The sequence below is a fragment of the Streptomyces chengmaiensis genome, from assembly GCF_029846775.1.
GTDB lineage: Bacteria > Actinomycetota > Actinomycetes > Streptomycetales > Streptomycetaceae > Streptomyces > Streptomyces chengmaiensis.
In genome coordinates this window covers 1-57671 of record NZ_JARWBG010000024.1, presented here as the reverse complement: position 1 = coordinate 57671, position 57671 = coordinate 1, and the positions used below count along the sequence as shown (strand labels likewise).

The 57671-nt window shown below is 71.9% G+C and carries 43 protein-coding genes and 3 pseudogenes; 23 read left to right on the top strand and 23 right to left on the bottom strand.

All coding sequences use genetic code 11. The features are described from left to right. Window positions 1-120: 120 nt before the first annotated feature. Window positions 121-711, bottom strand: a complete 591-nt coding sequence (locus QCN29_RS20695; protein WP_279929906.1) for a TetR/AcrR family transcriptional regulator — start codon at window positions 709-711, stop codon at window positions 121-123. Between the two features lie 175 nt (window positions 712-886). Next, the gene (locus tag QCN29_RS20690) at window positions 887-1639 is read right to left on the bottom strand and encodes an amidohydrolase family protein (protein WP_279929903.1); all 753 of its coding nucleotides are present in this window, start codon (window positions 1637-1639) and stop codon (window positions 887-889) included. A gap of 206 nt (window positions 1640-1845) precedes the next feature. On the opposite strand from QCN29_RS20690, the gene QCN29_RS20685 reads away from it, so the two are divergent. From QCN29_RS20685 to QCN29_RS20675, 3 genes are all read left to right on the top strand, one after another. Further along, window positions 1846-2064, top strand: a complete 219-nt coding sequence (locus QCN29_RS20685; RefSeq protein WP_279929901.1) for a hypothetical protein — start codon at window positions 1846-1848, stop codon at window positions 2062-2064. Window positions 2065-2520: 456 nt separating this feature from the next. After that, window positions 2521-3192 carry an esterase/lipase family protein gene (locus QCN29_RS20680; protein WP_279929899.1) on the top strand — a complete coding sequence of 224 codons (672 nt, stop codon included), beginning with the start codon at window positions 2521-2523 and terminating at the stop codon, window positions 3190-3192. Window positions 3193-3578: 386 nt separating this feature from the next. After that, window positions 3579-4058 (top strand): TIGR00725 family protein, encoded by a 480-nt coding sequence (locus tag QCN29_RS20675; protein ID WP_279929897.1) that lies wholly within the window; start codon window positions 3579-3581, stop codon window positions 4056-4058. A gap of 233 nt (window positions 4059-4291) precedes the next feature. Here the strand turns inward: QCN29_RS20675 and QCN29_RS20670 are convergent, their stop codons facing one another. Beyond that, window positions 4292-4723 carry an Hsp20/alpha crystallin family protein gene (locus tag QCN29_RS20670; RefSeq protein ID WP_279929895.1) on the bottom strand — a complete coding sequence of 144 codons (432 nt, stop codon included), beginning with the start codon at window positions 4721-4723 and terminating at the stop codon, window positions 4292-4294. 129 nt (window positions 4724-4852) lie between these two features. On the opposite strand from QCN29_RS20670, the gene QCN29_RS20665 reads away from it, so the two are divergent. Further along, window positions 4853-5482 (top strand): type III effector protein, encoded by a 630-nt coding sequence (locus QCN29_RS20665; protein ID WP_279929894.1) that lies wholly within the window; start codon window positions 4853-4855, stop codon window positions 5480-5482. A gap of 180 nt (window positions 5483-5662) precedes the next feature. Here QCN29_RS20665 and narI read toward each other — a convergent pair whose 3' ends face one another. The 4 genes from narI to QCN29_RS20645 are packed head-to-tail and all read right to left on the bottom strand — an operon-like array spanning window position 5663 to window position 12519. Then, window positions 5663-6445, bottom strand: coding sequence for a respiratory nitrate reductase subunit gamma (gene narI / locus QCN29_RS20660; RefSeq protein WP_279929892.1), 783 nt, complete (start codon window positions 6443-6445; stop codon window positions 5663-5665). Next, a complete protein-coding gene (gene narJ / locus QCN29_RS20655) occupies window positions 6442-7278 on the bottom strand; it encodes a nitrate reductase molybdenum cofactor assembly chaperone (RefSeq protein ID WP_279929890.1) in 837 nt (278 codons plus the stop codon). Before narJ ends, narI begins: the two co-directional genes overlap by 4 nt. Then, window positions 7275-8819, bottom strand: coding sequence for a nitrate reductase subunit beta (narH, locus tag QCN29_RS20650; RefSeq protein ID WP_279929888.1), 1545 nt, complete (start codon window positions 8817-8819; stop codon window positions 7275-7277). Before narH ends, narJ begins: the two co-directional genes overlap by 4 nt. A gap of 1 nt (window position 8820) precedes the next feature. Next, window positions 8821-12519: a nitrate reductase subunit alpha gene (locus QCN29_RS20645; RefSeq protein ID WP_279929887.1), complete on the bottom strand. Its 3699-nt coding sequence runs from the start codon at window positions 12517-12519 to the stop codon at window positions 8821-8823. Between the two features lie 662 nt (window positions 12520-13181). Here QCN29_RS20645 and QCN29_RS20640 point away from each other — a divergent pair. Further along, window positions 13182-14390, top strand: a complete 1209-nt coding sequence (locus QCN29_RS20640) for an MFS transporter (protein WP_279930006.1) — start codon at window positions 13182-13184, stop codon at window positions 14388-14390. A gap of 303 nt (window positions 14391-14693) precedes the next feature. On the opposite strand, the gene QCN29_RS20635 is transcribed toward QCN29_RS20640, so the two are convergent. Beyond that, window positions 14694-16229, bottom strand: coding sequence for a fused MFS/spermidine synthase (locus QCN29_RS20635; protein ID WP_279929886.1), 1536 nt, complete (start codon window positions 16227-16229; stop codon window positions 14694-14696). A 328-nt stretch (window positions 16230-16557) separates the two neighbouring features. On the opposite strand from QCN29_RS20635, the gene QCN29_RS20630 reads away from it, so the two are divergent. Beyond that, window positions 16558-17184 (top strand): YrhB domain-containing protein, encoded by a 627-nt coding sequence (locus tag QCN29_RS20630; RefSeq protein WP_318036721.1) that lies wholly within the window; start codon window positions 16558-16560, stop codon window positions 17182-17184. A 1295-nt stretch (window positions 17185-18479) separates the two neighbouring features. Here the strand turns inward: QCN29_RS20630 and menC are convergent. The 4 genes from menC to QCN29_RS20610 form a co-directional block, all read right to left on the bottom strand. After that, window positions 18480-19592, bottom strand: coding sequence for an o-succinylbenzoate synthase (gene menC / locus QCN29_RS20625; RefSeq protein WP_279929885.1), 1113 nt, complete (start codon window positions 19590-19592; stop codon window positions 18480-18482). Between the two features lie 24 nt (window positions 19593-19616). Next, window positions 19617-20402, bottom strand: a complete 786-nt coding sequence (locus tag QCN29_RS20620; protein ID WP_279929884.1) for a GNAT family N-acetyltransferase — start codon at window positions 20400-20402, stop codon at window positions 19617-19619. Beyond that, window positions 20399-21481: a M20 family metallopeptidase gene (locus QCN29_RS20615; protein WP_279930004.1), complete on the bottom strand. Its 1083-nt coding sequence runs from the start codon at window positions 21479-21481 to the stop codon at window positions 20399-20401. The genes QCN29_RS20620 and QCN29_RS20615 overlap by 4 nt, the downstream gene beginning before the upstream one ends. A gap of 307 nt (window positions 21482-21788) precedes the next feature. Next, window positions 21789-23456, bottom strand: coding sequence for a PucR family transcriptional regulator (locus tag QCN29_RS20610; RefSeq protein WP_279930003.1), 1668 nt, complete (start codon window positions 23454-23456; stop codon window positions 21789-21791). 694 nt (window positions 23457-24150) lie between these two features. Between QCN29_RS20610 and QCN29_RS20605 the strand changes: the two genes are divergently transcribed. Genes QCN29_RS20605 through QCN29_RS20590 form a run of 4 tightly spaced genes read left to right on the top strand, consistent with a single transcriptional unit; the run spans window position 24151 to window position 29894 of the window. Continuing rightward, complete coding sequence (locus tag QCN29_RS20605) at window positions 24151-26742, top strand: SpoIIE family protein phosphatase (RefSeq protein WP_279929883.1); 2592 nt, start codon at window positions 24151-24153, stop codon at window positions 26740-26742. A 26-nt stretch (window positions 26743-26768) separates the two neighbouring features. After that, the gene (locus tag QCN29_RS20600) at window positions 26769-27893 is read left to right on the top strand and encodes a sugar ABC transporter substrate-binding protein (RefSeq protein ID WP_279929882.1); all 1125 of its coding nucleotides are present in this window, start codon (window positions 26769-26771) and stop codon (window positions 27891-27893) included. A gap of 25 nt (window positions 27894-27918) precedes the next feature. Beyond that, entirely contained in the window at window positions 27919-28698 is a 780-nt protein-coding gene (locus QCN29_RS20595; protein WP_279929881.1) for an ATP-binding cassette domain-containing protein, read from the top strand. Beyond that, window positions 28695-29894, top strand: a complete 1200-nt coding sequence (locus QCN29_RS20590; RefSeq protein ID WP_398859577.1) for a sugar ABC transporter permease — start codon at window positions 28695-28697, stop codon at window positions 29892-29894. Before QCN29_RS20595 ends, QCN29_RS20590 begins: the two co-directional genes overlap by 4 nt. A 9-nt stretch (window positions 29895-29903) precedes the next feature. Here the strand turns inward: QCN29_RS20590 and QCN29_RS20585 are convergent, their stop codons facing one another. The 3 genes from QCN29_RS20585 to QCN29_RS20575 all read right to left on the bottom strand — a co-directional run bounded on the left by QCN29_RS20585 (window position 29904) and on the right by QCN29_RS20575 (window position 32256). Next, entirely contained in the window at window positions 29904-30305 is a 402-nt protein-coding gene (locus QCN29_RS20585; RefSeq protein WP_279929880.1) for a DUF6256 family protein, read from the bottom strand. Window positions 30306-30332: 27 nt separating this feature from the next. Next, entirely contained in the window at window positions 30333-30569 is a 237-nt protein-coding gene (locus QCN29_RS20580) for a DUF6186 family protein (protein WP_279929879.1), read from the bottom strand. A gap of 454 nt (window positions 30570-31023) precedes the next feature. Continuing rightward, window positions 31024-32256, bottom strand: a complete 1233-nt coding sequence (locus QCN29_RS20575; protein ID WP_279929877.1) for a saccharopine dehydrogenase family protein — start codon at window positions 32254-32256, stop codon at window positions 31024-31026. 188 nt (window positions 32257-32444) lie between these two features. On the opposite strand from QCN29_RS20575, the gene QCN29_RS20570 reads away from it, so the two are divergent. After that, window positions 32445-33233: a TetR/AcrR family transcriptional regulator gene (locus QCN29_RS20570; RefSeq protein ID WP_279929876.1), complete on the top strand. Its 789-nt coding sequence runs from the start codon at window positions 32445-32447 to the stop codon at window positions 33231-33233. Between the two features lie 645 nt (window positions 33234-33878). Beyond that, on the top strand, window positions 33879-34397 hold the full coding sequence (locus tag QCN29_RS20565; RefSeq protein ID WP_279929874.1) for a hypothetical protein: 519 nt from the start codon (window positions 33879-33881) through the stop codon (window positions 34395-34397). A gap of 232 nt (window positions 34398-34629) precedes the next feature. Here QCN29_RS20565 and QCN29_RS20560 read toward each other — a convergent pair. The 3 genes and pseudogenes from QCN29_RS20560 to QCN29_RS20550 form a co-directional block, all read right to left on the bottom strand. Further along, window positions 34630-34992, bottom strand: a pseudogene (locus QCN29_RS20560) (aldo/keto reductase); the annotation flags it as partial. 152 nt (window positions 34993-35144) lie between these two features. Next, window positions 35145-35443, bottom strand: a pseudogene (locus QCN29_RS20555) (IS110 family transposase); the annotation flags it as partial. 312 nt (window positions 35444-35755) lie between these two features. Continuing rightward, the gene (locus tag QCN29_RS20550; RefSeq protein WP_279929873.1) at window positions 35756-36994 is read right to left on the bottom strand and encodes an IS4 family transposase; all 1239 of its coding nucleotides are present in this window, start codon (window positions 36992-36994) and stop codon (window positions 35756-35758) included. A 636-nt stretch (window positions 36995-37630) separates the two neighbouring features. Between QCN29_RS20550 and QCN29_RS20545 the strand changes: the two genes are divergently transcribed. From QCN29_RS20545 to QCN29_RS20535, 3 genes and pseudogenes are all read left to right on the top strand, one after another. After that, window positions 37631-38479 (top strand): TylF/MycF/NovP-related O-methyltransferase, encoded by an 849-nt coding sequence (locus QCN29_RS20545; protein ID WP_279929872.1) that lies wholly within the window; start codon window positions 37631-37633, stop codon window positions 38477-38479. Window positions 38480-38561: 82 nt separating this feature from the next. After that, window positions 38562-38909: pseudogene (locus tag QCN29_RS20540) on the top strand (transposase); the annotation flags it as partial. Between the two features lie 84 nt (window positions 38910-38993). Beyond that, the gene (locus QCN29_RS20535; RefSeq protein ID WP_279929868.1) at window positions 38994-39974 is read left to right on the top strand and encodes an aldo/keto reductase; all 981 of its coding nucleotides are present in this window, start codon (window positions 38994-38996) and stop codon (window positions 39972-39974) included. A 140-nt stretch (window positions 39975-40114) separates the two neighbouring features. On the opposite strand, the gene QCN29_RS20530 is transcribed toward QCN29_RS20535, so the two are convergent. From QCN29_RS20530 to QCN29_RS20510, 5 genes are all read right to left on the bottom strand, one after another. After that, entirely contained in the window at window positions 40115-40252 is a 138-nt protein-coding gene (locus QCN29_RS20530; RefSeq protein WP_279929867.1) for a hypothetical protein, read from the bottom strand. 51 nt (window positions 40253-40303) lie between these two features. After that, window positions 40304-40801, bottom strand: coding sequence for a transmembrane transport protein (locus tag QCN29_RS20525; RefSeq protein ID WP_279929866.1), 498 nt, complete (start codon window positions 40799-40801; stop codon window positions 40304-40306). Beyond that, window positions 40798-41346 carry an RNA polymerase sigma factor gene (locus QCN29_RS20520; RefSeq protein WP_279929865.1) on the bottom strand — a complete coding sequence of 183 codons (549 nt, stop codon included), beginning with the start codon at window positions 41344-41346 and terminating at the stop codon, window positions 40798-40800. The genes QCN29_RS20525 and QCN29_RS20520 overlap by 4 nt, the downstream gene beginning before the upstream one ends. A 343-nt stretch (window positions 41347-41689) precedes the next feature. After that, window positions 41690-42838: a hypothetical protein gene (locus tag QCN29_RS20515; RefSeq protein ID WP_279929864.1), complete on the bottom strand. Its 1149-nt coding sequence runs from the start codon at window positions 42836-42838 to the stop codon at window positions 41690-41692. Window positions 42839-43055: 217 nt separating this feature from the next. Further along, complete coding sequence (locus tag QCN29_RS20510) at window positions 43056-44108, bottom strand: LysR family transcriptional regulator (RefSeq protein WP_279929862.1); 1053 nt, start codon at window positions 44106-44108, stop codon at window positions 43056-43058. 205 nt (window positions 44109-44313) lie between these two features. Between QCN29_RS20510 and QCN29_RS20505 the strand changes: the two genes are divergently transcribed. From QCN29_RS20505 to QCN29_RS20470, 8 genes are all read left to right on the top strand, one after another. Beyond that, complete coding sequence (locus QCN29_RS20505; RefSeq protein WP_279929860.1) at window positions 44314-45195, top strand: SDR family oxidoreductase; 882 nt, start codon at window positions 44314-44316, stop codon at window positions 45193-45195. A gap of 329 nt (window positions 45196-45524) precedes the next feature. Then, window positions 45525-46805, top strand: a complete 1281-nt coding sequence (locus tag QCN29_RS20500) for an MFS transporter (protein WP_279929859.1) — start codon at window positions 45525-45527, stop codon at window positions 46803-46805. Between the two features lie 28 nt (window positions 46806-46833). Continuing rightward, entirely contained in the window at window positions 46834-48075 is a 1242-nt protein-coding gene (locus QCN29_RS20495) for a condensation domain-containing protein (protein ID WP_279929857.1), read from the top strand. Between the two features lie 88 nt (window positions 48076-48163). Further along, window positions 48164-51256 (top strand): non-ribosomal peptide synthetase, encoded by a 3093-nt coding sequence (locus tag QCN29_RS20490; RefSeq protein WP_279929856.1) that lies wholly within the window; start codon window positions 48164-48166, stop codon window positions 51254-51256. Further along, window positions 51253-52449, top strand: coding sequence for an acyl-CoA dehydrogenase family protein (locus QCN29_RS20485; protein WP_279929854.1), 1197 nt, complete (start codon window positions 51253-51255; stop codon window positions 52447-52449). Before QCN29_RS20490 ends, QCN29_RS20485 begins: the two co-directional genes overlap by 4 nt. 28 nt (window positions 52450-52477) lie before the next feature. Next, window positions 52478-54370 carry an amino acid adenylation domain-containing protein gene (locus QCN29_RS20480; RefSeq protein WP_279929853.1) on the top strand — a complete coding sequence of 631 codons (1893 nt, stop codon included), beginning with the start codon at window positions 52478-52480 and terminating at the stop codon, window positions 54368-54370. A 1-nt stretch (window position 54371) separates the two neighbouring features. Continuing rightward, entirely contained in the window at window positions 54372-56183 is a 1812-nt protein-coding gene (locus QCN29_RS20475) for a non-ribosomal peptide synthetase (RefSeq protein ID WP_279929852.1), read from the top strand. Continuing rightward, the coding region (locus tag QCN29_RS20470; protein WP_279929850.1) for a condensation domain-containing protein at window positions 56180-57671 on the top strand (1492 nt) is incomplete at its 3' end. The genes QCN29_RS20475 and QCN29_RS20470, both read left to right, overlap by 4 nt.

Below are 57671 nucleotides of genomic sequence, written 5' to 3'. Positions count from 1 at the left end.
CGCGGATCCCGCCGGCCGGGAAGGAGGCGAGAGGGCGACCGCCCCGCCGACCGGGCTGCGATCTGCGCAAGGCGACTTCGCATCCGTCGCAGCGCACGCCGCCGGGCAGAGCGGCCCCGGTCACGGTGACAGCGCCGCGAAGCCTTCGTCGAGCAGCGCGATGAGGTCGAGACTGCCGTCCGACACGGTCCAATGGTCGACAGCGATGTTCAGACAGTCCAGCGCCGCGGCGGCCTTCACCGACAGCGCCAGGGCCGAGGACCCCGAGGGCCCCGCCCGCTCTGCGAGGGCCTGCTCCAGCAGCGGGTACCACGTACGCTGCCGCTCCAGCTGGCGCGCGCACAGGGCAGGGGTTTCCCGGACGAGGCGGGCCAACGCCAGTGCTCCGTCCGGATCCTGGCGGTAGGGCCCGACGACCACGTCCATCGCGGACCTCAGCGCTCTCCAGTCGTCCTCGTCGGCTGGGCGCGTCCGCAGGGCCTCGGCGATCTGCTCACCCTGCGCGTCGAACGCGCTGAGGGCCGCGTCCTCCTTGGTGCCGAAGTAGCGCAGGAACGTGCTGCGGGACACGCCGGCGGCAGCGGCGAGGTCGTTCACCGTGACGTTCTCGAAGCCCTTCTGCCGGAACAGGTCGAAGGCCACCTCGGCCAACTCGGCACGTACGGCCGCTCGCGCGATGTGCCTGGTGTTCGTACGCGGTGCTCCACTCACCGGGCGTCCCCCGTTTCTACTCGGTGTCGACTTATTCCACGATACTTGGTATCACATGTCGAACCCGATGCCGAATGCAAAGTCAACATTCATATGTGAGGCTCTGCGTGATCACGGGTGCTCGCGGTCCGGTCGTGGCGTGCGCTCCCCTCGGCGGGGAGGTGGCCGCGTGCCCTCACAGTCGGTAGAAGGAGGCCGCGTTGCCGTACATGACGCCGTCCAGGTGCTCTGCGGCCGCCTCCGCCACGACGTCGAGGTCGTCGTCGGCGAAGGGTCGCCGGGCGCGAGTGGAGGGCAGGTCGGAGCCGACCATCAGGGCGGTCGGGTCGACTTCCAGCACGGCGCGGATCGTGTGGAGGACATCGAGTTCGACCCGGCCGAACCCGGAGGCCTTGACGCGGACACCGCGCTCGACGAGCGCCAGGAGGTGCGGCAGCCCGTCCGCGTGCAGGCCCAGGTGGTCAACGCTCACCGCAGGCAGGGCGGCCAGGGTCCCGGCGAGTTCGGGAAGGTCACGGGCATCGACGTAGAGCTCGGTGTGCATGCCTGCCACCTGGTGGACGCGGCGGGCCAGGGCGTCGAGACGCTCCACGGCGACGGCCCCGTCGCGACGCAGGTTGAACCGGATGCCTCGCACTCCCCGTTCCGCCAGCCGGGCGACCTCCTCGTCGGGAAGGTCGTACGGAATCCGGGTGACTCCGACGAAGCCCGGTCTCAGCCGGTCCAGCGCGTCCAGCAGATAGGTCTGGTCGAAGCGCTGGAACGAGCCCGAGACGACGGCTCCGCCGACGACCCCCAGTGCGGCCGTGCGTTCGAGGTACTGCCGGACGGTGAATTCCCCCGGCAGGTAGCCGTCGTTCTCGAACAGCGGGAACCGACGGTCGATCACATGGAAGTGGGCGTCGAAGAACGGGCGTCTGTGCGTCACGCGATTCCATTTCCGGTGAACAAGGGGCCCGGCATCGGCACCAGACCCCGGCCGCTTGCCATTGTCCGCCCGGCAGGTCTCCCCGAGCGCGGGCAAGGGATCACGCACCCGCGTCTGCGCGGCGGGCGCAAGCACGGCAAGCTCGCGGAACCGCGCGGCGGCGCAGGGGCCTCCCCGGGGGCCGACCGCGGGGAAGGCCCAGCGGGGTGGCCTTCTTCCTGCTCATCTACGGCTGCACGCTGGGGCAGGAGCGCGGGTTCGACGACCCGCTGATCCCGCCGATGCTCGGCGCGGCCGTGGTCCTCGGCGTGCAGGAGGCGGGGACGGGGGTGCGGTCCGGGTGGACGGGCTGGTGGCCGTCGCGGTCGGGCTGGCGCTCCCGCTGCTCTGGCGGCCCCTGCCGGCGGCGCGGGGCCACCTCCTGACCGGCGTCCCGGTTTCGTCGGGTGGCCGGCGCGGCGAGCGCGTGCGGAGCGGTCGGGGCGGGGCGGGCACCGGACACCGCCGGCGTCGTCGCCCGCGCCGTCCGGATCGGGGTGGCCGGCGCGGCCCGGCGGGGGCGCCGGGTCGAGTCGGCACGGGGGAACGACGCCGGCCCCGGATGCGTCGCGGCACCGCGTCCGGATGGGTCGGCCTCGCCTCGGACGGCGTGACGGGCAGAGTCCCGAGTGCCCGGTTGGCACACCACTTGTCCTGACGTGCAGTCACCAAATTACTCACGCTGAGTGTTGTCATCTGAATGAAACATTCGGCTACCTAGCGGTAACCAGTTGCGCTGTGCCACTTTTCCGACGCCACCGGCCGGTGTCTGCTTCCCCATCCCCCACCCACACCGCGCTCCCGCACGGGACGAGGTGTGGCCGAACGCTGGAGACAGCCGTATGAAGCGTTCCCTTCGCACCGTGGCCCTCGGCGCCGTGGCCGCCGCCGTCACCCCCCTACTCGCAGCGTCGCCGGCACAGGCCGACACGCGCGACCCGGTCATCTTCGTCCACGGGCTGAGCAGTTCGGCCAGCACCTGGAACACATGGATCGGCAAGTTCAAGGCCGATGGCTACGACTCCTCGGAGCTGTTCACCTGGTCCTATGACTGGAAGCAGTCGAACAAGACCACGGCGTCCCAACTCGCCGCCAAGGTCGAGCAGGTACGCGCGGCGACCGGTGCCGAGAGGGTCGACATCGTCACCCATTCCATGGGGGCCCTCAACGCCCGCTGGTACGTCAAGTTCAACGGCGGCACCTCGTACGTCGACGACTTCGTCTCGGTGGCCGGCGTCAACCACGGCACGGACCTGAGCGTCCTGTGCTCCTTCTACACCTCGTGCTGGGAGATGGTCGCCGGCAGCAGCTTCCTCGGCGCCCTGAACTCCGGGGACGAGACCCCCGGCGACATCGACTACCTGGCCCTGTACTCGACGTGCGACGCCCTGATCAACCCGGACTCGTCGGCGAAGCTGAACGGCGCGACGAACGTGTCCGTCGGCTGCATCAGCCACAACAACATGAACGACAACGCGGGCAACTACGCGAAGGTGCGGGACTTCATCGCCTGAGCCGGGGCCGTAGAGACGGCCCGGGGCATCGCGTCGAGGCGTCAAGGGTGTCCCGCTCCGGGACCCATGTCCAGGTGGGCCTGATGCCGGGGCAGCCGGAGGGGTGGTTCCGGGCCGCAGAGTACGAGTGCGGCCCGGAACCGCTCCCGGTCCCCCGCCCCCGGCCGGACGTTCGCCCTCGCCGGACGTTCGCGCCGGAGTCGAAGGCCGCGGTCACCGGGCCATGCCGGCGGAGGCCGCCCGGTCGGCTCGCGTCGACAGTGCTCCTGCCGGGTTGCGGGCTGGGCATCTGCGGGGTGTCAGCGACCGCGTCGGCCGGCATCTGTGGAGACTTCTCGCCGGATCGCTGTCGACGGGCCGGGCGCGGGATGGCTGTGGGAGATCGTGTGCGTTTTCAGGTTGCGGTCTGCGGGCCGGGGAGCTGCACCGAGCAGGAGCGGCTGCATGCCCACCGGGTGGGCGGGCTCCTCGCGGAGCGCGGTGCCATCGTCCTGTGCGGCGGCGGAGGGGGCGTCATGGCCGCTGCCGCGGAAGGCGCCCGCTCGAGAGGCGGACTGGTGGTCGGGATCCGCCCGGACCTGGATCGGGCGGCTGCCCCCGACGCCTTGTCCGCCGTGGTGTTCACCGGCATGGGGGAGGCCAGAAACGCGGCGATCGTCGCCAGCGCCGACGCGGTGATCTCTGTCGGCGGCTCCTGGGGCACCCTCAGCGAGATCGCGCTCGCCGGGCGACGCGGGGAGATTCCCGTGGTCTGCCTCACCGGGTGGCGGGTGACCGATCAGACGGGCAATCCCGTCCCTGGCCCCGTCCATGCCGCCACGCCCGAGGAGGCCGTCTCGATGGTGCTCACCGGCCGGTTCGTGTAGAGGGCCTTCGGCTGGTACGGCTGCCCGGGATTCCGGCCGGAGGCGGCCCTTCCGAGGTGGGCGCAGGCGGCTTCTTCCATGCGGCCGGGTGGAGTTCGGCGCGGCCGGACAGCAGGCTTCGGGTCGCAGAGTCATCCCAGCCGCCGCCCCTTCTTCTTCGGACGGCGCGGGGTGCGGAGGGCGGGATAAGGGGGGAGAGCAGGTGCCCGTCCTCCGCACCTGTCCGGCCGGTGTCAGCCGGAGATCTCCTTACGGCCGGAGCCGACGCCGATGGAGATCTTGCGGGGCTTGGCACGCTCGGCGATCGGGATGCGCAGGGTCAGCACGCCCGCGTCGTAGTCGGCCTGGATGTGCTCGGTGTCGAGCGTGTCGGCGAGCACGATCTGGCGGGAGAAGACGCCCAGCGGCCGCTCGGACAGTTCCATCTGCACGTCGTCGGCCTTCGCCGCCGGCCGCCGCTCGGCCTTGACAGTGAGCATGTTCCGCTCGACGTCGATGTCGATCGCGTCCGGGCTGACGCCGGGAAGGTCAAAGGCCACCACGTACTCGTCGCCCTCGCGGTAGGCGTCCATCGGCATCGCCGACGGCTTCGACCAGGTGCCCGGGCCCATCAGCTGCTGGGCCAGCCGGTCCAGCTCACGGAAGGGGTCGGTGCGCATCAACATTGTGAAAACACCTCCAGCAGGTTCAGGCAGTAGCTGCCAATGCGCCTCACTGACACCGTTGTAACATGTCATCCAATGGATGACAAACATGGTTGTCACCGATGCGATGACGACCCGAGAGAGGTGTCCGTGACCCCGATCAATCAGCCGTCCTCGTCCGGCGCCGGCGTCCACGGCCCGGCCTCCTTCCTCGCCGCCGCAGCGGCCCTGGAGGCCATCAACACGGCCGTACGCGACGCTCAGCGCGAGGACGCCGACGACGCGGGGGCAGCCAGCCCGGAGCAGGCGCTGGCCTCCCTGATGCTGCTGCGGCAGGTGCGTGAGCAGCTCGCCGGATGGGAAACCGGCCTGATTGAAACCGCCCGCGACGCCGGCGCCAGCTGGGCCGACCTCGCTCTCCCCCTCGGCGTGGCCAGCCGCCAGGCCGCCGAGCGCCGCTACCTGCGCGGCCGCCCCGGCCCCGCCGGAACCACCGGTGAGCAACGTGTGACGGCCACGCGCGAACGCCGCGCCGCCGACCGCATGGCCGCCAGCCGGGCCCGCCGCAATGCGGCCGACCTGCGGCGCCTCGCGGGTCAGATCACGGCTCTCACCGATCTCCCGGTCGCCGTCCGCACCGCTGTCGGGCAGCTCCACGCGGCCCTCGCCTGCGACGACCCCGCCGCCCTCCTGGGCCCCTTGGCCGCCACCCGCCCCCACCTGACGGCCGCCCACCCTGATCTCGCCGCCCAGGTCGACACCCTCACGAGCTCGACATGACTCCTCCGCCGACCCGGTCACTGCACAGCGTCATTGACGCTGGCGGCCTCACGCCGGTCCGACCTCTGCGACCTCTACGGCCTGTCGGTCCTGGCCAGGGCACGGCGCAGTTCGGCGAGAACCACTGACGTTCTCGCGGCCGACGACGGGTGGCGTCCTGCGCGAGTGCGGATCCGCGGCTCATGCCGCTCGCCGGGAGCCGGGGGCCGGTCGGGGCCGGTCCCCGGCCGCCCGGGCCGACGCCGGTGCGGCTCGCCGACGGTAGACCAGGTACGGGCGGGCGAGGTATCCGATCGGGGCACTCCACACATGTACCAGCCGGGTGAAGGGCCAGGCCGCGAAGAGCAGGCAGGCGGTCAGGGCGTGCAGCTGGAACAGCAGCGGAGCCCCGGCGATGGCTTCCGGTTGCGGACGGAGGAGGAACAGGCCGCGGAACCAGACGGAGACGGTTTCGCGGTAGTCGTAGCCGGGGCCGAAGACGTTGTGAGCGGCCGTGGCGGTGATGCCCAGCAGGACGGTGGCGGACAGCAGGGGGAAGAGGAACTTGTCGCTGCGGTCGGTGCCGAGGCGGATCCGGCGGGTCAGCAGCCGGCGGGCGCACAGCATGCCCAGGCCGGCGACCATGGCGACCCCCGCCACCGAACCCGCCCAGACGGCCGTGGTGTGGTACGCGTGCTCGGTGATGCCCACGGCCCCGGTCCACGAGTCGGGAACGGCCAGGCCCACGACATGGCCGGCGATCACCATGAAGGCGCCGATGTGGAACAGCGGGCTGCCCCAGCGCAGCCAGCGGTGTTCGAGGAGCTGGGTGGTACGGGAGGTCCAGCCGAACTGGTCCTGCCGATAGCGCCAGACATGTCCGACGGCGAACACGGCGAGGCAGATGTAGGGAACGGCGACCCACAGAAGCAGATCGGCGCCGCTCGCCGCAGAGGCGGCCGACGGGGAGAACACCGCGTTCATCGGGGGCCTTCCGTGCCGATGGTCGGGGCGGGCGGTACACGGGTCGGCGGAGCGGGAGTCGGCGGCACGAAGGTGCCCGGCGGGGCGAAGGTGCCCGGCGGGGCGAACTCACCGTCTCCATAGGCCCCGTAGGGGTCGAGGCCGACCTCCTCGTTCGGCGGGCCCTCGGCGACGAGTCGGGCCACCGCCGCGCGGTCCGCCTCGGTAGGCGGCGGCAGCAGGGTGAGCAGCGCGGCCAGGACGTGCCGGTAGGGGGAGTCGGCGTCGGTCAGAGCGTGGTGGATCAGTTCCAGGCCGCGTCGGTGCCGGCGCAGCGGCGCCTCACCGGACCGCGGGCCTGTGAGTGCGGCGAACTCCAGGACGACGGGGAGGTGGTCGGGGAGTTCGCCGCCGTCGGTGTCCCATCCGGTGGCGCGGTAGCGCTGTGCGAGGGTGAGCAGGGCCATTCCGCGGCGGCGGGTGTCGCCGTGCAGGTAGTAGGTGAGGTAGAGGCTGCTCTTGCGGCGCAGGTCGAACGTCTCGACGTAGTGCCGCTGCAGCGCCTCCGGCTCCTGGCCGGTGAACCAGGCGGTGAAGGCGGCCAGGTGCTCGGTGGCGGGCGAGGACGGCAGCGCTTCGGTGGCCGCGGTCAGCACCGGGCGGGAGTCGGCGAGCTCGGCGTCCGGGTACTGCAGCAGCAGCGACAGCAGCCGCAGCAGCAGCGCCCGGTCCTGAGTCTCTTGCGGCGTGAGCGGAGTCGGACGTCCCGGGCGGGCCGCGCGGCCCGGGCGGCGCACTGCGGCCCGGACACGGGTGCGGACGAGGTCGGGAATGGTGGCGGGCAGCGGGCTCACGGGTGGCCTCCGGCGGGTGCTTCGGACGTACGGCGGCGCAGCGTGGGGATGCCGAGCATGACGCGCCGGGCACCGGTCTCGGACGGCTCGCCCGGCGACTCGACCGGGCAGCGGTTCTCCATCGCGGTCAGAGCGGCGGCGTCCTCCTTGTGCGCGGCGGGGACGACGTACCGGTCGGCGTACTTGGCGACGGCGAGGAGCCGGTGCAGGTCCTCCGCTTCGCGCACGCTGAGCCCGGCGGCCTTCAGCACCGCCTCGTCGCCGGCCTCGCCCAGGGTGCGTGCACGCATGTAGGAGCGCAGCGCGGTGAGCTTCATCAACACCCCGCCGACCACATCGCTGTCACCGGCGGTGAACAGCTCCGCCAGGTACTCCAGCGGGATGCGCAGCCGCGTGACGGCCGCGAAGACGTGGTCGGGGTCGTCCTGATTCCCGCCCGCCGCGTCGACGGCGTCCAGGACGGGGGAAAGCGGTGGGACGTACCAGACCATCGGCATAGTCCGGTACTCCGGGTGCAGGGGCAACGCCACCTTGTAGCGCATGACCAGGTCGTGGACGGGGGAGCGGCCGGCGGCGTCCAGCCAGTCGTCCGGGATGCCCGACTCACGTGCTGCAGCGCGCACTTCGGGGTCCTGCGGGTCGAGGAAGACACCGCGCTGGGCGTCGAGCAGGTCCTTGTCGTCCGGGGTGGCGGCGGCCTCGCCGACACGGTCGGCGTCGTAGAGAAGCACGCCGAGGTAGCGCAGTCGGCCGACGCAGGTCTCGGAGCAGATGGTGGGCTGGCCGGCCTCGATGCGCGGGAAGCAGAAGGTGCATTTCTCGGCCTTGCCGGTGGCGTGGTTGACGTACACCTTCTTGTACGGGCAGGCGGTCACGCACATCCGCCAGCCGCGGCAGCGGTCCTGGTCGACCAGGACGATGCCGTCCTCGACCCGCTTGTACATCGCGCCCGACGGGCAGGCGGAGACGCAGGCCGGGTTGAGGCAGTGCTCGCAGAGCCGGGGCAGGTGGAAGAGGAAGGTCTGCTGGTACTCGAACTTGACCTTCTGGGCCCAGTCGCCGGTGAGGTTGGGGTCGCCGCCGGCGTGCTCGGGTGCGCCGCCGAGGCCGTCCTCCCAGTTGGCGCCCCAGGTGATGGCGGTCGGCCTGCCGGTGAGGACCGAGCGCGGCCGGGCGACGGGTATGTCCCGGCCGGCCGGGGCGTTGACGAGGTTGTCGTAGTCGTAGGTGACCGGCTCGTAGTAGTCCTCGATGGACGGCAGGTCGGGGTTGGAGAACAGGGACAGCAGGCGCTTGACCCGGCCGCCGGAGCGCAGGACGAGACGTCCGCGCTTGTCGAGCATCCAGCCGCCCTTCCACTGCTCCTGGTCCTCGTAGCGGCGGGGGTAGCCGACGCCGGGCTTGGTCTCGACGTTGTTGAACCAGGCGTACTCGACGCCGGTGCGGTTGGTCCACGTCTGCTTGCAGGTGACCGAGCAGGTGTGGCAGCCGATGCACTTGTCGAGGTTCATCACCATCGCGACCTGGGCCATGACGCGCATGTCAGTACTCCACATCCTGGCTGCGACGGCGGATGACGGTGACCTCGTCACGCTGGTTGCCGGTCGGTCCGTAGTAGTTGAAGGCGTAGGTGAACTGGGCGTAGCCGCCGGCGAGGTGGGTGGGCTTGAGCAGCAGCCTCGTCAGGGAGTTGTGGATGCCGCCCCGCTTGCCGCTGACCTCGGTCTTCGGGACGTTCACATTGCGGTCCTGGGCGTGGTACATGTACACCGTGCCCTCGGGCATGCGGTGGGTGACCACGGCGCGGGCGGCGACGACGCCGTTGCGGTTGTACGCCTCGATCCACTCGTTGTCCTTGACACCGATCTTGTCGGCGTCGGCGGTGGACATCCAGATCGCGGGTCCGCCGCGGGACAGGTCGAGCATGTACTTGTTGTCCTGGTAGTTCGAGTGGATGGACCACTTCGAGTGCGGGGTCAGATAGCGGACGGTGACCTCGGCCCGCTCCCCGTCACGCAGGTACTCGTCGCCGTAGTGCCGAGGTGTGTTCAACGGAGGCCGGTAGACGGGGAGCTGCTCGCCGAGTTCGGCCATCCAGTCGTGCTGGACGAAGAAGTGCTGCCGGCCGGTGAGGGTGTGCCAGGGCTTCTTGTGCTCTGTGTTGATGACGAACGGCGAGTAGCGGCGCCCACCCGTCTCCGAGCCCGACCACTCGTACGATGTCATCACCGAGCGGGGCTGGGTGCGGGTGTCGGCGAACGTGATCCGCTCCGCCTCACGTTCGGAAGCCAGCTCCACCAGCCCCTCACTGCCGGTCTGCCGCTCCAGCTCCCGGAAGCCCTCGGTGGCCAGGCGTCCGTTGGTGGTGCCGGACAGGGCGAGGATCGCCTCGCACATCCGGGAGGCGGTGGCCAGGGAGGGCCGCCCAGCGGCGACTCCGTCCCTGACGGTGCCGTTGCGGCGCCTCAGGTCGTCGATCTCCTGGTTCGGGTGGAGGGTGACGCCCTTGGTGGTGGTGCCCAGGGTGTCCAGCAGAGGGCCCACGGCGCGCATCTTCTGCCCGATGACGGCGTAGTCCCGTTCGATGACGACGAGTTTCGGCATGGTCCGCCCGGGGACCGGCTCGCACTCGCCCGCCTTCCAGTCCCGTACGCCCCCGCCCGGCTGGGCGAGTTCGTCGGGGGTGTCGTGCAGCAGCGGTACCGCGAGGACATCGGTGCGCGTGCCGAGGTGCTCGGCGGCAAGTTCGCTGAACTTGTCGGCGATGGTCAGGAAGGTGTCGTAGTCGGTGCGGGCCCGCCAGGGCGGTGCGATGGCCGGGGTGAACGCGTGCACGAAGGGGTGCATGTCCGTGCTGGACAGATCGTCCTTCTCGTACCAGGTGGCGGCCGGCAGGACGACGTCGGCGAGCAGGCCGGTGGAGGTCATCCGGAAGTCCACGGTGACCAGCAGATCGAGCTTGCCCTCGGGAGCCTCCTCCCGCCACACCACGTCTTTCGGCCGGTGCTCGGGCGCAGTCTCCTCGGAGCGCACGGCCGCGTCGGCGCCCAGCAGGTGGCGCAGGAAGTACTCGTTGCCCTTGCCGGACGAGCCCAGGAGGTTCGCCCGCCACACGGTCAGCACGCGCGGGAAGTTGGCCGGATCGTCCGGGTCCTCGGCGGCGAACCGCAGCCGCCCCGACTTGAGCTCCTCGACGACGTGCTCGGACACCTGCCTGCCCCGGGCTGCCGCCTCGTCCGTCAGATCGAGCGGGTTGCGGTTGAAGCCCGGGTGCCCGGGCGTCCAGCCCAGTCGCACGGCCTGCGCCAGGCAGTCGGCGAACCCCTTGCCCGCAAACCGCCCCTTGCCGAGTGGGGAGGCCAGTTCGTCGGGCCCGAAGGCCTCGTAGCGCCACTGGTCGGAGTTCAGGTACCAGTAGGAGGTGCCCGCCATGTGCCGGGTGGGCCGCTGCCAGTCGAAGGCGAACGACAGATGCTGCTGCCCGGTGACCGGCCGGACCTTCTCCTGGCCGACGTAGTGCGCCCAGCCGCCCCCGTTGACGCCCTGGCAGCCGGTCATCGTCAGCAGCGCCAGGAACGAGCGGTAGATGGTGTCGGAGTGGAACCAGTGGTTGGTGCCGGCACCCAGCGCGATCATCGACCGGCCGCGTGTCCGCTCCGCGTTGCGGGCGAACTCCCGGGCGATCCGGGCCGCCTGCCCGGCCGGCACCGAGGTGATCGTCTCCTGCCAGGCGGGGGTGCACGGCTCCGACGCGTCGTCGTACGACGACGGCCAGCTGCCCGGAAGGCCCGGCCGCCGCACCCCGTACTGGGCGAGCATCAGGTCGAAGACCGTGGTGACCAGACGGCCGCCGACCCGGCGGACCGGAACGCCGCGCCGCATCACCGATCCGCCCTCGGTACTCCCCTCGTCGAATCGGGGCAGTGCGACGGTCACGGTGTCCTGGGCCGACTCCAGCAGGCTCAACTCGGGCACGACATCGCCCAGGTCGAGATTCCAGCGGCCCTGTTCCTCCTTCGCCCAGCGGAAGCCGAGCGAACCGTTCGGGACGACGGGTTCGCCGGTGACCCCATCGAGGACGACCGTCTTGGACTCGGCGTGCTCCTCGACGTGTCCGAGGTCGGCGGCGGTCAGAAACCCGTCCGGGACGAGACCGCGGTCGTGTTCCCGCAGGGCCACCAGGAACGGCGCGTCGGTGAACGTGCGCAGGTAGCCCTGGAAGTAGGGCACTTCGCGGTCGACGAGGAACTCGCGCAGGATCACATGCCCCATGGCCATGGCCAGCGCGCCGTCCGTGCCGGGGTGCGGGGCCAGCCACTCGTCGGCGTGCTTGACGTTGTCGGCGTAGTCGGGGCTGACCGCGACGACCTTCGTACCGTTGTAACGAGTCTCGGTCAGGAAGTGCGCGTCCGGGGTGCGGGTGACCGGGATATTGGATCCCCACATGATCAGATAGCCGGCGTTCCACCAGTCCGCCGCCTCCGGAACGTCCGTCTGGTCGCCGAAGACCTGCGGGGAGGCGATCGGCAGATCGGCGTACCAGTCGTAGAACGACAGCAGCGTCCCACCGATCAGCGACATGAAGCGCGCACCCGCCGCGAACGACGCCATCGACATCGCCGGGATCGGCGAGAAGCCGGCGACGCGGTCGGGGCCGTAGGTCTTGACCGTGTGCACATGGGCGGCCGCGATCAGCTCGCTCACCTCCTCCCAGTCGGCGCGCACCAGGCCGCCCTTGCCGCGGGCCTGCTTGTATGCCCGCGCCTTCGCCGGATCGGAGGTGATCTCGGCCCAGGCCGCCACCGGATCACCGAGACGCTCGCGGGCCTCGCGCCACAGCTTCAGCAGCGCGCCGCGCACGTACGGATAGCGGACCCGGCTGGGCGAGTACGTGTACCAGGAGAACGACGCCCCGCGCGGGCAGCCGCGCGGCTCGTACTCGGGGCAGTCCGCGCCGATCGACGGGTAGTCGGTGGCCTGGTGCTCCCAGGTGATGATGCCGTCCTTGACGTACACCATCCACGAACAGGAACCGGTGCAGTTCACGCCGTGCGTGGAGCGCACGACCTTGTCATGAGCCCACCGGTCCCGGTAGAAGTCCTCCCACCTGCCGTCGGCTGCGCCGAACACGGCACGTCCGTCGGCGGACACCTCGCTGCGAGTGAGCAGTCTGCGGGCGGCCAGTGGCCAGTTCTCACCGGCACTTGACGCCCGACGCCGTGCGCGCTGGTCGTTCTCCATGGCCGGAAACGCTAGATGGTGCGGCCCTTGGCGCACCTGGGGCAGACGGTCCCTGCCGGATGGCCTTCCGGCCCGGTCCGGGGCGCTCGCGGCAGGGACCAGTGGCCCCGGTGCCAGGTCCGGTCGGCTGAGGCACGGCTCGGCGCTGTACCTCTTGGCCACAGCGGTACGGGCACAGTGCCGACCATATGGGTCGCACCCGGACGGCACCCGTGCCTGCGCCGGGTGCTTCGCGGCGAACACGGTGAGCGCGATCAGCACCGGCACCAGCATGGTCTGCGACCGCCACCAGCATGGTCTGCGTCGGCCGGACGCTCTTGGTGCGGGCGCCTGGGCAGAAGAAGCGGGACTCCTTCGGGGCGCAGCTGACGAGCAGGTTCTCAGGCGTCTGCGTCCAGGCGGACGTTGACGGGGAAGACCGCGGACAGCTCGGGGCCCGTCAGGCCCCTGGCAGGGACTGATGGCCCATCCCGTCGGCGAGTCCGGATGCGGAGAGTGATTGCGGAACGCCGTCGGGCGGGCGAGGTGCCTGCCGGTGCATGCGATTCCGGCGGCTCCGTACCACCGTGCGTACGAAAGGGACGGACAACATGGTCCAGCAGGTGAAGTCGAAGGGTGACAGCTCACCGTCGGGTGCTCCGGTGACCCGCCAGGCGTGGCTGATGCTGGCTCTGGCCACGGTCGGTTTCGCCGTGAACTTCTGGGCGTGGGCGCTGCTGAGCCCGCTGGGCCCGCGGTTCAAGGACGGCCTCGACCTGTCGTCGTTCGAGCAGTCGCTGCTGGTGGCGGTGCCGGTCGTCGTCGGATCCCTGGGCCGCATCCCGGTGGGGGCGCTGACGGACCGGTTCGGTGGACGGGCGATGTTCCCGATCGTGTCGGCGGCCACCACCGTGCCGGTGCTCTACCTCGGCCTGGCAGGCCACTCCTCCCTCGCCGCCCTCCTGCTCGGCGGATTCTTCCTCGGCATCGGCGGCACCGCCTTCGCCGTCGGCGTACCGTTCGTCAATGCCTGGTTTCCCCCACAGCGGCGGGGCCTCGCGATCGGTGTCTTCGGTGCCGGAATGGGCGGCACCGCCATCAGCGCCCTGACCACCGTGAAGCTGGTCGACGCGAACAGCACGGCCACCCCGTTCCTCATCACCGCCGCGGTGCTCGCCGCGTACGCCGTCGTGGCTGCGCTGCTGCTGCGCGACGCGCCCGGCCGCACCGTGCCCACCGAGCCGCTGGTCCGCCGGCTGGCCGCGAGCGCGCAGCTGGGTATCACCTGGCAGGCGTCCGCGCTGTACGCGGTGGCCTTCGGCGGCTATGTGGCCTTCTCCGTCTACCTGCCCGCCTACCTCAAGACCGGATACGGCCTGACCCAGGCGGACGCCGCGAACCGGATGGCCGGATTCGTGCTGCTCGCGGTGGCGATGCGCCCGGTCGGGGGCTGGCTGTCCGACCGGCTGGGCCCGGTCCGGGTCCTGGCCGGATCGCTGGCCGTGGTCGTCGCCGGAGCGGTCGTGCAGTCGTTCACCCCGCCCCTGGCACCGGTGGGCACCGTCGCCTTCCTCACCATGGCCGCCGCGCTCGGCGCCGGCAGCGGAGCGACCTTCGCCCTGGTGGCCCTGCTGACCCCGGCCAGCCAGGTCGGCTCTGTCACCGGCGTGGTCGGCGCCGCAGGCGGCCTGGGCGGCTTCTTGCCACCGCTGGTGATGGGCGCGCTGTACGGCGAGTACGGAACGTACGCCGCCGGCCTCGCTCTGCTGGCGATCGTGGCCGCCGCAGCCCTGGCCTACACCCTCACCGGTGTCCGCGCCGCCGTCCACGGCGGCGGGGCTCCACGCTCCGCCCGGGGGCGCCGACACCGCACCGCGCGCACCCCGGTGTGAGAGCACGACGACGGACGGAGGCGCACACCCGTCGAACGACCACTCCGGGCCGCCCCGTACACGTCCACCCCCACGCCCACGCACCGCTTCGACACCCAGGCGCACCACTGAGCGCCGTGGCCGCCCGGCGGTTCGCGCCGGGCGGCCGCAAGGGAGTCGTGGTCAGAAGCCAGCGGGCGTCGAAGACTTCGGGGCTCGCGCTGCCCGCTTGGCCGTGCTCCCCGGCTTCGCACGTGGCCCCCAGGAGGTGTAAGCGGGGGACAGCTTGTTCAGGTACAGCGGGAGGGCTTGGAGGTGTTCGTGTCACTGGCTGCTCTGTGGGCTGTAGGGCTGGAGGAGCTGGTCGACGGGTGCGTAGTCGTCGGTGAGCACTCGGGCGTCGCCGATCCAGGAGATGAGGTCGTCGCCGGCGGCGATCTTCCAGCCGGTTTGCCGGGCGTCCAGCGTTTTCTGGGTCGCGCGTAGGTCGACTGGCCGGTCGGCGGCGAGCACGACCAGATTGCCGCCGTCGGGGGCGGCGGTCGGGTCGAGGCCGATGTCGGTGGGTTCGCCGACGAGGGCGACGTGCTCGAAGGTCTTGCTGAGGGTGGCCACTTCGGCACGTGCGAAGGCCAGACCACCATGGTCGATGAGGTTGGCAACGTACAGGCCGTCCTCGTTGAGCACCCGCCGTACGTCAGTCATCGCTTCCACCGTGGTGAGGTGCCACGGCACGCTGACGCCCCCGAAGGCGTCACCGACGACGAGGTCACGGCTGCCGGCGTCCAGTCGCCGCAGGCCGAGCCTGCCGTCCTCGGCGCGTACGTCGATGCCGGCTTCCGATCTCAGGCCGAGTTGGGCGCGGTTGATCCGCACGACGCCGCCGTCGATCTCGGATACGAGGCTGCGGGTCCCTGGCCGCGTGGCCGAGAGGTAACGGGGAAGGGTGAGCCCACCGGCGCCCAGGTGGTGCGCGGCAAGCGGCCTGCCTTCGGGGAAGGCGGCATCGACCACCGCCGCGATGGCGCGCACATAGGTGAACTCCAGGAAGGTGGGGTCGTCGACATCCACGTAGGAGTGCCGCAAGCCGTCCAGAACAAGCGTGCGACCACTGCCCCGATCGGGGTCTGCAACGACCCGTACACAGTGGTACCTCGTCTCCGTGTCGCAGCCACCGGGCGCGACCACGGTGGCAAGGCCGCCGGCAACGACCACGAGTGCGAGGGCCGGGGCGCTGCTCCGCCCGCGCGTGCGCCACTCAACCAGCGCCGCGCCGACCACCAGCAGTGTTCCGAGGCCGATCAGGATGCCGCTGACCGGCAACCGCGATACGAGGACGAAACCGGTGAGGACGGTGCCGACGATTGCGCCGACGGCGCCCACCCCGGACAGTCGGCCGACAACCGTCCCGGTCTCGGCGAGGCGGGTAAGGCGCAACTTGGTCACGATCGGCGTCACCGCAGAGAGCAGCGCGCCAGGCACGAGGATGGTCAGCGACGCGATCAACACAAGCATCGCCGGCGCCCATTCGGCAGTGGTGCGCAGTACGGCAGGGGTGAGCGCCACAACAGCTCCCGACACCCCGAGCGAGGGGCCTACGAGCCGGCGTGGATTGACCTGGTCGGCGATGCGCCCGCCCAACCAGGAGCCGAGGGCGATGGCGGTGAGGGCGATGCCGATCACCATGGTGCTGGTCTCAAGGGTGAGGCCGAGGTAGGGAGCCAGCAGTCGCAAAGCGGCGATCTCGACCACCAGGACCGCAGCCGAGGACCCGAACACCAGAACGACAGCGGCACGTTGGCTCAGGCCGTAGCCGCCAGGCGTGCCCGGGGCGGCAGGCGAGGAAGACGATCCGGTCACCGCGACATCCTTGCATGCGACTCGTCTGCAGAAAGGAGTTGGGAGAAGCCGCCGGGGGCGGAAGGTCTTCACCCGGCTGGAGCGCGCACCGTCCTTGAGTCTGCTGAGCGGCCGTGATGCGGCGTCGGGGCTGCCGGCCCGATCGACGGGAGGCTGCGGCCCCTGGGGCCGGCGGCGGGCGACACGACCCGCGGAGGAGTGCCGCGAAGCCACCACGGATGAACGGCGCGGGTTCCAGGGACACTTCCGCACCCGCAAGCCTGGGTTCGGCGACTGCGCACGGCTGTGGAACCACCTGCCGGCACGGGCACTCGTGACCGACCTCGGCATGTCCGTGATCGCCACGCCGCACTCCGCCCTGAGGAAAGAAGGAAAAGCGCTGGGCGTTCCCTCGCAGGTGAGGGATGCTGCGGGAATGATCGACCGTGAATTCGCCGTCCGGCTGGTGGAAGCGCAGCTGGAGCGTGAGTCGCCGGGGCGACTGACAGTGACGCATGTCGAGGAGCACGAACTGGCGTGGATTGTCTCCTACCAGTCCGCGGAGTACGTGCGGACCGGAGAGCCCTCCCAGTTGTCGGTGGGCAATGGCCCGTTTCTCGTCGATCGCGTTGACGGCGGACTGCACTCGATCGGTGCGGTTTCTGCGGTCACCGGTGCGTGGGAAACGGACTACCGGACCCGCATCCGAAAGACGCCTACACGAACGGCGGTGGACGACCTACACGACGCGATGCGCCGGACGACAGCAACTCGCGGACGGATCTTCGCTATGCACATGCTGCGGCAGATGGTCCCGGCACTCGCTCATGCCGAGGTCATCGAATACGTCAATGCTCTTCAGACCGGCTCACCACCGGCCCATCTCGTGGAGATCTCCACCAAGGCCCTCGTCCCCGAACTCGACCCCGTCCTGAGCGTCCACACCATCCGGACCGGACAGCACGCCACCGGCTGAGCTCAGACGCCGCCAGGCAGTGGGGAAAGCCTCGGTCAGGCCCCGGTGTCGTCGGGGTCAGCCGAGGTCGAGCGGTCCCTGGGCGCGTTGATGTTCGCGGTCGCGCCGTCGCCGGCGGAGGTTCACGGCACTGAACCGACGGTGACGTTCCGCTGTGCGAGGCGCCACCGGTCGCGCGGGTCAGGTGTGCGCACCGGAACTTCCGTGCGCGTGCGTACCGCCCATAGCTTCATGTGCGTCTACTCCCGCGCCGGCGGGAAGCGAGTGGACCCACCCGGCAGAAGAAGGACACCTGACCAAGCTTTCCCCAGCGTGATCCGGTCGTGGTGCCTCGCGGTCACGGACCCGAGGGGCCGCGACGTCGCGCTGATCCTTGAGGCGGACAGTCAGAGCGGGCCAGTGCTCGGACCATCGCGCCAGATCGCCCGCCGTCAACGACCACCGCGAACGCAGCCTTTCGTCCGGCAGGAAGCGGACGCAGGTCCCCGTGGTTCCGTCGGCCTCGACGGGTTCCAGATCGGTTACCGGGACGCCGTGCTCGTAGCGCTGGGTCCAGGATCCGTTGAGACGGCGGTTGGTATGAACCAGCCACTCGCTGAGGGCTGCGACGACGGACATACCGCGACGCGGGTGTCCGTCGGGTAGCCGTTCCGCCTCTGGGAGGTCGAAGAACCGAAGGTCCTTCGTGGCCATGACCGGCTTCCTCACCACCCGGCCATGCTCGTCGACCCGGGTGTCGGTGCCCCGCCCGTCGTCTCCCACCGATACGGAGCCGTCAGCATGAAGCGTGACCACGCACCGTCCGCCGCCGCGGCTCGCTGCCTCGTCAGCGGCATAGGCAACGGTCTCAAGAACGAGGTGCCGCGGCCCACCCGGAGCGAACTCTGCGGGTTCCCGGCGGATCTGACCGAGATGGTCCGCGTCCACGACGCCGTCCCAGTCATGCGTGGTGTTGACCCAAGTAGCCCTTGATCCGTCCATCCGACGAGTATCCGTCAGGCCTTTCGCTCCGGCTGCTGCCGAAGTCAAGAGGCATGCCGCCTCGAGCCAGGGTGGTCCATCGACCGCTGAACCGCGGTGCCGGCTGGTTCCGTGTCCTGGCCCAGGGGCGGCGGCCAACGTGTCCCTGCCGCCCGCCGTGATGTCGGATCCGGCCGCCGGCAGTGAGCACGCTTCGCCCGCCGAGTCGACCGCGCACTCGGCCCCGTCTGGGCTTTCGGACCAGACGCACGACCGCACAGGACCGCCCGGCCTGCGACCGGACGGCCCCATGGCAACGGGACCTTCACCGGCTGCTAGATCGCGATCCATTCGCTGGCGGTGGTGACCTCGTCGAGGGCGGCGGGAAGCGGCTCGACCCCGAGGCCGGGTCCGGTGGGGACGTCGATGTGGCCGTCACGGAGGACGAACGGCGGGGTGATGTCCGTGGCGAAGTAGCGGCGGGAAGCCGAGGTGTCGCCGGGGAGGGTGAAGCCGGGCAGGGCCGCGAGGGCGACGTTGGCGGCGCGGCCTATGCCGGTCTCCAGCATGCCCCCGCACCAGACCGGCACACCATGGGCGCGGGCGAGATCGTGGATACGGCGGGCCTCCAGGTAGCCGCCGACCCGGGCCGGCTTGACGTTGATCACAGAGCAGGCGCCGAGGGAGATGGCAGCCGCGGCGTCGGCTGCGGACTCGATGGACTCGTCCAGGCAGACGGGGGTGCGCAGGAGCCTGGCCAGCTGGGCGTGCTGCACCATGTCGTCGTTGGCGAGGGGCTGTTCGATGAGCAGCAGCCCGAAGGCGTCGAGCTTCGCGAGCTGTTGGGCGTCCACCAGGGTGTAGGCGGCGTTGGCGTCGACCTGGAGGAGCAGGTCGTCACCGAACTGCTCGCGCACGGCGCGGACCGGCTCCACGTCCCAGCCGGGTTCGATCTTCAGCTTGATCCGGGCGTAGCCCTCGGCGAGGTAGCCCTCCACGGCGTCCAGGAGCTCGGGAACGGAATCCATGATGCCGACGGAGACTCCGCAGGGGACGCGGTCGCGGGCGGCGCCGAGGTGGGATGCGAAGGATTCGCCGGAGGTGCGGAGCTGGGCGTCGAGCACCGCTGTCTCCAGGGCGGCCTTCGCCATGCGGTGGCCGGTGAAGGGCTCCAGGATCCGTCCCACCGCGACCGCGTCCACGCCGTCCTTGGGCAGGGCGGGGATGAGGAACCTGCGCAGCACGTCCTGGGCTCCGTCGGCGTACTCCGAGCAGTAGCGGGGCTCGGACATGGCCGCGCATTCCGCCCAGCCTTCCGTTCCGGCGGAGGTGACCACGCGGAGCAGCAGGACGTCACGGCTGGTCTGGACGCCGAAGGAGGTGCGGAAGGGGGTGACGAGCGGCATCGCGACACGGCGCAGTTCGACACCGGAAATCCTGGTCTTCATGGTGGAGGGCTCCTGGGCGGGTGTTCAGTCGACAGGGGTGGGGGTGCGGCGGCAGACGTAGGTGCGGCGGTCGTGGAACCCGGTGACGCGGGCTCCTTCGGCGAGCAGTCCGCGCAGGGTGTGACGGACGGCCAGTCGCCAGGCGCGGGCGGCGGCGGGGTCCGTACGGCGAAGGGTCTCGATGTCGTCGGGGAGGTCGATGAGGACGATGTCGGCATCGGTCGGGCCGGTCTCGGGGCGGCCGCCGTGGTTGCGCACGCCGTATGCGGCGTCGGCGGGTGATGGCCGGGAAGCGCCGTACCTCTCGGGCGCCCGGGCCGGTGCGGTCAGATCCCATGCGGCCAGGACCCGGTCGGAGTCGTCGCCGCCGTTGATGGCGTCGTCCATGGCCCCGTAGAAGGACTGCAGGTACTCCTCGGGGCGCGCGCCGAGCTTGACCAGGTTGAAGTAGGCGTTGCGGCGGATCAGCGGATCGTAGGTCCATGTGATGCGCTTCAGTCCGCGGGCGAGTGCCCACTGGCGCTGGTGCAGTTTGAGGGCCAGGCCGATGCCGCGCCCCACGGAAGCACCGGTGATGTGGGAGTGCAGGGTGGTGCCTGTGGGCTCGCCGTGGAAGGCGACGGACGCCCCGGCCAGCCGACCGTTCTCGTAGGCTCCGGCCACGTAGTTGCCTGCGTGGGACAGGGCTCGCATCAGCTGGGCGGGGGCGGGCGAGCCGGCGGGGGCGGTGCCCCAGAGATCGGCGAAGAGACGGCTGGCGGTGTCGAACTCCTCCATGGTGTGGAGTTCGCGAAGTTCGAGTCCGCTCATTGCACGGCTCCGACGAGGTGGGCCAGCAGCCGGGCGCGGGCCGGCATGGCGGCGGTGACGATGTGTTCGTGGTCGGCGTGGGCGCCGTCGCCGACGGCGCCGAGGCCGTCGAGGGTGGGGCAGCCGGCTCCCGCGGTGTAGTTGCCGTCCGATGCTCCGCCGACGGCCGCCTGTTGCAGAGGACCGAGACCGTGTCGAGCGGCGAGTTCGGTGGCCAGAGCGAAGAGCTCCGCGGAGGCGGCGGGGTCCAGGGGCGGGCGGTTGGGGCCTCCGGCGATCTTCAGCTCGGCGTCCGGGACGTGCGGCTGCAGGGACCGGACGAGGCGGTCGACGGCCTCCTGAGCGTCGGCGCCCGGGACGCGTACGTCGACGCTCAGGTCGGCCCGGGCGGGAACGGTGTTGGCCGTGGTCCCGGCCGACATCAGGGTCGGCGTGACCGTGGTCCCGGGCCCGGTGCGCGCGGTGACGGCATCGGCGATGTGCTGGAGGGCCAGGATCTGGTGGGCGAGTTCGGTCGCCGCGTTGACGCCGTTGTCGGGTTCCAGTCCGGAGTGGGCGGCTCGTCCGCGGACCGTGATGTCGTACAGCGACACGCCTTTGCGGCTGGTCTTGAGTGCTCCGCCGGGAGCCGAGGGCTCCAGGACGAAGGTGGCCGCGCACCGGCGCGCGAGGTCCTCGATCAGTGCGCGGGAGGTGCCGGAGCCGGTCTCTTCATCGCCCGTGACCAGAACGCACACGCCGTCGAGAGTGGGCAGGGACGCCAGGGCGTGGAACATCTGGACGAGTCCGGCTTTCATGTCGAAGACGCCCGGGCCGCGGGCGATGCCCTGGCGTACCGACCACGGGTGGGTCTTGAGGGAGCCGATCGGCCACACGGTGTCGTGGTGGCCCAGCAGCAGGACGCGCGGGGTGCCGAAGGTCCACTGGACGTGGCTGACACCGCCGTTCACCAGTGTCCGGGGCGAGGCGCCGAGCAGGCGGCTGCCCTGTTCGGCGACGACCCGCGCGCTGCGTGCCACGGCGGCGTGGTCGGTGGAGTACGACTCGCAGGTCACGAGTGTTTCGAGGTCGGCGAGCATGGCGTCGAGGCCCGCCGTACGGTCCCCTCGCAGGGGGAAGGATGGGTTGTCGACCGGCACGGGTGAGTCCTCCAGAAGTGGGATGACCGCCACGCTAGGTCGGCTCGAGAGGCACTGGTTGGTGGCCCGGTGACGACATGGGGAGTCCGTTTCGTGCCGGGGACCCAAGCCGCGGAGGACGCAGTGGCCGGCGATCCGCTCGACGATCGCTCGCGCCTGCTCGCCGGTGAGGGACTCCGGCACGAGTGCACACCGGCCGCGTCGTCCTCCCCGGCCGCCGCGGCCGCGCATCGGACCGCGGGCGAGGCTATGCGGAGGGGGCCCCGCCGCGGGGCCCGGCCCCGCGGCCGCTCGGCGTCCCCATCAGGCGCAGCTCCAGCATTGCGGCGAACCGGGCGGAGGGGTCCTGGAGGTCCAGCTGCCCCACCTCGGCCACCCGGCGGATCCGGTAGCGGAAGGTGTTGGGGTGGACGAACACGCTCGCCGAGGCTGCGATCACGTCCCCGAAGGCGTCCAGCCATGCCCGCAGCGTCTCCACCAGGTGAGCGTTGTGCTTGGCGTCGTACGCCATCAGCCGGGCGAGCGGGCCCGACGGCTCGTCCCGGTTGGCCGCGGCCAGGTCCCTCATCTCGACGAGCAGGGCGTCCACATACACGTCCGCGATCGAAGCGACGCGCCTGGACGTCTGGCCGCCGAACAGCACGCGCAGGGCACGATCGGCGTTGGTCCGCGAGCGAGGGAGGGCGGCGGGTTCCCCGGCGACCGTTCCGAGCCCGATGACGGCGCCGGCGCGGTCGCCGGTGCGCTGGAGGAAGTTCGACGCCACCTGCAGGGCGCGTTCCCGGGTGTGGGCGGTGTCACCCGGCACCGGGAAGAGCGCGTATGCCACGTCGCCCAGCAGAGCCACGGCCGAACGCGGCTGCACGGCGGTCAGGTGCACGGCCAGCGCGGCGGCCAGGCGCTGGCGCTCGGCGGTGAGGTGGGCGTGGTCCTCACGGTGTTCGGGCGCCAGGCCCATGGCCATGACGAGCGTGGGTTCGTCGACCAGCCCCAGCCGGCGGAGCGCCTCGACCGCCCCCGCCCCGCCTTCCAGCACGGTCGCGACGAGGTCGGCACGCAGCCGGTTCTCCGCGTCGGCGCCGGCCCGGAAGCGCAGCACATGAAGGGCGACGAGCTTGGCCGCCTCCAGCAACGCCTTCTCCCGCTCGGGGGTGAGCGGCTTGCGCAGCGCCGCCCACACGGACCCCAGGAACTCGTCGCCGGCGCGCACCGCCACGGCGACCCGGGGCAGCGCCGCCTCGTCGCCGAAGGTCAGTGCGGGAATGTGCACCAGACCCGCACCGGTGTGCAGTTCCTTGAAGACCCCGCGCTTCTCGTGGATGCGCAGGTAGCGCTCGGGCACCTGGCGAGCCAGGATGCTCGCCACCCGGGGGGCGTCCGCCTCGTCCTGCCGACCGGAGAAGGCCAGAATGCGCGAGCGGCGGTCCTCGATGGTGACGGGTGCGTCCAGCAGCGTGGCGATGGCGTTGGCGAGGGCGAAGAGGTCGCCGGACGGCACACCGCCCAGGGTCTGCTCCCCGGCCTCCCCCACGTCCCCTTCGGAGAGCAGGGTACGCAGCATCGCCGCCAGCTGCGCCCAGGAGGCTCCGCGGGTCAGAGCGAGCAGGGCGACGCCGGTCTCGGCGACGACCGCCTCCAGCTCGTCCACGTCGTCCACGGGGCCGCGGACGACGAGAGCGGCGGCGCTGTGCGCGGTGAGGCCGCGCAGGAGCCCGCCGATCTCCCCGGCGCCGTGGACGCCGACCCCGAGCACAATGGCGCGCTCCGGGTAGTGCTGTTCGTCGTCGTGCGGATCGTGGATGCCGACGCCGCCGATCTCCCCCGCCTCGCCGGGGTCGCCGTAGAGCAGATCCAGGAGGGTGTGGCCGAGGGTGTCGAGCACCCGGCGCAGGCTCCGGGTGGGGCGCGTCGGCATGTGCCTGTTCATCTCCGCAGGTTAGGGCTCACACAGCCGCTGCGACTTAGTGCCTGGATACGAGAATACGCCGGTGTTTCGTTCCCGGGAACGAACAACGGGAGGGAGGGTCCCCTCGGTCAGGAAGCCGCGTCTTCCGCCGCGGCGTCCGTCGGGAGTGCCCGTCCCGTTTCGGATGCGGAGCCGCGTCGCGCGGCGGCCTGGGGCTGGACTCGCACCAGGTGGGCGGGGATTTCGGCGGGATGCCGGACATCCGCGGCCCGTCGTCGAGCGGGTCTGTCGGCCGCCGGAAGCCGGAAGCCGGAAGCCGGGAGCCGGGAGCCGGGAGCCGGGCCGCCGGAAGCCGGGAGCCGCGGCGTTGTCCCCGGACCGGCGCCTTCGGCACCCGCCCCGGCTCGCACGGGAGCCGCCGGTGACCTGCGACCGGGTCTGTCGCGTTCCGCGGCGGAAGCACGCGGACTGCGACCCACCGCGACAGCCGATGGGCGCGCTCACGTCCGCAGGGGCCGACGCCCTCTGCGAGCCTTGGCACATGTGCCGGGACGTGCCACCCCGGGCATCTCTCGCCGCAGCTCCTGCGGCGGCGCACGAGCCCTGACGGGTCCCCGCGGCTGTGCCATTCTGAGAGGTGTGAGCGCCTTCCACGCCCCTGCCTGCCAGGACGCGCGGCACGGACTGGAGGTGGGATTGCGAGATGTCGAGTGATGGCGGCGCCGGTGTCGACGTCCCCGGGCCCCGGTCGGACCTGGCGGTCGGGCCGCGCGACGCCGATGCCGCCCGGGCGCGGGCGGCGGAGCCGGCCGTGACCGGGCAGGTTCTGGCCTTCGCCGGGGCGGCGCTGGCGGCTGTCTACATTGTGGGCGAAGGGGACGAGCTGCGGCTGGCCGAGACCGCCGGCGGACCCGTCACCCGGTACGGGCTGCCGCCGAGCTACGCCGTGTCGGGACGTACTCCCGTCGCCGAGGCCTTCCAGCAGGGCCGGCCGCTGTGGCTGGGCTCCGCGGAGCTCGCCGCCTACCGCGACAGCGGACCCGGGGCCCTGCCGCCCGGCGTCTCACTGGGTGTGCTGCCGCTGGGGTCGGTCGGCAGGCGGCTGGGCTGCCTGCTCGTCGTGGACGACGGCGCCGACGGCTTCGGCGACGACCGGCGCGGCTTCCTGGAGCTGTACGCCGACCAGGTCGCCGCGCGGCTCCAAGCGGGCGGCGGACCGGACGGGCGACCGGGTGACCACCCGCAAGACCGGCTGGACGGCGAGCCGGAAGAGACCGGGGGCCCCGGCCCGGCACCGTCGTCCGGGCCGCGGTCGGCCCTGGACCATCTCGGCATCGGCTCGTTCACCCTGACCCTGAGCGTCGGCCGGATCGACGCCGACGAACAGATGCTCGAACTGGTCGACATCGCCCCGGACGAGTTCGACGGCCAGGTGGCGACCCTGCTCGCGCACACCGTCCCGGACGACCTGCCCGCCCTGATGTCAGTCGTCGAGCCCGGACAGATGGCTTCCGGCAGCCGCGAGCTGGAGTTCCGCATCCGTCGGCCGAACGGTGAGCTGCGCTGGCTGCGGCTGCGCTGCCGGGTGCTGGCCGACGCCACCGGCAGGCCGGAGCGAGTGCTCGGCGTGGTCGCCGACGCCTCGCACCTGCGGCCCCGGGCCGATGAGGTCTCCCGGGTGCAGTGGCTGTCCGCCACGCTCGCCAACGCGATGACCATCCGGGACGTCAGCCGGGCGGTGGTCGCCGCGCTGCGCGAGCCGCTCGGCGCCGACCGGATGGCGCTCGCGGAAGTCGAGGCCGACCGGATGGTGGTCACCATCCTCGACCCTGCGGACCCCAGGGCCTGGCCGGAGGCCTGGAGGTCCGAATGGCGCGGCGAGTGGCCGGACGCCCCGACCCGCTCCCTGCCCACCCTGGAGACCGCGCTGCGCGAGGGCCGTACGAGCCTGTGGGCCGCGGGTACCGCCCTCGAGCCCGAGCTCGCGGGCGTCGGGCCCGGCGGCCTCGCCGTTCTGCCGCTGCCTGCTCAGGGGCGGGTGGTCGGCGTGTGCCTGGTCGGCTGGGACCGGGAACACGCGTTCAGCCCGGAGGAGCGGTCCCTGCTGACCGCGACCGCGGGCCTGGTGGGCCAGGCCCTGATGCGCGCGCACGCCTACGACGCCCAGCACGAGCTGGCCACCATGCTGCAGCGCAGCCTGCTGCCGCGCAGGCTGCCCGCGCTCCCCGGCGGGGTGGCCGTGGCCCGCTATCTGCCCGCGATGACGGGGCTCGAGGTGGGCGGGGACTGGTATGACGTCATCCCCCTGACCGACGGCCGGGTGGCCCTGGTCATCGGGGACGTACAGGGGCACAGCGCCGGAGCCGCGACGATCATGGGCCAGATGCGCACGGCCATCCGGGCCTACGCGGTGGAGGGCCACCCGCCCGACGTGGTCGTCTCCCACGCCAACCGCCTGCTCGTCGGCATGGAGACCGACCTGTTCGCCACCTGCTGCTATGTCGAACTGGACATGGAGGAGGGCGACGCCTGGATCGTGCGGGCCGGGCATCTGCCGCCGCTGCTGCGCCATCCGGACGGCGCCACCGAGGAGGTGGAGGCCGAGGGCGGGCCGCCGCTGGGGGTGCTCGGCGAGGCCGACTTCCCCATCACCTCGGTCGGACTCGCCCCGGGCACGGTCGTCGCCATGATGACCGACGGCCTGGTCGAGTCCGCGACCCTCCATCTGGAGGAGGGCACCCGCCGGGTGTGCGACGCGCTCGCCGCCACCGACCCGTCCGACGCCGGCCGGGTGGCCGACGCGCTGCTCGGCGACCCCGGCCGGCGCGACGACGACGTGGCGCTGCTGCTGCTGCGCTACGACGGGATGAAGGTACGGCCGATCAGGGCCAGCTGGACGGTGTGGCGGCTGCCGGACGCAGTCATGCACGCGCGCCGCTTCACCGCGCGCACCCTGCGGTCATGGGACGTGACGCAGGATGCCGACGTCGTCCTGCTGGTCGTCTCGGAGTTGGTCACCAACGCCCTGGTGCACACCCACGGCGCGGTGCGCTTGGACCTCACCCTTGCCGGGGGCCGGCTGCGGGTCGCGGTGGCCGACTCGTCGCCGCGGGCGCCAGCCAAGCCGGTGATCGTGGACTGGGAGGCGACCGGGGGGCGCGGCATCCTGCTCGTCGAGGCGATGTCGGCGGCCTGGGGCTCGGTGCCGGTCAGCGGAGGCAAGCAGGTGTGGAGCGAGATCGTCGTTCCGCCGGGGGATCCGCGCCACGCGGAAGCCGGAGCCGCGGCGGGATAGACGGGCCGGGTGAGGAAGTGGTCAGCATGCGGAACCCTCATATGAAGAGCCGTCCGGGCAGGGCCGCCGTCCTCGTGGCCGCACTCACGCTGGCCGCGGGACTGACCGCCTGCGGGCAGGCGGCGGACTCGAACACCGCTCCCGACCAGGGCGGAGGGGCGAGGGGGGCCGTGAAGATCGGCCTGCTCCTGCCCGACACCTACACCGCCCGCTGGGAGAACTTCGACCGGCCCCTGATCGAGAACCGCATCGAGGAGCTCTGCCCCGACTGCACCGTGGAGTACGCCAACGCCCAGGGCAATGTGTCCACCCAGCAGCGGCAGATGGAAAGCATGATCACTCAGGGGGTGGATGTGCTGATCCTTGACGCCGTCGACCCGCAGGCGCTGGAGAACTCGGTCCGGAACGCGGCCGAGGTGAACCTGCCGGTCGTCGCCTACGACCGGCTCGCGGAGGGCCCGATAGCGGCGTATGTCTCGTTCGACGGCGCGGAGGTCGGCAGGCTCCAGGGCGAGGGACTGCTCGAGGCCATGGGCGACAAGGCCGACGGCGGGCAGATCGTCATGATGAACGGGGACCCTTCCGACCCCAACTCGGCCTGGTTCGAGGAGGGCGCGCGGTCCGTCCTGGAGGGGAGAGTGAAGATCGGCAAGTCGTACGACACCGTCGGCTGGCGGTCCGAGAACGCCCACGTCAACATGGCCGGCGCCATCGCCGCCCTCGGGGCGGACAACATCGACGGCGTGTACTCGGCCAACGACGCCCTCGCGTTCGGCATCATCTCGGCCCTCAAGGCCAACTACATCAGCCCGCTGCCCCCCGTCACCGGTCAGGACGCCGAGCTCGCCGCCGTGCAGCGCATTGTCGAGGGCGAGCAGACCATGACCGTGTACAAGCCCTTCAAACCGCAGGCCGAGGCAGCCGCGGCGATAGCCGTGGCGCTGGGTCGCGGCGAGCCCGTCGACACCGTCGCGGAAGACGAGATCGACAACATGACCGCCGAGGAGATCCCGGCCGTCCTGCTCACTCCAATAGCCGTGACCGTCGACAACATCGTGGACACCCTCGTGAAGGATGGTATGTACACGATCGATCAGATCTGCACCCCAAAGTACGCCTCGGCTTGCGAGAGGGCCGGACTCACGACGTAATCGGGCGGGAAGGAGGTGGGTATCCGTGGCAGTTCCTCCCCTCCTGGCGCTGCGCGGCATCTCCAAGCACTTCGGCGCCGTCCAGGCCCTTGCGGACGTCGATCTGGCGATCCGCGCCGGCGAGGTGGTCGCCCTGCTGGGCGACAACGGCGCCGGCAAGTCGACCCTCGTCAAGGTGATCGCGGGAGTCGGCCCGGCCGACCGGGGCGCCATCGAGTGGCAGGGCCAGCCCGTGCACGTCAAGCGCCCGCGCGACGCCGCGGACCTGGGCATCGCGACCGTCTACCAGGACCTCGCCCTGTGCGACAACCTCGACGTCGTCGGCAACCTCTTCCTCGGCCACGAGATCCGGCGGATCGGTGTCCTCGACGAGGTGGAGATGGAGCGCCGCACCCGTGACCTGCTGCACACCCTGGCCATCCGCATCCCCAACGTGCGCGTCCCCGTGGCCGCCCTCTCAGGCGGCCAGCGGCAGACGGTGGCCATCGCCCGCTCCCTCCTCGGCGACCCCAAGGTCCTGCTCCTGGACGAGCCGACCGCCTCTCTCGGCGTCCAGCAGACCGCCCAGGTCCTCGACCTGGTCGAGCGGCTCCGCGATCACGGCCTGGGCGTGCTCCTCATCAGCCACAACATGGGCGACGTCAAGGCCGTGGCCGACATGGCCGCGGTACTCCGCCTGGGCCGCAACAACGGCCTCTTCGACGTGAACACCACATCCCACGAGCAGATCATCGCCTCCATCACCGGCGCCACGGGGGACGCCGTGACCCGCCGCAGCCCACTCCCGGGGGAGGCGGAGCGGTGAGCGGGCGCCGCCCCGATCTCAAGGCTTACGCCGAGACCTTCCGACGCCGGATGGACAGCGGCGAGTTCGGCTCGGCCCCGGTCGTCCTGGGGCTCGTCCTGATCTGGGTGATCTTCCAGAGCCTCAACGGCAACTTCCTCTCGCCGCGCAACCTGTCCAACCTGAGCGTCGACATCGTCGGCACCGGGCTGATCGCGGTCGGCCTCGTCTTCGTGCTGCTGATCGGCGAGATCGACCTGTCGGTCGGCTCCGTCAGCGGCTTCGGAGCGGCCCTGTTCGCCGTGCTGAACGTGCAGAACGGCATGGCGGAGTGGCTCGCCGTCATCGTGGCAGTGCTCTGCGGCGCGGCGATCGGGCTGGTGCAGGGGTTCTTCTTCGCCAAGGTCGGCGTGCCCGCGTTCGTGGTGACCCTGGCGGGGCTGCTGGGCTGGAACGGCCTGATGCTGTACGTGCTGGGGACCAGCGGCACGGTCAACCTCGACGACGAGGGCCTGGTCGCCACGCTGACCAACCACTACTTCAGCGACATCGCCGCGGCGTACGGCGTGGCGGCGCTCGGCACGGCCGTGTTCTTCCTTGCCTCGTACCGGGACAGGCGGCACCGCAGGGCCGCCGGCATGCCGTACCGGCCCCTCGGCGAGATCGGGCTGCGCACGGGTGTGGTGGGAGTGATCGCGTTCTCGGCCGCTCATGTGCTCAACCAGTTCCGGGGCCTGCCGCTCGCCCTTCTGATCTTCCTCGTCGTCGTCGCGGGCCTGGACTTCGTGCTGCGCCGCACACCGTACGGACGGCGGGTCTATGCAGTCGGCGGGGGCGCCGAGGCGGCCCGCCGGGCCGGCGTCAACGTGGCGCGAGTGCGGGTCTCGGTGTTCATGGTGTCCGCGTCGATGGCCGTGGTCGGCGGCCTGTTCCTGGCCTCGCGCATCACCTCGGCGAGCCAGACGTCGGGCACCGGCCTCCTGCTGCTGAACGCCATCGCCGCGGCCGTCATCGGCGGCACCAGCCTGTTCGGCGGACACGGCACGACCTGGTCCGCGCTCCTCGGCATACTGGTCATCCAGTCGATCGCCTCCGGCATGGCCCTGCTGGGCATCCAGGCCGCCGTGCAGTTCATGATCACCGGCGGGGTGCTGCTCGCCGCCGTGGTCATCGACTCCCTGTCGCGACGGACCCAGCAAGCGCACGGCAGAGCCTGAACGGGTACGTCAGCGCCGCCCGTGACGCCCGCGCCGCCGCTCGGACAGCAGCGTCAGGGCGGCGAACACCGGCGCGGCCAGCCCGACCAGGCTCGCCGACCCGGTGACCGCGCTCATGACGAACTTCCCGCTCAGCCCCGCCACCCCGTAGTAGTAGCCCACCACCACCGCCATGAGCAGCACGTACCCGCCGACGGCGGTGCCGGCCACCTGGCAGATCAGCCCGGCGCGGCCGCGACGCGCGACAGTGGCGCGGGCGAGTTGCGCGGCCAGCCGGCCGTCGCTCCGCCGGGCACTGTCCTCGGGCGGTGGCGGACTGCGGCGCAGAATGCGCAGGCCGAGGGCCAGAGACCCTATGACCAGCAGATAGCCGGCCAGCATGATGGTGGCGTTCAGCGCGGTGGGGAGCACCGTACGGGCCCTACGGTCAGCGGAGCGTCACTGCGGGTCCCGGAGCAGGAAGTGCCAGCCGCGGACGAAGGTGTGCCAGCCGAACCACAGCCACAGCGCGAACAGCGCCCAGCGCCCCGCCGGATAGCGCATGACCGCCCCCAGAGCGTCGCTGAGCGTGGGGAAGCCGTCGCCGGTTCGGACGAGGGCGAGCCCCTCCCAGGCGAACAGGGCCCCGAACAGAATCGCCCAGACCAGGTACCCGATCACCGGATGTTCCGCCACCACGACCTCCCGCACTCGTCGTCCTCGTCTCGTCCTCGCCATCCGCCGCCCCGTCGTGCTCGGGGGAGGCCCAGTTGATCGTCCGTCACAATGGAGGCCCAGCGCGGTATGCGGCGGTCGACCCGGGCGCGTGTCGCCGGACCGGAGCCGACGGGCGCCCGCGTCAGGGCCGGAGCGGCGGCTCCGCGCCTCCCGGGTGGAGCCGGGACGGCGGGTGTCCGTCCCGCGGCGGGCAGCCGTGAGCGGCCACCCGCAGCCCCGGCGGTTCAGCCCGAAGGCGTTCCCTCGGGTGCCCGGCGGTCAAGGCCGGGACGACGGCTGCGATGAGCACCGGGACGCCGACGCCGCCGCGCCGCCGGTCGCCCTTGCCGCACGCAGAGCCGCTTCAGGGCCGCGGCCGCTTCGGGGCCCGGACCCGGCCCGAAGCGATGCGGCCCGGGCCCCGGGGCCGCCGTCACTGCTCACGCATGCCCCACGGGGAACCGTACTCGGTCAGCAGGTCGAGGAACGGGCGCGGCGGGAGCGCCTCGGGACCCAGGACACCGGCGCCGGACCAGGCGCCGTTCGCCATCAGCTCGAGAGCCACCACCGGGTTGACGGCGGTCTGCCACACCACGGCCTGAGAGCCGTACTCGGCCATGGACCACTGGTTGTCGACGACGTGGTAGAGGTACACCTCTCGCGGACGGCCGTCCTTGGCGCCCTTGATCCAGGTGCCCGCGCAGGTCTTGCCCCGCATACGCTCCCCGAGCGTGGCCGGGTCGGGCAGGCAGGCGGCGACGACGTCGCGCGGGGAGACGTCGACGCCTGTGCCGTCCTCGGCGGTGACCCGCACAGGGTCGGTGCGGTCCAGCCCGAGCAGGTGCAGGGTCTTCAGGGTCTGGATGAACTCCTCGCCCAGCCCGTACTTGAAGGTCACCCGGCGGGCGTCCACCCAGCGCGGAACCAGCAGGACCTCCTCGTGCTCGACGTTGACGCACTCGACCGGCCCGATGCCCTCGGGGAAGTCGAACACCTCCGGCTCGCTGAAGGGCGGGGTGGTGAACCAGCCCCGGCCCCCCTCGTAGACGACCGGCGGGTTGAGGCACTCTTCGATGGTGGTCCAGATGTTGAACGACGGCGCGAAGTCGTATCCGTCGACGGTGAGGTTCGCGCCGTCGCGGATGCCGATCTCATCGATCTCGTCGAAGAGCTCGTCGGCCGCGTACCGGGAGAACACGTCGGAGAGCCCCGGCTCCACTCCCATGCCGACCAGTGCGAGCCTGCCGGACTTCTCCCAGTCAGCGGCCCGCTCGAACTGGGCGTCGCCCAGCTTCACTCCGCACTCCTCGTACGGGCGCTCGGGGTGCGGGCGGGACAGCGACATCGCCATGTCCAGGTAGTGCGCTCCGGCGCCCAGCGCGGCCCGGAAGAGCGGCATCACGAAGCGCGGGTCGGTGGCGTTGAGCAGCACGTCGCAGCGGTGCTCGGCCAGCAGCGCCGCCACCGCCGCCTCGTCTCCCGCGTCGATCTGCGCGGCGCTGAAGCGGCCGCGAGCGCCGCCCGCCGCGCCCGCCGCGCTCACCGCGGCCTCGGCGCGTGAGCGGTCGTAGTCGGCGACCACCATGTGGTCGAAGAAGGACCGGCGGGCCGCGATACGGGTGATCGCCGTGCCCACACCACCGGCGCCCACGAGCAGAATACGCATAACCGAAATCTCCCTTTCCTCCGGCATCGGCTGCCTCTGAGGCGATCCAACGACGCCCCCCTTCCATAGGTCAATGGCGTTGGCATAAGTTCCCCGGGCTGGACTGGGCTCGACCGGACTCGACTGGACCTGAGTGACCGGACCAGACTGGATCAGCCCGGATCAGACGGAGAGCGGGAGGGAACCGCATGCCCAAGCGGGTCGTACCGGAACCGGCACGCCGCCGACGCCGCCCCACGAAGAACGGCGCCGTCCTGTCCGAATCCCTGATCGTGGAAACCGCCCTGCGCATGCTGCGCGTCCACGGCTCCGCCGGGCTCACCGCGCGGCGTCTGGGCACGGCGCTGGGAGCGGACCCCAGCACGCTCTACCGGTACTTCCGCGGCATGGACGACCTGACGCTCGCCATCGGCGACGCCCTGATCGGCCGGGCGGTCCAGGGGTGGCGGGGCACCGGCGACTGGCACGCCGACCTGCGCGACCTCGGCCTGCGCATCCACTCCGCCTACCTCGAACACCCTCAGGCCGCGGTGCTGACCGCCAACCGGGTGAGCGGCCGGCGGCATGAGATCGACGCGGACGAGCTGATCCTCGGGATCCTCAGGGATGCGGGCTTCCGGGACGCCGACGCCGTCCGCTTCTACCACGCCTTCATCGACCAGACGCTGGCCTTCGCCGCCCTGGACGCGGCGTCCCTCGCACTGCCCGACGAAGCACGCAGTGCCGACGAGGAGGTCTGGCAGGCCACCTACGCCCGTCTCCCGGCCGAAACCCACCCCCACATCGCGGCGGTCGCTCCGCTGCTGGTCGCCGACATGAACCTCAGCGCCTACCCCACGGCCCTGGAACTCCTGCTGAACAGCGCCGCGGCCCGGCTCGGCGCCGGCCCGGCAGCGGCCCGGCCGATCCCCGGCGGCACGCCCGAACACCGGGCGACACCCCTGCGAGCAGGCCGTACACAAGACGGACAGCGGTGAGGCCGTACCCGACGACGCCCGTACGCCCGGTCCGGGCCGGACCACCCCCGGCCCGGCATGACACCAGCCGGCGAGCTGAATCCCCCGTTCCCGGCATGCGCCGCGCCGGCTCGTCGACGGCACGCACATCCGTCCACTGACAGTTCGCGGCCGCCGCCGTGAAGGAGGTCGCAGATTTCAAGTCCGAGGCCGTCGGCATCCACGCCGTCCTCGCGGACGCCCACACGGAGCTCGTCAGCATCCAGAAGCCGACGGCAACCCCGAGGTCGGCCTCGATTACCAGGCCAACGCCTGGGACCGCTACAACTGGGACGAGAACAAAGGCGTTGACATCTTCGGTGTGTTGGACATCCCCGACGGTCAGATGGCGCGACTGCACACCACGGGCCTCGCGCGGGAGTTCGACATGTCAGGGAGCAGCTCCGTCAAGCACTACGATCTCGGGTCCGTCACCCCGAATGACGATCCGCTGCCGGCACCCGACGAGCCGGGCCGTGAGGGGGGCCGCACGGACAACGGCCGGGAGACACGCGAAGGACGGGCAGGTACGGGCAGGTGAGTGATATGGACGGTGCGCGGCCGAGAGATACGCGTCTGAGGCGTCGGCTGCTCGTCGCGGCTGCGGGGCTCGTGGGGGGTGCTGCCGTGGCCGTCGGGGCGTTTTTCCTCCTCTCGGACAAGTGGCTGTCGGACTCCGTCAAGAAGGAGAACGAGTGCTGCTGGGAGGGCGGAGCGACACCCGCATGGATGAGCGAGCAGATCGGTCTGCGCATCCCCGAGGACGCTGCGGACCGGCGGGCCGGATACAAGGTCGGCGAGCGGTACGACACAGGGCTGCTGAGTTTCACCCTCCCGACCCCCGAGGCAAGGGCCTACCTGGCTCCGCTGACGCCCAAAGGCACCCGCCTGATCAGCAACCTCGAGCCCGAACCGGCGGACTACCGGCCCGCGGCCGGGTTCGGGCACCTCGGGCTGCCGGAGCCCGAGACACTCGTCGACGGGCTGCTCATGGGAGGGTTCTGCCCCGACAACGTGGACTCGCCCGACGCCGAGCACCTCGCGTACTGCCAGCAGGTGTTCTCTCACGAGTTCAAACCCGGCACCACCCGGATCTACTTCCGGTCCACGATCGAGCCGGGACTCACGCCGCCTCCCGGCTCATAGCCCCGCCCACATCCGGACTCAGGCCGACGGCTTCACCCGCCGTACCCCTCAGGCGGTCCCGCACGGCCCCGACGGACTGCCCGTCTGCTTCACCAGCGCTCTCGGAGTCCGCGGCCGGGCACCTGATGCGCAGGGCAGGCGGCGCTCAGTCGGTGTGCGCCTCCAAGGCGTCGACGATCTCTGACCGGAGTTCCCGGGGGGGGCGTGGCCCCGAAACCCATCACCAGCAGAACCGCTGCTCCAGGCTCATCTCCAGCTGGTTGGCGACGAGCGGCACATCCAGCCGTGCCGCCAGGGACGCGATCTGGGCCGCCCCCATGTTGGACACGCCGAACCTGCGTACCAGGCCCTGCCGGTGCAGGGAGGTCAGCGCCCCGGCGACGTCGTCGGGGTCGGCCAGCGGGTCCGGCCGGTGCAGCAGCAGGACGTCGATCACGTCGGTGCGCAGCCGCTTGAGGCTCTCCTCGACCCGCTGCACGATGCTCGGGCCGCGCAGATCGTAGATGCCGGGGTGGTCGCCGTCGGCGAGGCGGATGCCGCACTTGGTCTGGAGGACGATCCTCTCGCGCAGCCCCGCACTGGCGTTGAACTCTTTGACATTCTGCTTGGCTTCAGGGGTCGCTTCGCGGGGGGGGTGCCTCTATGTTCGTCGTCAAGCGCGTGGGCAGCGTCTGCCCGGGGTTCGATCTTCTCTCTGTGGCATGAGACTGTCTGGTCGTGCCAGAGATGATGAGTGGGTTGGAGGCGGCCTTGGCTGAGGCGTCGTCTCCTTCGCATGGCCAGTCCCGGCAGGTAGGCGACCTTGCAGCCCGCATCCCGGCCTACGGTCAGCGGCAGGGCACCGATGGAGGCGGGCTGGTCGACGATCACGAGGACAGTGCCGAACTTCGCGGCGAGCCTGTCGAAGACGGCCCGCAACTTCGGCTCGCTGTTGGGCAGCTGCTTGTCGAAGACCTTCTTGCCGGCCGGGGTGAGGCCGTGCCCGTGGTGAGCCGTCTTGCCGACTCCAGGCCGAGGAACACACCCACGTCGTCGATGTCGTACAACCCGTCCTCCCGACTGGGGTTCGTGTGGTGCTGGCCAAGGAGTCGGCGCCGTACACGCGCATCCACGTTATGCAGACTTGCCGCCGCGAGTGGCCGGGCATTGCGCCAGGCCAGGCGGTACTCGGACCTCTCGTCAGCGTCTCCGACGGCCCCCCTCGGGCCCGGTGACACCTCCCCTCAGGTCATGCCTTCCAATGCCGTTGCTTCAGTGGTCGTGCCACCGGTGGTTCAAGGCCACCACTACTGGTGGCCGTCGGCTGCTGGCGGGTTCGCCTGGGGCTTTGCTGCCGTACCCGGTGAGGCAGGAGCGGATCATGCGCGGGCAGTCGCGAGATCTTCGGCGGGGCAACAGACTCCGGCCGATCTCGGCGAGTCCGAGGCACCGGTCCCGCTTTCGGGCCGAGGGGGAAAAAAGCCGCTCGGTGAGATCACCGAGCGGCGCACGACATACAGAGCCCGTGTGAACGAGGTCCTCTCGGCGGTGCTGCGGTGAAGGCGGGCTGCCTCGTCCAGCAGATCCCGGGCGGCATGGTGCACGATCAAGTGCGCGTAGATCTCCCGCCGGACACCGTCCGGGGTCTGTGACCTGAGGACCGGACGACCGCGCTGATGAGTCTTGATCTCGTCGAAGACCAGCCCGATCTCCCAGCGCCGGGCGTAGAGAACAGCGAGTTCCTCGGCTGGATACTGCTCGTGGTTGGTCAGGCTGGTGATGAGCCGGACGACGTCGGCCTGCCCGTCGACCCGATACTCGATCACCCGGACCAGTGCCGACGGCGCCTTTACGGTTCCGGCCGCTTTGCTGTGCTTGTTCGCTTCGATCCGGGCAAGGTAGCTGCCGTCGGGCAGAACATCCTGAACCCGGCGGGCCTTGCGCCGCTCGATCCTCCACAGCAGGTGAGTACCTTGATCCCGGAGCCGGTGCCAGCGAGCCAGAACCCATAACCCTCGGTCGGCCAGCAACAGCGTGCCGGTCGCGACATGGGCATCCAGGGCATCGGAGACGATGCGCTCGGAGTCCTTGAACCCGCCGATCGCGGCGTCCAGGAGCGCGTGCGAGGAACACTCGGCAACCGCGACCACTCTGGCCTGCGGATATCCCATGGGACTGCGCTGAGAGCCGGATTTACCGAAAGCGTCGTTGTTGCCCGCGGAGTCCGGCACCGCCAGCAGCGTTCCGTCCAGAGCCAGTACCCGCAGCCCGTGGAACAGCTCGTCGTCCGTACCGAGCGGCCGGGCCACGGACCGGAAGAGTTCCCGCATCACCGGCCAGCCGAGCCGCTGCCGGGCCCTGGTCAACGACGACTTGTTCACCCCGGAGCATGACCGCAGCCCCTTGTCGCCGGTCTTCACCAGCCGGAAGACCTCCAGATAATCAGCCTGCGAGAACAAGCACATCGCCAGCACGAAGTACACCGTGAACCGGGCGGACAGCAGACGTCGGCGCTTCTCCGATCGCCCCGCCTCACCCACCACCCGGTCCACCAGCTCAGGCGGACACGACCGAGTCAGGACTCCCAGCCCCAGTTGCTCCAGTCGGGATATCAGCACACCGCTTCAACCGCCCGCCCCTCCAAAGGCAACGGTATTGTCATTCCTTCGACAGGGGGGAACAGTCATGCCGAGCCCGGAGGCCAGCGGTCCTCTTGCAGTACCGCGAAGAACATAACGGGGGGAGCATCGCGTCCAAGGGGAGGGGCTTTCCTTTTGAAGTCGGCGTTCGCCAATCTCACGCTGAGGGGGTTCGCCGCCGCGTCCACCCTGGATGGACGCGAATTCTACCCGGGTCCCGCGGTTGTCCAGGGAATGAACCTTCTTGAACATGCAGCCCTTCGGGACAGGTGAATCCGCCCGCCGAAGCAGAACTGGATGGCGCTAGTCCTTCATCCCTGGTATGTGGCCCGGATTCTCGTGCAATTCGCGACAGAGCTTTCCCGAGCCGGGCGGATGGGTCTGCTCGGCCTCGGCGTCCGAGCCTCGTGGCACTTTCACTGCTCACACACGCCCTGCGGGAGGCATAATCGGTCGGCAGGACGAGGAACGGACGTGCCATGCCGGACGAATGGGCGTCTTCGGCGAGGGCTCCGCCGGGAATCTTCGTTCGACTGACAGTCAACATCGCTCCACGCAAACAGTTACTGAGCGGTAGTCCTGAGCTTTCTCATTCAGGTCAGTACAGTGACCACTATGACTTTGCGCCGGGCCACCAATGGCATTTTGCGAGCTGTCACCGGTTACGAGCTGCGCCGCGTGCAGCCACCGCGGGCAGCCGGCGGTCACGAAAGGAGTGCGCCACCCCAGCCTCAGCCTTCCCAGGCCAAGGCGAAACCCAATCCGGAGTTCCCGCACGACTACGACGACGCTGCCAGGGGGACTATCCGCGCCGTCAAGCCGTTCACCATGACTTCCGCGGAGAAGTTGAACGCCCTCATCCATTCCGTCCGGTACGTCGCCCAACACCGGATCCCCGGTGATGTCGTCGAGTGCGGCGTGTGGCGCGGCGGCAGCATGATGGCGGTCGCCAGGACGCTGCTCGAGGCCGACGACACGAGCCGTCATCTACATCTCTACGACACGTTCGAGGGGATGAGCGAGCCGAGCGATCACGACCGGCGCCATGACGGCCGCAGTGCCGCGGAGATGCTTGCGGCCTCCCCCCGCAGTTCGGGAGTGTGGGCGTATGCGTCGCTGGAGGACGTACAGCAGGCGATGGGCAAGACGGACTACCCCACTGAACTGATCCACTACCACCGCGGCAAGGTGGAGGACACGATCCCGAAGCATGTTCCGGACCGGATCAGCGTTCTGCGGCTCGACACCGACTGGTTCGAGTCGACGCGGCACGAACTGGCGCATCTCTGGCCGCGACTGGTGCCGGGCGGTGTGCTCCTGCTGGACGACTACGGCTGGTGGGAGGGGGCCAGGCGAGCGGTGGACCAGTGGCTGGAAGAGAGTGGCGTCCCGTTGTTGTTGCTGCGGATGGACGAGGGCAGGCTTGCCGTGAAGCCGCCAGCGGCATGGAACCACGATTCCTAGCGGTGGTTTGTTGACATGGGGCTGATGCCGCAGTAGGCCGTTGAGCAAGGGTAGTTGACGCTGTTCGGGGGTGGTCGTGGTGGTGACCGCGAGGCGTCCTTGTCCGCCTGCTCCGGGGCCGTTGGAGGGGTTCGCGGCCCGGTTCGACGATCTGTTTCGCTCGCTCGCGCAGCGGCGGGGCTTCCGTGAGTACCTGGCCGGGTTGCTGCTGCCGCGGGATCGGAACAAGACGCTGACCTGTCTGGCCGGGGCGGAGCCGGTGGCCGGGGCCCAGGACGCTGCGGTGCAGCGTCTGCAGTTCTTCCTGTCGGAGTCCCGCTGGGACCACGAGCTGGTCAATGCCCGCCGCCTGGAGATGCTGCTGGCCGATCCGGCGACCGCGCCGCATCCGGGCGGGGCATGCGTGGAGTCTTCCAGCACCGTGCGTCGGAGCGCATCCGGTCATCGGCCCGGGGAAGCGGCCGGGGCGGACTCGGGGCCACCCGGACGGCCGGGCGCGGCGTAGGGTCGTCGGATGACGACGAGCACGAACACCCGCACGACCCCGGGAGGGGACGCGGGCGGCGGAGCACTGCTGTACGGCTGTATGGGACTGGGCGGGACCTGGGGTCCCGAACCGTACGGGCCGGCGGAGATCGAGGCCGCCGAGGCGGCCGTGGCCACCGCGCTGGACGTCGGGATCACCGTGTTCGACCATGCGGACATCTACCGGCACGGCAAGTCCGAGGCCGTCTTCGGCGAGGTCCTCGCCCGCAGCGCGGGGCTGCGCGAGAGGATCGTCCTCCAGACCAAGTGCGGCATCCGCCTCGCCGACGGCGACCACCCCGGCATCTACGATCTGCGCGGCCCGAGCATCGTGCAGCGGGTCGAGGAGAGCCTCAAGCGGCTGCGCACCGACGTGATCGACGTCCTGCTGCTGCACCGGCCGGACCCGCTGGCCGACCCCGACGACGTCGCCGGGGCGCTGACCTCCCTGCACCGGCAGGGCCTGGTACGCCGGTTCGGCGTGTCCAACATGGGGGCGGCTCAGATCGCGTCCCTGGCGGCACGGCTGGATGTGCCGCTCGTCGCCAACCAGCTGGAGATGAGCCTGGAGCAGCGTGACTGGCTGGAGGCCGGAGTCGTGCTGAACACGGGTGCCGCGGCGGCGAACGGCTTTCCCTACGGAACCCTGGAGTACTGCCGGGACAACGGCATCCGGCTCCAGGCCTGGGGCGCACTGGCGCAGGGGCGCTTCACGGGTCGCCAGAACACCCCGGAGCAGCACGCTGCCGCGCAACTCGTCTCCGCCCTCGCCGCGCGCAAGGGCGTGACGCCGGAAACCGTCGTGCTGTGGTGGCTCCAGCGCCACCCCGCACGCATCGCCCCGGTGATCGGGACGACGGACCCCGAGCGGATCCACGCCTGCCGCCCGGCCGCCGAAGGCCGGCCCGACCTCACCCACGAGGAGTGGTACGCCCTCTGGGTCGCTGCGCGGGGCAACCCCCTGCCGTGACCGGCCCACCCGGCCGGACCCCGTCGCCAGCGCCCCGACCGGCGGTTCTTCGGTCGGCCGCATCGCTCTGCGGCGCCCGCGCCGATGCGTGCGGGTCCTGGCGTCGGCGCATGGGCCCGGCCGAAGGCTCAGGTGAGCACTCAGGTGAGCAGCAGGCCGACCCCGACCAGCAGTGCTGAGCACGCCAGCGCGGCGACCAGGACGACGGTGCGCCTTCCTGCGCCCCGGAGGCGCAGAGCGAGGGCCAGCGGGCCGACTGGGGTGATCTTGTTGTTCAAGACTGTCTCCTTCACGATCTGGTTGAATCCGGATGGTTGTTCTTCGGAGGTTCAGGACGCGTCCTGTCGCAGGGCGTCCCGCAGCCTCAGAAGTTCACGGCGGCGGGACTGCGCCCGGATCAGGACAAGCCCCGCGGCGGCGACGAGGACGACACCGGCCAGCGCGGTGGCCAGTGCCTCCGCCACGCCGGCGCGTGCCGCGGCCAGTGCCGTCCCGGCCACGCCGGTCACCAGGGTGGTCACAAACGCGATCCGGGCTCCCAGAACCCGGTCCCACGCGAAGAGCGGCCGACGCCTGCTCAGCGCCCAGCCGGCGAATACGGCCCAGGCCAGCCCGATGGCGATCAGTCCGGCGAAGGCGGCCTGAGTGCGCGCGGGAAGCGGATGCGGCTCAGTGGCCCACAGCACCGCGATCAGTGCCGCGATGCACCCTCCCGCCAGTCCTACGGCCATGTGACGCATCCGGGAGACCAGTGAGACCTCCGCGGCCAGGGCCCGTTCAAGTTCCTCAGGGACATCCCGCTGAGCTGCGGCGTTATGCTCCGTCATGACTCGTATCCCCTCTCGGCAAGGACTCTGCGCAGCATGCGGCGCGCGCGGTGCAGCCTGCTCTTGACCGTGCCGGGCGGTACGCCGAGCACCTCCGCGCAGGCGGCCAGAGGCAGATCCTGCAGGTGGAACAGGATCAGCACTTCACGCTCCAGGGGCGGCAGCTCCTGGAGCCCGGCTTCCACCTGCATCGTCGTCAGCACGCCGTCGAGAGAGTCGTCGTCCTCGGTGACGACGCCCGCCTCTTCCACGCACGTCTCCGCAGCCTGGTACGCCTGCCGCAGATGATCGGCGACCGCACGCCGGGCGATGGTGAACAGCCACGGGGCGAACCGCTCCGGCTGCCGCAGACGCGGCAGCCCGCGCACCACGGCGACCCACGCCTCCTGGACGAGATCGTCCGCGAGGTGCGGCGAGCCGACCATGCCCCGCACGTACCGCCACAACGGGGCATGCCAGGCCCGCACCAGCTCGCGGAACGCTTCCCGCTCCCCGAGCTGGCAGCGCACCACCAGCAGCCCGTCACGTCGCCCGTCGCTGCTCACCGCACCTCCCAATGCCACGCCATGTGTCACCGATACAGTCGGCATTCGGAGCAGAAAGGTTCACGGATCCCGAGCAGCCGCTCAGGATCCTGTCCGCCACGGCGCGGTCCTTCCGCACGAGCCTGCATATGAAGCACTCGGCGGCAGACCGAAGCGCTCAGTCACACTCCACCCTGGGGTTCGCCCGACGCCACGCCCACAGGCCCCGCAGGACGGTTCGACACCGGGTCTGCGTGGGGTCGGTCCTTCCAGCGGCGGCGCCGCGGTGCGGGAGTCACGGTTCTCGGGGAGGAGACGGGGCCGCGGGCATCGGCCGGTCCGCGCCGGCCCGGGGCCGCAGGTCTCACGGGTTTGCCGGCAGCTGCAACTCCGTGCAGTTCCCGCGCCGTACCTGGTCCTCCGCGAACGCGGCTACGTACTCGCGCAACAGGGCACGACGCTCCTTCAGCTCGGCCTCCGTCGGAGGCTCGTACTTCCCCTCTTCGCCCCTCTCCCGGTAGGGGTAGTCGTAGCCCCAGTGCGCGGCGAAACCGGCGTTCTCGCCGTCGCACCGGGCGACGGCCCACGCCCTGTGCTCCGTCAGCGCGGGCTTCCACGTCCCGTCGCCCATCGGCAGCGGGTCGGGCCCCGAGCCCATCTCGCGCGCCTTCGTGCCCCAGTCGCCACGCCAGCTGGTGAGTTCGACGAGCGGTCTGCCCAGGTCCGCGCCGTCGTTCCGGTCCGCGTGGCCGCCCGTCTCCCCCGGCGCGCGCAGGGTGCAGCGCCCGACGACACCGCCGTCGGCGACGGCGATGCGTACCACGCCGTCGCGTCCTTCCGCCGGGACGCGGGTGGTGGCGAGAGCGCCGCAGGCTGTGCCTTCTGCTTCCGCACGGAGCACATACGTGCCGGTGTCCGGCACCGCCCCGTCCTCCGGCTCGGGAAGCGGCTCGCCGCCGCAGCCGAGCTTCTCGGACACCGCGTTCGTCATCCGCACCGCGAGCCGCAGCATGGCCGCCTTCTCCTCGCGGCTCTCGGCGAAGTACGTCCAGGTGCCCACGAGCAGCCTGCGGCGTTCCCCATGGGGTTCCGGGCCGCCGCTCGGGCATTCGGGCATGAGGTAGACAAGGCTGTCCTGGGCCTCGAAGCCGGGCAGTCCGCCGGGCAGCACGGCGTGGGGCGGGTAGGACCTCCCGGCAAAGGACAGTTCCTCTTCCCGGTCCGCTTCGTCCAGATAGGCGTCGACGGCGACCACGACCTTGCCATGGTCGGTCTCCAGCACGCAGTGGTACTCGCCGCGGTCCTCGTCGAAGGACTCCCGCTCCGTCCCGAGCCGCGTGTCCGGGCGCACGGTCTCCAGATCGCCGCCGGGCAGCTCGCCCCCGCACGCCTCGCGTGACAGCCACCAGTCCATCACCGGAGCCCGGACCGAGAAGCCGACGACGACCAGGACGAGTACCGCACAGGCAGAGCCCCGAAGACCCCTGCGGTGCCGCGTCGCCCAGCTTTCCACGTGTTCCCCCGCTTCCCTGCCCACCCGTATCCCGCCTCCACGGCGTCCGCACAAACGTACGCAGCCTCCCACATCGCCGATCTCGCCGAGCCGGCTGCCCTGCGCCGAGTCGGCTGCCCTGGTGCACCGGCTCGGAGCAGCCACTCGGCCGGGCCGTGCCGAGTTGCCGTGGCCATCACCGGCGCTCAGGTCAGCAGCAGCATGGACGTCCCGCTTCTCACGGGCCTTTGAGAGGATCCTCGGTGTGACGCAGTTCCCCGGCGGCCGCCAACGCCGTGACGATGCCTTCTCTGAAATCGGCGATCCTGCCCTGGCCGTCGCCGACAAGCCGCGGAGTCTGCGTGCCGGAACCGCGGGGGTCGCCGGAGCCGCCGGGCTGGCCGGCGAGGTGGGCTCGGGCGTGGCGGCGAAAGGCCGCCACGAGGCGGTTGCGGTCGCGGTCGCGGGTCGCCAGTATGACGTGGCTGGGCTCGACGCCTTCCAGCGGGACGGTCGTGAGGTCGGGGCGCAGGGTGCGGGCGCGGACGCCGGCGGAGACGGTCACGGCCTGGCCCGCGGCGACGAGTTCATACTTGTCCTCGTCGGCTTCGACGAGCGGGCCGTCGGGGGCCGGGCTTCCGTCGGGCCTGGGGTCTATGCGCCAGAAGGCGCTCAGGAGCGGATCGGCCCCCCGTACCTTGGGCAGGGGTTCGTCGGCGATGTCGTCGAGGGTGACCGATTCCCTGCCGGCCAGCCGGTGGTCGCGCGGCACGACCAGGACCCGGGGCTCGTCGTGGAGCGCTGTCACGTCCAGGCCTTCGGTCCGAAGCGGCAGCCGGGTGACCACGGCGTCCACGCGGTGGTCCAGCAGAGCCGGGCGCGGCGCGTCCGCGGCCAGGTGCAGGGTTCGCACCTCGGCCTCGGGGTGCTCGCGGCGCAGTTCGCGCACGGCCGGGGTGATGATGATGCCGGGCGTGTAGCCGATGGTGATGCGGCTGGGCAGGGCGGCGGCCCGGGTACGCGCCGCGGCCCGGTCGGCGGAGCGCAGCAGGGCGGTGGCGAGCGGCAGGAAGACCTCGCCGGCTTCGGTGAGGTGATTGCCGTGGGGCGTGCGTGCGAACAGGCGGGCGCCCAGTTGCCGTTCGAGGCGGTGGATCTGCCGGCTCAGGGACGGCTGGGTGGTGTGCAGGGCTTCGGCGGCCCGGCCGAAGTGCCGGTGTTCGGCCACGACGGTGAAGCACCACACCAGCCGCAGATCGAGGGTCGCTGGGGGCGGGGGCGGGTCGGGCACCGTTCCAGCGTAGCGCTCGCGGGTCCCGTCAAGGCCCGGGCGGGCGCCGTCGCCGGGGGGCGATGCACCGGTGGCATCGCCCCATGCGAAGGATTCATTGGACCTGTACTGCGCGGTCGCCTCAGAGTGGGATCAACCGGCCGGACGCCGTTCGAGCGTCCCATCGGGCCGGTCATCGACTGCTCTGTTCAAGGAGTGAACCACCATGCGTGTGTTCGTCACTGGCGCGTCCGGGTTCATCGGTTCCGCCCTTGTATCCGATTTGGTCACCGCCGGGCATCAGGTCGTCGGGCTCGCCCGCTCGGATGCCGCGGCGGCCGCGCTGGCCGCCGTCGGCGCGGAGGTGCGTCGCGGCGCGGTGGAGGATCTCGACGGCCTGCGTGGGGGCGCCGCCGGGTCCGACGGGGTCGTCCACCTGGCCTTCGACCACGACTTCTCGCAGCACGAGGCCGCGGCGCGCGCCGAGCTGCGCGCCGTCGAGACGTTCGGCGACGTCCTCGAGGGTTCGGGCCGGCCGCTGGTCATCGCCTCCGGTGGGCCTGTGGGGTCCGAGCGGGATGCGCCGCCTGCCTCGCCGAGCCCACGGAACGCCGGCGTCCGGGCGGCGCTCGCGCTCGCGGAGCGCGGCGTGCGCTCGTGCGTCGTGCGGCTCGCGCCGACGGTCCACGACCGGATCACATGTGCTTTGGTCGCGCAACTGGCCGGTGTGGCCCGCGAGAAGGGCGTCTCCGGCTATCTCGGCGACGGGTCCAACCGCTGGCCTTCGGTGCACCGGCTCGATGCCGCGCGGCTGTTCCGTCTGGCGGTGGAGAAGGCACCTGCGGGATCGGTGCTGCACGGCGTCGGCGAGGAGGGTGTGGCCATCCGCGCCATCGCCGAGGCCGTCGGCCTGCGTGTGAACGTGCCGGTGGCCGCCGTGGCCGCCGAGGACGCCGGTGCTCACTTCGGTTTCCTGGCCCGCCTCGTCGGGCTCGACATGCCGGCCTCGAACAGGCTGACCCGTGAACTGCTGGGCTGGGAGCCGACCCGTCCGGGGCTCATCGACGACCTCCGCAGCTTCTGCGACGACAGCCGTTCGGCCGTGTGAACCGACGGAGCCGATCCGACCGCGCGCACCCGGGCCGACCGCGCGCACCCGGGTGCGCTTTTAGCAGATCGCGGTGCCGTTGTCACCGGCCATCATCAGCTGATCCACTCGCGATCGAACACAACATCTGTTTCTCGCCCACTTGACCGACGCCCACCGCGGGCCGGGTGAGCGGCGGCCGGGCGGGCCTTGCGACGTGCGCGGTTCGGCCGCGCGACACCGGGGGGTCGCCGGGGCGTCGGCTGCGACGCCGGGTGATGAAGCAGAGAATGTCCGGAATCCTCTCCCACTCTTTGACCCGAAACATCTTCATCGTCAAATGTCGGCGCGTGTACTCGTCTCAACGGGCCGCGAAGGCGGGGCCCTTACATCACCGCGACTTCCGGCTGCTGCTCTCCGGGGCCGCCGCGAGCCAGGTCGGGGCGCAGGTGACGCTGGTCGCCCTGCCGCTCGTGGCCGTACTGCAGCTCAAGGCGTCCGCTTTTGAGGTCGGGTTGCTGACCGCGGCGGAGACCGCAGCGTTCCTGCTGATCGGCCTGCCCGCCGGGGCCTGGGTGGACCGGATGCGGCGGCTTCCGCTGCTGATCCGCGCCGACCTCGTGCGGGCAGCGGCCATCGGCAGCGTGCCGGCGGCCGCCCTGGCCGGGGTGCTGACGATGGCGCAGCTGTACGCGGTGGCTCTGGTGACCGGGGTGGCGACGGTCTTCTTCGACGTCGCCCACCAGAGCTTCCTGCCGCGGGTCCTGGGCCGGGACCAGCTGGTGGCGGGCAACGGGGCGCTGGAGACGGTGCGTTCCTCCGCACACGTGGCGGGCCCGGGCCTCGGCGGCGGGCTGGTGCAGCTGCTCGGGGCCCCGCTCGCGGTGGCAGCGGACGCGCTGAGCTATCTGGTGTCGGCGTGCTTCCTGAGCCGCATGCGGGTGGCCGAACCTCGGCCCGAGGCCCCCTCCGGAACGTCCCTGCGCGCGCAGGTCGGCGAGGGGCTGGCGTTCGTCCTCCGCCATCCGATCCTGCGGATGATCGCAGTGTCCACCGCGGTGGCGAACTTCTTCACGGCGATGCTCCTGGCCGTCCAGACGGTCTTTCTGATCCGGGTGCTCGACCTGCCGCCCGGCGTGCTGGGGCTGATGCTCTCCGCCGAGGCCGTGGGCGGTCTGGCCGGGGCCGTGTGCGCGGGCGCCCTGGCGCGCCTGGTGGGGCAGGCCCGGGTGATCTGGCTCTCCACCCTCGTGACCGGGCCCTTCGCCGTGCTGTGGCCGCTGGCCGGTCCGGGCCGTGCGGCGATCTGGTTCGCGGTCGCCTCCGCGGCGGTGTTCTTCGGCGGGGTCGTCTACAACGTGGCCCAGGTGAGCTTCCGCCAGATGCTCTGCCCCGACAAGCTGCTGGGGCGGATGAACGCCACCCTGCGCTTCATGGTGTGGGGCACCATGCCGCTGGGCGCGCTGGCGGGCGGGGCCGTCGCCCAGGCCGCGGGGCCTCGTGCCGCGCTGTGGGCGTGCGCGGCCGGGTATCTGCTGGTGCCGCTGCCGCTGCTGCTCTCCCCGCTGCGCCGGATGCGCGACCTGCCGACCGCACCGCACTCCTCCGACCCGGTTCACACGCACTCCTGAAGTACCGCACGGGACACGAAAGGCCGCTGTGCAGTCCAGCAACATCACCTCGCTCTACCTGACCCGCTATCGACGGCTCGGCACGGACGCGCTCCTGCCGGTCACCGGCGCCCAGCGGCGCTTCCTGCTCGCACGCCGCATGGACCCGTCCGGCCGCCCGGCCGTGGTGCCGCTGTTCTTCGCGTTCCCCTCCGGAACGCTCGACCTGGCGCGGCTGCGGACGGCGGCGGACCGGCTGGCCGCCGCCCATCCTGCGCTGCGGGCCCGTCCCGAGACGCTGCGCGGCACACCCGTCCAGCGCATGGGCGACCCGGTCGCCGAGGTGCGCAGAGCCCCGCGGCAGCCCGGCGAGAGCGCGGCCGACGCGCTGCTGCGCACCCTGACCGCCTGGTCCGCCGAGGGCCCGCCGCTGCGGCTGTACCTGGCCGACGACGGACCCGAGGAGATCCTGGCCGTCGCCATGGACCACGCCGTGTGCGACGAGCAGTCCCTCGGCGCGGTCCTGGCCGACCTGTCCGCCGCCTACCGCGACCGCCTCCGCCCCGAAGACGTCGAACCGCGGGCCGCCGCCGAGGCGCTCCAGGGCTACCGCGACGCCGTGCATCTCCAACTCGACGCCGAAGCGCGGGCGTCCTCCGGCGAAGCCCTCGCCTACTGGGCGCAGCGCCTGGCCCCGCTCCGGCCCGCGGCCCCTGCCCGCCGTCCGGGCGCCGGGCAGGCCGCCGGGACCGCACAGGCGCGGCTGCCGGTCGCGGACGGCGACCGCCGGGCCGCGGCCTTCCCCGTCCTGCTGGACGCCTGCGCCGACGCGGCTCGCGTCCTGTACGGCCCCGACTGCCTGCCCCCGCTGGGCTATCCGTGGGGCGGGCGGCCCGCCGCCGCGCCGCCGGTGCTCGGCTGCTTCCTCAACACCGTCGTCCACCCTGCCGCGCCGGGAGCCGACCCCGCCGCCTGGTGGGACGACCTCGATCACGCCGACACCCCGTTCGACGAGGTGACCAGGGCGGCCCGCGCCGCCGGGTGCGAGTGGTCCGGGGCGCTCGACGGGCTGCTGACCTTCGAGGACCTGGGACACCGCCCCGAACTGGTGCTCGGCGGCGTCACCGGGCGCGAGACGCATATCGACGGCCGCCCGGTCCAGGGCCCGTTCGCGGTATCGGTCTCCTACGGGGCCGACCTCCTCGTCCGTATGACCTGGGACCGCGCCGCCGTCGCCGACGGCCTCGCCCAAGAGGCCTTCGCCCGCCTTCTCGACGCGCTGGCCCGATAGGGCCGGTCCGCGTCCCCCTCCGGCCCGGGCGCGCCCGAACGGCGCGCGGCGGCCGGCCGTTGTTCAGCCACCACCCAAAGGACTGATCATGTTCGGACTCTCTCCGTCGCAGGAGATCGTCTGGCTGCACGAGCAGATGCTGCCCGGCAGTCGCGCCTACAACTTCACCGCCACCGTCGATCTACGCGGTTCACTCGACGAGGCGGCGCTGCGCGACGGGCTGGCCGCCGCCCTCGACCGGCACCCGGGGCTGCGCCTCGAACTGGTCGAACAGCCGGGCGGGATACCCGGGCAGCGGGTGCGCGAGGAGTGCGCGCCACGGCTGCGGACGGTCGACCTGACCGGCGAGACGGACCCCGAGTCCGCGTTCGCGGCGCTGCTGCGCGCTGAGGCCGAGGCGCCTCTCGACACCTTCGAGGCCCCGCTGCTGCGCTGGCGCCTGGTCAAGCTCGGCGACGCGCATCACCGGCTCGTCCATGTCGAGCACCACCTCATCCACGACGGGCACTCCTTCGCGATCCTGCTGCGCGACGTGTTCACGGTCTACGGCGCCCGGGTGCGCGGCGAGAAGGTCGAACTGACCGCTGCCCGCTCGTACGAGGAGCACGCGCGCGCCGCCGCGGGACGCGAGCGCGCGGCGAGCCTGGCGCACTGGACGGCCGAGCTGGAGGACGCCGCCTTTGACCTGCCGCTGCCGGGTCTGGCACGGCCGGGGGTGCAGCGGCGCCACGCGGGCGCCCAGCTGCGCCAGACGATCCCCGCGGACCTCGCCGAGCGACTGCGCGCGCACTGCGACGCCCAGGGCCACACCCCCTTCTCCACGCTTCTGACGCTCTACGCCGAACTGCTGCGCCGCCACAGCGGGCGGTCCGACCTGGTCGTGGGCACGGCCGTCGGCAACCGGCCGGAGGGTTTCGAGCAGACCGTGGGCATGTTCGTCAACACCGTCCCGCTGCGGCTGCGGCTGACCCCGCAGGAGGAGGCGGGCACGGCCGTCGACGATGTGACCGACACCCTCATCCGGGCCCTGCCGCACCAGGAAGCGCCGGTCCAGGAGCTGACGCGGGCGCTCGGCCTGCACACCGGCGGCGCGGACAATCCGCTGTTCAGTGTGATGTTCAGCGCCCACGACGCGCTGCTGCCGGAGATCGAAACCCCGGGTCTGGAGGTGTCGCTGTTCGAGGGCTTCAACACGGGCACCACCCGCTTCGACCTCGACGTCGTGCTCATGCCCGACGACCGGCGCACGGTCGGCCCGCGCCGCGGCGCCGCCGGGATGACGCTGGTGTGGGACTACGACCGCGACCTGTTCGAGGAGCGGACCGTACGGCTCCTCATGGAGCGCTTCGAAGCGCTCGTACGGGCCTATCTGGACGCTCCGACCGTGCCGCTGGCGGCGCTGGGCGCCCACCGGGGCGACGCTCCGGCGCAGCCGCACGCCGTGGACCTTGAGGTGCTGGACGCGCTGCCCGGGCGGGACCCGGCCCGGCCCGCGCTCGTCAGCGGTGCGCACCAGCTGACCTACGGCGAACTCGACCGGCAGGTCGAGGAGCTGGTCGCCCGGCTGCGGGCGGCGGGGGTGGCCGAGGGGCAGCCGGTGGCGGCGGTGCTGCCGCGCGGGGTGGAGAGCGTGGTGACGCTGCTGGCGTGTCTGCGCATGGGCGCGGTGTACTGTCCGCTCTCCCCCAACGACCCGGCGGCCCGGCTTGGGACGCTGCTGGACAGGCTGGGTCCCGCGCTGGTGCTGGCGACGCGGGAGAGCGCGCTGGCACTGCCCGCCGAGGGCCCGGCGCCGGCGCTGCTGGACGGCGGGGACTTCCCGGCCGCGCAGCAGGCCGAGCGGATCGAGGGCGCGGCGTACGTCATTCACACCTCCGGTTCCACCGGGCTGCCGAAGCCGGTGGCGGTGGGCCGGGCGGCGCTGGCCGGCCATGTGGCGGGCGTCGCGGAGCGCTACGGCCTGAGCGGCGAGGACCGGGTGCTGCTGTTCGCGCAGCCGTCGTTCGACGTGGCGCTGGAGGAGGTGCTGCCCTCGCTGGCCGCCGGGGCCTGTCTGGTGGTTCCGCGGCGGGAGGTGCCGACCGCGGCCGAGCTGGTCGCCGTGGTGTCCGCACGCCGGGTCACGACGGTCAACCTGCCAACGAGCTATCTGCTCGCGGTGCGCACGGAGCTGTGCCAGGCGCTGGCCGACGGACGCTTCACACCACGTCTGATCGTCGTCGGCGGCGAACGGCTGCCTGCCGAGGCACTGCGTGAGCTGCTCGACAGCACCGATGCGACCGTGCTCAACGCCTACGGCGTCACCGAGGCCGCCGTGACCTCTACCGTCCACCACATCACCTCCGGCGATCTCGCCGACGGCGCCGAGGCGCCGCTGGGCGTGGAGTTGCCCGGTGTACGCGTCCACGTCCTCGATGCCGGGCTGCGCCCCCTGCCCGAGGGAGCGGTGGGCGAGCTCGCGATCTCCGGCGCCGGACTCGCGGACGGCTATCTCCGCAACGAGGAGGCGACGCACACCCGGTTCACGCACGTGCCCGCTCTCGGCGGCGCGCGGGTCTATCTCACCGGCGACGTCGGCTACCGCGACGGAGAGGGCCGGGTGTGCTTCCTGGGCCGTCGCGACAACCAGGTGAAGCTGCGCGGCTACCGCATCGAGCTGGAGGAGGTCGAAGCGGCTGCCTCGGCCGAACTCGGGGGCGCGTCCTGCGCGGTGGTCCTCGACCGCGAGGGTCCTGCGGGTCCCCGGCTGGTCGGGTTCGTCCAGGCGGAGGCGGAGCCGGACCAGTCCGCGCTGCACGCGGCGCTGGCCAAGCGCCTGCCCACGGCCCTGGTCCCGGGCCGCTGGGTGCGGCTGGACGCCATGCCGGCGCTGCCCGGCGGCAAGGCGAACCGGCATGTGCTGACCCGTATGCTCGCCGATCTGCCGCAGGACGCGGAGGCCGCCGACGAGCCGGCGGACCGTGATGTCGCGCTGCTGGCGGAGGGCTGGCGGGAAGTGCTGGGGCACGCGGACTTCACGCCGTCCTCGCACTTCTTCCAGGTGGGCGGGCACTCCCTGCTGGCCGCGCAGCTCGCCGCCTGGCTGGAGCCCCGGATCGGGGGCAGGCCGCCGCTGCGTGTGCTGTTCCAGAACCCGGTCCTGGCCGAGCAGGCCCGCGCGGTGCGCGAGGTGGCCGCATGATGAGCGCTGCGCCCGCCGGGCCCGCGGTGAGGTCCGGGACGACTCCGTCTTCGGTGCTGGAGAACGGCTGCCGTGAACTCGTCGACTCCTTCGAGTCGTTCATCCGCCGCGAGCTGGCGCCGCTGGCGGCCGAGTTGCCGGAGACCGCCGATCTGCCGCCGGCCGACCTGCGCGACTATGTGCGCCGCCGTTCGGCGGCGCTGGGCTTCTACGCCGGCGACTATCCGGAGGAACTCGGCGGGGCCGGCATGCCGTTCACGGCCGTCGTGCTGCTGCACCACGCCGCGGGCCGCAGCGGCTGCCCGCTCGCCCCCTACGCGCTGGCCGGCTCCGACGGGCCGAGCCCGCTGCTGCTGCAGGGCACCGAGGAGCAGATCGCGCGGTATCTGGCGCCTCTGGTGCGCGGTGAGGCGACACGCTGCCTCGCGCTCACCGAGCCGCACGCCGGGTCCGACGCGTTCCGCCTCACCAGCACCGGCCAGCGCGACACCGCCACCGGCGAGTGGGTTCTGTCCGGCCGCAAGACCTTCGTCAGCAACGCCGACCGCGCGGACTTCGCCCTGGCGGTGGTCTCCGTCGACGGCGAGGCGACCGCGTTCATCGTGGACATGGACAACCCGGGGCTGCGGATCGGCCAGCGCTACGAAGGCATGTCGGGCGAGCCGATGTTCGAGCTGATCCTGGACGAGCTCCGGCTGCTGGCCGACGCCGTCATCGGCGGCGAGGACGGCGTCGGCGCGGCGATGGGCAACGGCATCGACAGCCTGTCCCGGGGACGCCTGGTCGTCGCCGCCATGTGCAACGGCATCGCCGAGCACGCTCTGGCGCAGGGCGTCGCCTACGCGCGGGAGCGCCGCGCATTCGGCGAGCGCATCGGCTCGTACCAGCATGTGCAGGAACACCTGGTCAGCAGCCGTGCCGAGGTGGAGTCGGCCAAGCTGCTCACGCTCGCCTGCGCCCAGCTCGTCGACGCGGGCGCCGAGGCGCCGGAGAACGCGGCGCTGGCCAAGCTGACCTCGTCCGAGACTGCGGTCCGGGTCGTGGACCGGGCGCTTCAGGTGCACGGTGCGACGGGCTGGGTGCGCGGACATCCGCTGGAGTTCCTGTACCGGTACGTCCGGATGATGACGATCATCGAGGGAACGTCCGAGATCCAGAAGGTCATCGTCGCCCGGGCCATGGGCCTGGGCTGAGCCGCACCCGACGACGAACGGAACACTGATGAACAGCACTTGTGAGCAGCGGCTCAGCATCGAGCAGGGCGCGGCCGCGGAACCCTTCGACGTGCTCGGCCGGTTCGACCACTGGGTCCGCACCGCGCCGCACGCGCCCGCCGTCGAGGACGGCGAACTGCGCTGGACCTACGCCGAGCTGGACGCGCTCGCCGACCGCACTGCGGACGCCCTGCGCGACCGGGTGCGCCCCGGCGACCTGGTCGGCGTGTGCCTGGACCGGTCGGCGGCGCTGGTCGCCCTCGCGGTGGCCGTCGCCCGGCTCGACGCCGTCTATCTGCCGCTGGGCCCCCGGCCGGGCGAGCGGCGTCTCGCCGCGGTGGCCGAACGGCTGCACATGGCCTGCCTGGTCGGCGACCCGGCGCTGCTGCCCGTGCCGCACGAGGACGGGGCGTCGCACGGGGACCGGGTCTCGCACGAGGACGGAGAGCGGCTGCCGCTGCCCCTGCCGGCCGCCGGCGCGAACGCCGCGGCCGACGCCGTGGCCGTGTTCCCGCCCGCGCGGGACGGGCGGGCGGGCGCGCCCGAGGGGGCGTTCTACGCGGTCCTCACCTCGGGTTCGACCGGCGTGCCCAAGGCGGTCGCGGTCGGCGGGGCCTCGCTCGGCGCGCTGCTCTCCTGGTACGCCGGACACACCGGATCCGGCCCCGGCGACCGGCACAGTCTGCTGATCGGCGTCGCCTTCGACCCGCACATCATGGAGCTGTGGGCGGCGCTCACCACCGGGGCCGCGCTGGCCGTGCCGCCCGAGGAGGTGCGCTGGGACCCCGAGGCGCTCACCGGCTGGTGGCGGCGGGCCCGGGTGAGCTGCGCGATCCTGCCGACTCCGCTCGCGGAACTGGTGCTCGAGCGGCCCTGGCCCGGCCTTGAGGACCTGCGTCACCTCGTGGTGGGGGGCGACCGGCTGCGGCGCTGGCCCGCGCCGGAGGTCACCGCGCGGGTGCACAATGTGTACGGGCCCGCGGAGGCGACCGTGTCGACCACCGTCCACACTCTCGACCCCGTGCGGGAGGACACCGCCGTTGCGCCTCCGATCGGGCTTCCGGTCGGCGGCGCGGCCGTGTGCGTGACGGACGCCGCGGGCCGGATCGTGCCCCGCGGCGAAGCCGGCGAACTGCGCATCGGCGGCGGCTGTCTGGCCCTGGGCTATCTCGACGAGGAACTCACCGCCCGGCGCTTCGTCCCCGCGCCGCCCGGCGCCGACGCCGACGGTCAGCGCGTCTACCGCACCGGGGACCGGGTGCGGATGCGCGCCGACGGCGTCCTGGAGTTCCTGGGCCGCATCGACGACCAGGTCAAGGTCAGCGGCGTACGCATCGAACCCGCCGAAGTGGAAACCGCGCTCGAACGCGACCCCCGCGTCCGCAGGGCCGCCGTCGTCGCCCGCCCCGGGCCCGCCGGCGACCTTCAACTCATCGCGTTCGCACAGCGGGCGCCCGGGCGGGAGGCCGCGCCCGCCGCCGAGCTGCTGGACGCCGTGCGCGCCTGGCTGCCCGAACAGGCGGTACCCGCACGTCTGCACCACGTCGACGCGTTCCCCCTGGACGCCAACGGCAAGGTGGACCGCACCGCACTCCTGGACGCCGAGGAGCAGCGGTCGCCGGCCCCGTCCGCCGGAGGCGGCGCGGCAGTCGCCGTCGAGAGCACCGAGGAACTGGTCGTCCGGCTGTGCGGCGGGCTCCTGGGCGGTGTGGCGCTCGGCCCGCTGGACAACTTCCGCGCGGCGGGCGGAACGTCGCTCGCCGCGGCCCGGCTGCTGGCCGCTCTGGAGTCGTCCTGCGGGGTTCGCCTGCGCGCGCCCGAGGTACTGCGCCAGCCAGATCTGCGCAGCCTCGCCGCGCTGGTCGACGCCCGGCGGGCCACCGTGTCGGCAGGGGTGTGAGATGTCCGGAACCGAAGGAGTCCCCGCGGTGTTCACCGCCGACCAGGGCGACGGCATGCTCGCCCTCATCACCGACCGGGCGCGGTCCGCGCCGCGGTCGCTGGCCGTATCCGACGGCACGGCCTTTCTGACGTACGAACAGCTGACGGCCGCCGCGGGACGGCTGGCCGGAGCGCTGCGCGAGCGCGGGGTCCGCCCGGGTGCAGCGGTCGGCATGCTGCTGCCGCACTCGGTGCGCACGGTCGTCGCCCAGCTCGCCGTCTGGTGGGCGGGCGGCTCCTATGTGCCGCTTGACGCGGGGTATCCGCGCTCGCGCACGCAGGCGATGCTCGCCGACACCGATGCCGTGCTGACGGTCGGCGACAAGAATCTGCTGGAGGCCGCGGGCATCCCGGCCGAGCGGGCACTCGCGCTGCCGCGCGATGTGGCGGAGCTCCCCAGGGGCGAGACGCCCGAACCGGCCGCGTACGAGCCCTCGGCCCCCGCCTATGTGCTCTACACCTCCGGTTCGACGGGTCGCCCCAAGGGGGTGGCCGTCCCGCACCGCGCGGTGGCCGCGCTGGCGGCCGCGCCCGGTTTCACGACGCTCACGGCGCGCGACCGCGTCCTGTTCCACTCGCCCCTCACCTTCGACGCCTCCGTCTTCGAGGTGTGGGCGCCGCTGGCCAACGGCGCGGCGGTGGCGGTCTCCACCGCCGACCGGCGCTCGCTCGACGACCTCTCCCGGGACGTGGAGCGGCTGGGGGCGACGGTGGCGCTGTTCACCACGGCGCTCTTCCACCATCTCGCCGCCCGGCAGTCGCCGCTGTTCTCCGTGTTGCGCGGCGTGCTGGTCGGCGGCGAGGCCCTGTCGGCCCAGCACGCCCGCACCGTGCTGCGGGCCCATCCCTGGCTGGAGCTGGTCAACGTCTACGGGCCCACCGAGGCCACGGTGTTCGCCACCGCGCACCGGGTCCGCGAGGCGGACTGCGCGGGGCCGCCGCCCATCGGGCGGCCCGTTCAGGGCGCGACGGCGCATGTGCTCGACGCGCAGGGCGAGCCGGTGTCCCCGGGGGCCGTCGGCGAACTGTGGATCGGCGGGCCCCGTCTCGCCCTGGGCTATCTCGGACAGCCCGAGCGCACGGCCGAGTGCTTTGCCGAGCACCCGGTGCACGGGCGGCTGTACCGCAGCGGCGACCTCGTCTCCGTACGCGCCGACGGCGTGCTCGACTTCCACGGCCGGGCCGACGACCAGCTCAAGGTGCGCGGCTTCCGCATCGAGCCGGGGGAGGTGGAGCACGCCCTGCGCACCCATCCGGATGTGGCGGACGCCGCCGTGGTGGTGCAGCGGCGCTCGGAGGACGACGCCCGGCTGACCGCGTTCGTCGTGCCCGGCGCGCGGCGCCCCGATCCCGTCGCGCTGCGCGACCACGCCATCGGGCTGCTTCCCGCGCACATGGCGCCAGGCGCGTGGGCGTTCCTCGATGCGCTGCCGCTCACCGGCAGCGGCAAGGTCGACCGGCGCGCGCTCGCCGAACGGCCTGCGGGCGCGGCCCAGACGGCCCCGGAGGGCGTCGGCCCCGCGCTGTCCCCCATCGAGCGGGCGGTGGCCGAACTGTGGGGCCGGGCGCTGGAGCAGGAAGTCGACCGGGCGGACGCGGACTTCTTTGACCTCGGCGGGCACTCGCTGCTCGCCCTGGTGATCGTCGACGACCTGCGCGAGGAGCTCGGGGTGGAGTTGACGCTCCCGGAGTTCTTCGCGGACCCCACGGTGGCGGGCCAGGCCCAGCTGGTCGAACAGGCGCTGCGCGACATGCTCGGGGAGGACGGGTGAGCACTGCGGGGAACGTGTCCCGGCACGGCGCGCCGGACGACGGGCACGCCGGCACGCAGCACGAACTGCTGCGCCGTGCCCGCGAGCGCCGCGCCAAGGCCGGCCTGACGGCGGCTGCGCACGCCGCGGGCGCGGCGGGCCCGGCGCCGCTCTCCCGGGCCCAGCGCCGCATGTGGCTGATGGAGCGCCTGGGCCATGACCCGGCCGCCTACAATGTGCCGTTCGCGACCCGGCTGCGCGGCCCCCTCGACCTGGAGGCGCTCGGCAGTGCGCTGACGGCCCTGGTGCGCCGCCACGAGGTGCTGCGTACCCGGTACGGACAGCGGGACGGCGAGCCGTACCAGGAGGTCGGGCCGGTCTGCCCGGTGCCGGTGCGCGTGGCAGACGACCCCGCCGCGCTGCGCGAGGAGGCCGAGGCCCCCTTCGACCTGACGGCGGGTCCGGTGCTGCGCGCCCTGGTCGTGCGGCACGGGCCCCAGGACGCGACGGTGCTGCTGACGCTGCATCACATCGCGGTCGACGGCGGATCGCTGGGTGTGCTGGCCGGGGAGCTCGCGGAGCTGTACGCGGCGGTACGCGAGGGCCGCTCCCCCGGGCTCGCCGAACCGGCCCCGCAGTACGCGGACTTCGCCCGCCGCGAGCGCGCGGACACCGCGTCCCTGGACGCCGGGCTCGCCTACTGGTCGAAGCGGCTGGCGGGTGCGGGGCCGGTGCCGCTGCCCGGCGGCGACCCCGCGCTGCGCGGTCGGTCGCGGGTGCTGTCCGCGGAGCTGACGCCCGAGGCCGTCGACGGGCTGCGGGCCGTGGGCCGCGACCATCGGGCCACGCTGTTCACGGTGGTCCTCGCCGGGGCGTTCGCCACGCTCCTGGAGGCCACGGGCCGGGAGGACCTCGTGGTCGGCTGCGCGAGCAGCCACCGGGAGCGGGCGGGGCTGCGCGATCTGGTCGGGCTGTGCGTCAACACCCTGCCGATACGGGCGGATCTGGCCGGCGCGCCGGACTTCGGCACGCTGCTGACCCGGGTGCGGGACGGGCTGCTGGAAGCTCAGCAGCACCGCGAGGCGCCCTTCGACCTGATCGTGGAGCGGCTGGGTGAGACAGCGCGCGGTGAGAGCGGCGACGCGCTGGTCGCGGTCACCGCCGATGTGCTGCCGGAGCCCCTCGCGCTGCGGCTGGCGGGGACACGGGCGGAGCCTGTGGAGATCGACCTGGGCCGGGCCAAGTTCGGTCTGGGTTTCTATCTCGAGGCCGTTCCCGAAGCGCCGCGCTGCCTGGTGCAGTACGACCGGGGCCGGCTCGACGAGGCTGGTGCGCGGCGGCTGCTGCGGTCCTTCGCGGATCTCCTGGCGTCGGTCTCGTCGGATCCCGGGCGGCCGCTGTCCCGGCCCGGTCGGGCGCAGGCGGAGGACGTCCCCGCGCCGGGCGGGCGGGCCGGGCAGGCCCGGCAGCCCGGTCCGGCCGGGGCGGCGGACCCGGCCGCGCGGCCGG

Coding starts and splice junctions, on each gene's coding strand:
- QCN29_RS20610 (WP_279930003.1), bottom strand. CDS start 23,456: ATGCCGACGCGCCCCACCCGGAGCCTGCGCCGGGTGCTCGACACCCTC.
- QCN29_RS20615 (WP_279930004.1), bottom strand. CDS start 21,481: ATGCTCGCCGACCTCGAAACACTCGTGACCTGCGAGTCGTACTCCACC.
- QCN29_RS20535 (WP_279929868.1), top strand. CDS start 38,994: ATGACGACGAGCACGAACACCCGCACGACCCCGGGAGGGGACGCGGGC.
- QCN29_RS20480 (WP_279929853.1), top strand. CDS start 52,478: ATGAACAGCACTTGTGAGCAGCGGCTCAGCATCGAGCAGGGCGCGGCC.
- QCN29_RS20670 (WP_279929895.1), bottom strand. CDS start 4,723: ATGTTGATGCGCACCGACCCCTTCCGTGAGCTGGACCGGCTGGCCCAG.
- narH (WP_279929888.1), bottom strand. CDS start 8,819: ATGCGCGTCATGGCCCAGGTCGCGATGGTGATGAACCTCGACAAGTGC.
- QCN29_RS20475 (WP_279929852.1), top strand. CDS start 54,372: ATGTCCGGAACCGAAGGAGTCCCCGCGGTGTTCACCGCCGACCAGGGC.
- menC (WP_279929885.1), bottom strand. CDS start 19,592: ATGAAGACCAGGATTTCCGGTGTCGAACTGCGCCGTGTCGCGATGCCG.
- QCN29_RS20525 (WP_279929866.1), bottom strand. CDS start 40,801: ATGACGGAGCATAACGCCGCAGCTCAGCGGGATGTCCCTGAGGAACTT.
- QCN29_RS20600 (WP_279929882.1), top strand. CDS start 26,769: ATGCGGAACCCTCATATGAAGAGCCGTCCGGGCAGGGCCGCCGTCCTC.
- QCN29_RS20545 (WP_279929872.1), top strand. CDS start 37,631: ATGACTTTGCGCCGGGCCACCAATGGCATTTTGCGAGCTGTCACCGGT.
- QCN29_RS20490 (WP_279929856.1), top strand. CDS start 48,164: ATGTTCGGACTCTCTCCGTCGCAGGAGATCGTCTGGCTGCACGAGCAG.
- QCN29_RS20645 (WP_279929887.1), bottom strand. CDS start 12,519: ATGGAGAACGACCAGCGCGCACGGCGTCGGGCGTCAAGTGCCGGTGAG.
- QCN29_RS20570 (WP_279929876.1), top strand. CDS start 32,445: ATGCCCAAGCGGGTCGTACCGGAACCGGCACGCCGCCGACGCCGCCCC.
- QCN29_RS20485 (WP_279929854.1), top strand. CDS start 51,253: ATGATGAGCGCTGCGCCCGCCGGGCCCGCGGTGAGGTCCGGGACGACT.
- QCN29_RS20680 (WP_279929899.1), top strand. CDS start 2,521: ATGAAGCGTTCCCTTCGCACCGTGGCCCTCGGCGCCGTGGCCGCCGCC.
- QCN29_RS20640 (WP_279930006.1), top strand. CDS start 13,182: ATGCTGGCTCTGGCCACGGTCGGTTTCGCCGTGAACTTCTGGGCGTGG.
- QCN29_RS20630 (WP_318036721.1), top strand. CDS start 16,558: ATGTCCGTGATCGCCACGCCGCACTCCGCCCTGAGGAAAGAAGGAAAA.
- narI (WP_279929892.1), bottom strand. CDS start 6,445: ATGAACGCGGTGTTCTCCCCGTCGGCCGCCTCTGCGGCGAGCGGCGCC.
- QCN29_RS20605 (WP_279929883.1), top strand. CDS start 24,151: ATGTCGAGTGATGGCGGCGCCGGTGTCGACGTCCCCGGGCCCCGGTCG.
- QCN29_RS20505 (WP_279929860.1), top strand. CDS start 44,314: ATGCGTGTGTTCGTCACTGGCGCGTCCGGGTTCATCGGTTCCGCCCTT.
- QCN29_RS20620 (WP_279929884.1), bottom strand. CDS start 20,402: ATGAGCGGACTCGAACTTCGCGAACTCCACACCATGGAGGAGTTCGAC.
- QCN29_RS20575 (WP_279929877.1), bottom strand. CDS start 32,256: ATGCGTATTCTGCTCGTGGGCGCCGGTGGTGTGGGCACGGCGATCACC.